General features: G+C 44.2%; 39 protein-coding genes (1 of these 39 cut by a window edge). 21 read left to right on the top strand and 18 right to left on the bottom strand.

Translation table 11 applies throughout. The features are described from left to right. The 4 genes from DW205_RS03365 to DW205_RS03350 all read right to left on the bottom strand — a co-directional run. A protein-coding gene (locus tag DW205_RS03365; RefSeq protein WP_005866630.1) for a hypothetical protein crosses the window boundary here: on the bottom strand, positions 1-591 show its start. 681 nt of this gene lie to the left of the window's left edge; only the first 591 of its 1272 coding nucleotides appear in the window; the start codon lies at positions 589-591; the stop codon falls past the left edge of the window. 129 nt (positions 592-720) lie between these two features. After that, entirely contained in the window at positions 721-3174 is a 2454-nt protein-coding gene (locus tag DW205_RS03360; RefSeq protein ID WP_005866633.1) for a BamA/TamA family outer membrane protein, read from the bottom strand. Then, positions 3171-7781: a translocation/assembly module TamB domain-containing protein gene (locus DW205_RS03355; RefSeq protein WP_005866635.1), complete on the bottom strand. Its 4611-nt coding sequence runs from the start codon at positions 7779-7781 to the stop codon at positions 3171-3173. The genes DW205_RS03360 and DW205_RS03355 overlap by 4 nt, the downstream gene beginning before the upstream one ends. Before the next feature lie 29 nt (positions 7782-7810). After that, positions 7811-8485: a TonB-dependent receptor gene (locus DW205_RS03350; protein ID WP_005866637.1), complete on the bottom strand. Its 675-nt coding sequence runs from the start codon at positions 8483-8485 to the stop codon at positions 7811-7813. 177 nt (positions 8486-8662) lie between these two features. Between DW205_RS03350 and DW205_RS03345 the strand changes: the two genes are divergently transcribed. The 10 genes from DW205_RS03345 to DW205_RS03300 all read left to right on the top strand — a co-directional run bounded on the left by DW205_RS03345 (position 8663) and on the right by DW205_RS03300 (position 29041). After that, positions 8663-9448, top strand: coding sequence for an inositol monophosphatase family protein (locus DW205_RS03345; RefSeq protein ID WP_005866639.1), 786 nt, complete (start codon positions 8663-8665; stop codon positions 9446-9448). Between the two features lie 226 nt (positions 9449-9674). Then, positions 9675-11405, top strand: coding sequence for a tetratricopeptide repeat protein (locus DW205_RS03340; RefSeq protein ID WP_005866641.1), 1731 nt, complete (start codon positions 9675-9677; stop codon positions 11403-11405). 90 nt (positions 11406-11495) lie between these two features. After that, on the top strand, positions 11496-11864 hold the full coding sequence (locus DW205_RS03335) for a DUF3244 domain-containing protein (protein ID WP_005866644.1): 369 nt from the start codon (positions 11496-11498) through the stop codon (positions 11862-11864). A 618-nt stretch (positions 11865-12482) separates the two neighbouring features. Beyond that, positions 12483-14381 carry a 1-deoxy-D-xylulose-5-phosphate synthase gene (gene dxs / locus DW205_RS03330; protein ID WP_005866648.1) on the top strand — a complete coding sequence of 633 codons (1899 nt, stop codon included), beginning with the start codon at positions 12483-12485 and terminating at the stop codon, positions 14379-14381. A gap of 20 nt (positions 14382-14401) precedes the next feature. Further along, positions 14402-15739, top strand: coding sequence for a Trk system potassium transporter TrkA (trkA, locus tag DW205_RS03325; protein ID WP_005861043.1), 1338 nt, complete (start codon positions 14402-14404; stop codon positions 15737-15739). Between the two features lie 9 nt (positions 15740-15748). Beyond that, a complete protein-coding gene (locus DW205_RS03320) occupies positions 15749-17203 on the top strand; it encodes a TrkH family potassium uptake protein (protein WP_005866650.1) in 1455 nt (484 codons plus the stop codon). An 11-nt stretch (positions 17204-17214) separates the two neighbouring features. After that, entirely contained in the window at positions 17215-18102 is an 888-nt protein-coding gene (locus DW205_RS03315; RefSeq protein ID WP_005866652.1) for an SMP-30/gluconolactonase/LRE family protein, read from the top strand. A gap of 64 nt (positions 18103-18166) precedes the next feature. Further along, positions 18167-18757, top strand: coding sequence for a Holliday junction branch migration protein RuvA (gene ruvA / locus DW205_RS03310; protein ID WP_005866654.1), 591 nt, complete (start codon positions 18167-18169; stop codon positions 18755-18757). Positions 18758-18807: 50 nt separating this feature from the next. Beyond that, positions 18808-26226, top strand: a complete 7419-nt coding sequence (gene sprA / locus DW205_RS03305; RefSeq protein WP_005866656.1) for a cell surface protein SprA — start codon at positions 18808-18810, stop codon at positions 26224-26226. 100 nt (positions 26227-26326) lie between these two features. Beyond that, on the top strand, positions 26327-29041 hold the full coding sequence (locus tag DW205_RS03300) for a TonB-dependent receptor (protein WP_005866658.1): 2715 nt from the start codon (positions 26327-26329) through the stop codon (positions 29039-29041). A 50-nt stretch (positions 29042-29091) separates the two neighbouring features. Here the strand turns inward: DW205_RS03300 and DW205_RS03295 are convergent, their stop codons facing one another. Continuing rightward, positions 29092-29790 (bottom strand): M48 family metallopeptidase, encoded by a 699-nt coding sequence (locus tag DW205_RS03295; protein ID WP_005866661.1) that lies wholly within the window; start codon positions 29788-29790, stop codon positions 29092-29094. Positions 29791-29896: 106 nt separating this feature from the next. On the opposite strand from DW205_RS03295, the gene gpmI reads away from it, so the two are divergent. Together gpmI and DW205_RS03285 are read left to right on the top strand one after the other, a co-directional pair. After that, entirely contained in the window at positions 29897-31420 is a 1524-nt protein-coding gene (gpmI, locus tag DW205_RS03290; RefSeq protein ID WP_005866663.1) for a 2,3-bisphosphoglycerate-independent phosphoglycerate mutase, read from the top strand. Between the two features lie 16 nt (positions 31421-31436). Next, complete coding sequence (locus tag DW205_RS03285) at positions 31437-32018, top strand: DUF3109 family protein (protein WP_005861059.1); 582 nt, start codon at positions 31437-31439, stop codon at positions 32016-32018. 93 nt (positions 32019-32111) lie between these two features. On the opposite strand, the gene DW205_RS03280 is transcribed toward DW205_RS03285, so the two are convergent. Further along, positions 32112-33017 (bottom strand): Rpn family recombination-promoting nuclease/putative transposase, encoded by a 906-nt coding sequence (locus tag DW205_RS03280; protein WP_121963056.1) that lies wholly within the window; start codon positions 33015-33017, stop codon positions 32112-32114. A gap of 1374 nt (positions 33018-34391) precedes the next feature. Between DW205_RS03280 and DW205_RS03270 the strand changes: the two genes are divergently transcribed. Beyond that, positions 34392-37667, top strand: a complete 3276-nt coding sequence (locus tag DW205_RS03270) for a DUF6383 domain-containing protein (RefSeq protein WP_005866671.1) — start codon at positions 34392-34394, stop codon at positions 37665-37667. Positions 37668-37883: 216 nt separating this feature from the next. On the opposite strand, the gene DW205_RS03265 is transcribed toward DW205_RS03270, so the two are convergent. Continuing rightward, the gene (locus tag DW205_RS03265) at positions 37884-38204 is read right to left on the bottom strand and encodes a T9SS type A sorting domain-containing protein (protein WP_005861068.1); all 321 of its coding nucleotides are present in this window, start codon (positions 38202-38204) and stop codon (positions 37884-37886) included. A gap of 86 nt (positions 38205-38290) precedes the next feature. Continuing rightward, complete coding sequence (locus tag DW205_RS03260; RefSeq protein ID WP_005866674.1) at positions 38291-39205, bottom strand: ribonuclease Z; 915 nt, start codon at positions 39203-39205, stop codon at positions 38291-38293. 324 nt (positions 39206-39529) lie between these two features. On the opposite strand from DW205_RS03260, the gene DW205_RS03255 reads away from it, so the two are divergent. After that, a complete protein-coding gene (locus tag DW205_RS03255; RefSeq protein ID WP_005866675.1) occupies positions 39530-41125 on the top strand; it encodes a M28 family peptidase in 1596 nt (531 codons plus the stop codon). A 123-nt stretch (positions 41126-41248) separates the two neighbouring features. On the opposite strand, the gene DW205_RS03250 is transcribed toward DW205_RS03255, so the two are convergent. From DW205_RS03250 to DW205_RS03240, 3 genes are read right to left on the bottom strand one after another with little or no spacing between them, the layout of a single operon-like run. Continuing rightward, positions 41249-42400, bottom strand: coding sequence for a cytochrome d ubiquinol oxidase subunit II (locus DW205_RS03250; protein ID WP_005861074.1), 1152 nt, complete (start codon positions 42398-42400; stop codon positions 41249-41251). A gap of 40 nt (positions 42401-42440) precedes the next feature. Next, entirely contained in the window at positions 42441-43997 is a 1557-nt protein-coding gene (locus DW205_RS03245) for a cytochrome ubiquinol oxidase subunit I (protein WP_005861076.1), read from the bottom strand. Positions 43998-44010: 13 nt separating this feature from the next. Then, positions 44011-44238 carry a DUF4492 domain-containing protein gene (locus tag DW205_RS03240; RefSeq protein ID WP_005861078.1) on the bottom strand — a complete coding sequence of 76 codons (228 nt, stop codon included), beginning with the start codon at positions 44236-44238 and terminating at the stop codon, positions 44011-44013. 291 nt (positions 44239-44529) lie between these two features. Between DW205_RS03240 and DW205_RS03235 the strand changes: the two genes are divergently transcribed. The 7 genes from DW205_RS03235 to DW205_RS03205 all read left to right on the top strand — a co-directional run bounded on the left by DW205_RS03235 (position 44530) and on the right by DW205_RS03205 (position 50724). Beyond that, positions 44530-46020, top strand: coding sequence for a Gfo/Idh/MocA family oxidoreductase (locus tag DW205_RS03235; RefSeq protein WP_005861079.1), 1491 nt, complete (start codon positions 44530-44532; stop codon positions 46018-46020). A 22-nt stretch (positions 46021-46042) separates the two neighbouring features. Beyond that, on the top strand, positions 46043-46897 hold the full coding sequence (locus DW205_RS03230) for a DUF1080 domain-containing protein (protein ID WP_005861081.1): 855 nt from the start codon (positions 46043-46045) through the stop codon (positions 46895-46897). A gap of 117 nt (positions 46898-47014) precedes the next feature. Beyond that, complete coding sequence (locus tag DW205_RS03225; protein ID WP_005861083.1) at positions 47015-47521, top strand: DoxX family membrane protein; 507 nt, start codon at positions 47015-47017, stop codon at positions 47519-47521. A gap of 5 nt (positions 47522-47526) precedes the next feature. Then, entirely contained in the window at positions 47527-49185 is a 1659-nt protein-coding gene (locus tag DW205_RS03220; RefSeq protein ID WP_005866679.1) for a Gfo/Idh/MocA family protein, read from the top strand. Positions 49186-49362: 177 nt separating this feature from the next. Beyond that, positions 49363-49770 (top strand): DUF6249 domain-containing protein, encoded by a 408-nt coding sequence (locus DW205_RS03215; protein ID WP_005861087.1) that lies wholly within the window; start codon positions 49363-49365, stop codon positions 49768-49770. Positions 49771-49780: 10 nt separating this feature from the next. After that, on the top strand, positions 49781-50344 hold the full coding sequence (locus DW205_RS03210; protein ID WP_005861090.1) for an RNA polymerase sigma factor: 564 nt from the start codon (positions 49781-49783) through the stop codon (positions 50342-50344). 2 nt (positions 50345-50346) lie between these two features. Next, positions 50347-50724, top strand: a complete 378-nt coding sequence (locus tag DW205_RS03205) for a hypothetical protein (protein WP_226769929.1) — start codon at positions 50347-50349, stop codon at positions 50722-50724. Between the two features lie 46 nt (positions 50725-50770). Here DW205_RS03205 and DW205_RS03200 read toward each other — a convergent pair whose 3' ends face one another. The 7 genes from DW205_RS03200 to DW205_RS03170 form a co-directional block, all read right to left on the bottom strand. Next, positions 50771-51856 (bottom strand): hypothetical protein, encoded by a 1086-nt coding sequence (locus tag DW205_RS03200; protein ID WP_121963055.1) that lies wholly within the window; start codon positions 51854-51856, stop codon positions 50771-50773. 25 nt (positions 51857-51881) lie between these two features. Continuing rightward, positions 51882-52418 carry a hypothetical protein gene (locus DW205_RS03195; protein WP_005866682.1) on the bottom strand — a complete coding sequence of 179 codons (537 nt, stop codon included), beginning with the start codon at positions 52416-52418 and terminating at the stop codon, positions 51882-51884. Between the two features lie 2 nt (positions 52419-52420). Next, positions 52421-52951 carry an RNA polymerase sigma factor gene (locus tag DW205_RS03190; protein WP_005861098.1) on the bottom strand — a complete coding sequence of 177 codons (531 nt, stop codon included), beginning with the start codon at positions 52949-52951 and terminating at the stop codon, positions 52421-52423. A 131-nt stretch (positions 52952-53082) separates the two neighbouring features. Then, positions 53083-53844 (bottom strand): NigD-like protein, encoded by a 762-nt coding sequence (locus DW205_RS03185; RefSeq protein WP_005866685.1) that lies wholly within the window; start codon positions 53842-53844, stop codon positions 53083-53085. 94 nt (positions 53845-53938) lie between these two features. Continuing rightward, complete coding sequence (gene lpxB / locus DW205_RS03180) at positions 53939-55072, bottom strand: lipid-A-disaccharide synthase (RefSeq protein ID WP_005866687.1); 1134 nt, start codon at positions 55070-55072, stop codon at positions 53939-53941. Positions 55073-55096: 24 nt separating this feature from the next. Further along, on the bottom strand, positions 55097-55864 hold the full coding sequence (gene surE, locus DW205_RS03175) for a 5'/3'-nucleotidase SurE (RefSeq protein ID WP_005866690.1): 768 nt from the start codon (positions 55862-55864) through the stop codon (positions 55097-55099). Between the two features lie 125 nt (positions 55865-55989). Further along, positions 55990-56931 carry an Rpn family recombination-promoting nuclease/putative transposase gene (locus tag DW205_RS03170; protein WP_008778478.1) on the bottom strand — a complete coding sequence of 314 codons (942 nt, stop codon included), beginning with the start codon at positions 56929-56931 and terminating at the stop codon, positions 55990-55992. Between the last annotated feature and the right edge of the window lie 740 nt (positions 56932-57671).

The raw sequence follows: 57671 nt of genomic DNA, 5'->3' as shown, positions 1-57671 counted from the left end.
ATCCACTTCCTCACCTGTAGTCACATCGAAAGCTTGGATAGCAGGCATGTCCACGCCGCCATACTCATCGCCGCTATATTGTTTCGCCAAGTAAAGACGCATGAAAATGGAGACCATATTGACATCTTCCGGAAACTCGCATATGTTCTTCATCGAGGCACGTGCGCTGGCGGGGGTGTTAGCGGGAATGATGTAAATCGTATAGCCATTTGCTCCGTAGTCGTCTGTTTCCTTTACATAGGGGTTGATGGAGCTGTCATCGGGTTGGATATTTACGTCTTCAATGCTGGATACGTCTATTTGGGTCTCGTCGTTATAAACCGTGAAATTGAAGAAGCGTGACTTCGGGAACTTTCCAGTCAGACGAAGGCCGATGTTTGGATTATCTTTGTAAGAATAGGTGTATTCCCAATAATCGGCATAGATATCAGGAAAGGCCAGTAGGGTTTGATTGTCGCCCCGGAGCGTCTTGCCCCATTGTTCCTTGGGTTCCGGGTTGTTGATTTGAGGGGTATTCTCATCATCGTCGTCGCAAGCGGTGAACATACCCATAGTAAGGGCTACCAACATTAAGTAAAAAATCTTCTTCATGATTCTGTTCGTTAATTAATCTGTTTGTTATTAAAATGAGAGCGCAAAAGTATCTCATTTCCAATTAGGGTTGACCTATTGAAAATGAAATACCTTGGATAAGACCACAGAATCCTAGGAATGGAACAGCTAGAAGGGGTATCCGATAGCGAAATGGTAACCCATGCCGTCCTTGAATTTCGGGATATTGTAATAGCCTTTCTTTCCGGTATCGTAAGGGAGATGCAGACCGATACCCACGTCGAAACGGATGACGATAAAGGTGAGGTCGTAACGCAGGCCGAAGCCGGTTCCCAAGGCTAGATCCTTGAGGAAGCTACCCCATTTCAGTTGTCCGCCGGGACGATCCGGATCGTTTCGGATCAACCAGATGTTGCCGCTGTCGAGGAAGGTAGCCCCGTGGAGGTCGCCAAGGATCGGGAAGCGGTATTCGAGGTTGGCCTCGAATTTAAGATCACCCGTACGGTCGATGTAAGCGTATTTATTGTTGTCGCTGTTCTGGTAGTAGCGTCCGGGACCGATGCTGCGGATCGTAAAGGCACGGATGCTATTCGCTCCGCCGATGTAGAATTGCTCGTTATAAGGGGAGGTACGGGCGTTGCCGTAGCTATAAATAGCGCCGGCCATTAATCGGCCTACGAGATATTGCTTATGCCCGAGGGCGTAATTATAACGTATCTCGGCGGTTCCCTTGATGAATTGGGCGAAGGGGTTGCCGAGTAATTCCTTATCCTCTTTATTGAATTTCTTCCCGGCTAACGCATAAATCCCATCCAAGACAAGACCCGCTTGGGTAACGGATGCCTGCCACCAAAGATGGTTCCGGCGACTGGTAATCGGGGAATCATCATAGGTATAGGTATAGTTCATGGCCGGGATGAATTGATTTTGCAAACTCTTCTTTAGGGCCTTGTTCACGTTGGTAATGCTGTCGAACTCATGCGTGGTATGCTGGAGCAAGTTGAACGTCAGCTTGAAAGGGGTGATGGAATGATGAGACGTGGCGGTAGGCTGGAACTCATACGAGGCGTCACCACCGAATGCCAGCAACTTGAAGAAACGGGCCCGGTTCATCTGGTCCGCATAGAGGCGGAAGGTGGTGCTGGCCGGGAAATTCATGTCCCGTTTGCTGAATGTAGGGAACAATACCCGTGGGAAAGTCAGCGTGGTAGTCAAGCCTAACTCATAACTGTTGATCTTGGAGTTGCTACCATCCAGCTTGTTTCCGGTCTGCCATTCGTAAGAGCCGCGGAGTTTCACGCCGAAGGTCTCGCCCCCTCCGAAGACATTCCGTTTGGTCACGCTGAAAATGGCGCCCGGACCCACTTGGTCGTTGCTCTTGGCGGTAACGTTCAACTCGAGCTCGCCGTCCAATGGAAGATCGTAGACCGTATTGATCCGCAGATCCAGCGTATCTTGGCGGCGCATGGTATCACGGGGGGAATATTGCAACTCGGCATAACGGAAGATACCCAAGCGGGACAGGGCCGTTTGCGTCCGTTCCTGCGCCCGCTGGTTATAAAGTTCCCCCGGCTTGAAATATAAACGGTTGTAAATGACCGAGGGGCGAACCCTTAGCTTGCCCTCATAATGGATCGTAAGGTCCTTATAGCGGATCGAGTCCGTGGGAGTCTCATTCTGGTAGCCGTTTAGCCAGACGGATATATCCCCGAGTTTCCAAGGGCGGAGGGCCGAGGGAGGCAGGCTTTCCTTCGGGGCCACCCGTAAGGCCACTTTCCCGGGGTTCAACAAGGTATCCGCTTGATAGGTGATGAAATCGGGACGGAAATAGTAATATCCGTTGTTACGGAGCAAGGACGAGATGCGTTCCCGCTCGGCTTGCAATTGGACGACATTGAAATTCTCTCCTTTGTGGAGGATACGATCGCCGATCGTGGCATCGATCAATGAGTCGGCACGGTGACGGATATGGACGTATTGGATGCTGTCCAGCGTATACGGATCGTTCATGGTGACACTGTATTCCAGCTTCGCCTTCCGGGGATTCTTGGGATCGGGTATGACCTCGAAAGAAGTCTCTCCGTTGAAATAACCGTACTCGTTCAATAGGTTCCGGGCTACCTTGACGCGGACATCCGGGTTCACGGTGGTGATCAGCACCGGTTTCGACGCCAGCTTGTTGAAGATCCACTTGCCGACCTTCCCTTTCTTGTTCACGAAAGCGTTGTAGACCCACAGGCCGAAGGGGAAGGGCACCCGGATCGAGGAGCTTCCCAGCAAGGCGTTGTTGGGGGGATAGGCTAGGGCGGCCTCGACCTCTTCCAAGGCGGCTTCGCCGGGTTTGGTCTTATCCTCGTTCTTCACCTCTATTTTCTTGATACCGGTATATAGGACCGCTCCCTCGGGAAGGTTCTTCGTGGTGGAGCAAGAGGAGAGAAGAAGTACGGATAGGAGGATGCTCCCGGTGGCGACGTGCCATCCCCCGCTCGGGTTAGACGCTCTCCCTCGCCCGAGGGAGACATCCTCCCCTGCCCGAGGGAGACACTCTCCCCTGCCCGAGGGAGACATCCTCCCCCGCCCGAGGGAGTCGTCCCGCCTAAAATATATTAAAATGCTTTTCATTCCTTTTCATCATTTATGGGTTTCACTTTCGTTTTCTTGAAGTTGAATAACTCCCTGAGGTGCATCATTTTCTTGCGGAGCACGATACCGGCCCCGGTCTCCGTGATCTCGCCTTCCAGCAGGCTCTCGTAGTTCTTGTCGTGGAAGAGCTTGACGTAGCGGGAGCCGCTGCTGTCCAGCCGGTATTCGACGGATACGTTGTCGATGAACGGCTGCGCCTGCCCGTTGTTAATGTTCTCGCCGGTAGAGATACGGCCGCCTAGAACCACACGGATACGGTCATTATAGAATCGCTTGGCGAAGCGGAAGGAGTAGTCGGTACGAGTACCGCCTCCGGCGTCGCCATTATCGTCGTATGTCTCCATGCCGAAACTGATATCCACGGACTTCAAGGCGCTTCCGGCGATGTTGTTGATCTCGCTTTGCAAGAAGCTGGTCAAGGCGTCTCCCATATTCATGTTCACTTTGCCGCTACCACCGCCACCGCCGAGGTACATACCGGTCACGAGCATGCTGACAGCCAGCTTCGCCCGTTCCTCCGGACCTTTCGAGGTTAGTTCCTCTTGCATCGCCATGTCTTCCGGGGCGGTGAGGGTAAATTGCAACCCTAGGTTCTCCAGTTGTTGGGTCAGTTCGATGCCTACGTCGAAATTCACCAAGCGGGGCGATGATTGCCCGGTTAGGGTGACGGACGTACGGACTCGCTCGGTAGCCGTAAGGTTCAAGGTCGGGTCCATGGGGTTGCCCGTCCATTGCACGTAGCTACCCTCCTGTACGTTGAACTCCTTCAGCGGGATGACCGGGATGGAGTACTTGATGGTTCCGCCCGTCAGCGTGTAGCGTCCGTTCAAGAACATATCGCCTTGCGGGGTATACTGGAAGGAAAGGTCGCCGCCACCCTCCAAATTGATATGGTTGGACTGGTCGGGACTTAAATCCACGTTCGCTTGTACGGCGGGATCGATGTGGATCGTCATCAACATGTCCATGCCTCCCATCGGCAACGGGGGTTTACGAGGCATGCGCCGGCGTAAGGTATCCGTGAAAGAGGTGAAGGTTACCATGTCCGACATACGGTCTTGCACGGTCAACGGGGAGTCTTTCAGCACGTAGGTGATATTCGTCCCGCCCAATAACTGCAAGTCCCCTCGCATGGTCAAGGCATCCAACGGCCCGCGTACGGTAGAATTCAGGTTGACGAACAGCTTTCCGTAGACAAGGCTTTCCTCGTTTTTCTTAACGTTCAGCAGTTGCAAGTTATTCGCCGTTAGTTTAAGATTGGCGGTCATGCGGGATAAATCGTTGAAATCCACTTCTCCGTTGATGATAAACGGATTCTTGTTGTATGCGTAAATACCATATTGGTTGAACAAGATTCGGTTGTTCTTTATCTCTATCTTCTTATCGTCGAAACGGAAGGTAGAACCTGCGGCGCCTACATAAACGGAAGCGGTATCGAGAATCAGATATCCCTCGGCCATGGGTTTATCGCTTTGTCCGCTGATAGCGAGTGTACCATCGAGGTCTCCGCCCATTTTCGCCATATCATCCGGGATGAACGGGTTGGCGATATCCAAGGGGAAGTGCATGAACTCGATATTACCGCTGATATGGTCGGTCTCGCCCATCTGGTATAAGGCGGTAATGGCACTCACCTCTTTCCGGTCCCGGAAAAGGTGCATATCCACTTGATGGTTCCCCTGCTCTAAAGGTAGATAGACTGCGTTGAACATGAGTTCGCCGACCCGCTCGTTCTCATAATACAGATCATCAATGTTCATATCCGCCACGACCATGAAGGCCGAGTCGGAAGGAGCGTACTGGAAATCGGCGTTCAATATACCTTTCATCGGCGGGATATAACTGAATGCGTTGGAGATAACCCCAAGGTCGATCTGGTTCAACTCGGCGTGGACTTCCTCCATCTCGTCACTTTCCGCTTGGGAGTGTATCCAGAGGGCGGCGTTATTATCTCCGCTGAGTCGTAGGTTCGCCTCGATATCCTTCATGCTGCGTACCACGACGTAATTATCCGGATTCAGCTTGAAAGGGCGGAACGCTATGATCGGGTCATCGGGGAAGAGATGGAACTTGACCCCGTTCTGTATCTTATCGGCCCGGATTCCGAGCAACAAGCCGGTCTCGCCTTTCCCGTCCTTGAAATAAAGGCGGGCGTCGCCGAAGCCATAACGTATTTGCCCGTCCAGCCCGGCGCTGAAAGGTTGTTGCTGCCTGTATTTATTCTTGATCACTTGGGCGCTATAGAGTAATCCGAGCGAATCTTGGTGCATCTCCGCCCGGATGGTATCGATCTGCATCGTATCCCGTGCCAGATCGTAAATGGAGGCATCCATGCGTATACCCGTTTCCGGTGAGGTATAGGCGTTCATGGCGATGCTCTTGAAATCTACGTAATAGGTTTGGAGATAGTTGTAGATCGGATTGTCCTGTCCTGCCCGTACCTCGAGGTACATATCGGGGAGGAGCGGGCGAAGGATCTCCAGATTGACTGTCGAGTCCCGTTCCAATTGGAGGGTGATATCGTTCGATACCTTAGTCAACTTATCCGTGATGTGGTGTATGCAATCAGTACCCGTGAGGATGATCCCTAAATCCCCGGCGTGGAAAGACACACGGGTGGTATCGATATCCGTCCGGGCATGCAAGGTCAGCGTTTTCGGCTTGAAACTTTGTTTCGGGGTGACGACCTCCCAGTTTCCTAACGTAACGTCGATCGTGTTATCTTCATCCAGATTACTTTCTGCCTCGGCGAAGAGCTGGAAAGAGGTGGCGAAGGGATTTGCCATTAAGTGCATACCCTGTAAATCCATGTTCTCTACATCCGCTATCAACATCGCTTTCACCTCGTGCTTGTGGAGGGTCGCGTTTAAGGAGACATCCATTTTCGCCAACGGGTATTTGCTAAGCAAGTCCACTTTCAGTAAGTTCTTTTCCAGAGAGCCATCGATGGATACGTCTGATACCGATGAGGCGCCATAGCGTATATCCGATATCTTACCGTCCAGTTTGGCCCATGTACGTTCAGAGAAAGGGTCTGTGCCCCGGCCTTCTGCTTTAACAGAGGCGGTCAGCCAAAATAGAGAGTCTTTGGGCATGAAATGAGTAGGTTCCAGACTGTCTATCCGTAAATTAGCCTCATAAGCCAGTTTTACCGGATTATAGCGGGCGGTCAGACCTACTTTACCTTTATCTTGGGTAAGAACAAGCTCGGTGCGGTATTCTTGATTTGCGACTGTAGCTTCCCCCTTCAACTGAATTCCTGCCGGAATGGCAAATTGATCCCGTTGGGAGGCGGGAAGCATCGCCAGCAAAAAGTCCAGATTACCGGATCGAGCGTTTAACTGAATCTCACCGGTTCGCCGGATGCTATCCGTCACGGACTCCATGCTACCCGTGACGTTCATCTGAAACGCTCCCGGCAGCATGATATCGCCTTGTGTGATACGTATACTGGAGAGGTTGCCTTCTACGCCAGCCGTAATAGCGAGAGGCTTGTCCGGATAGGCTTTCTTGAAATCCTCCGGTAGGGAACCTGCCGCTATCAATAAATCTTCTTTCCCCAACGAGGCGTTTAACAGGGCTTTCATGCTACCTTGCGGATGATCCTCGAGGGAGCTCCAAGGGATAGTCGCTGTCAATCTCACTTCGGAATTTGGTGTCTGGAGAAGTAGGTCCGGTACGTCTATCTGTTCATGGTCACTCCGGACATTTCCTGCTAATGCCGAAACCTTGAGGCCGGAACGTTCTTCCACGAAGAATTCCTTGATGTGGGCGTTTATTTCTTTTCCTTGATATAAGATGGAATCGATAGAAGTGTTCAGGTTCGTTAAACTGATATGGGAGAAATCGAGTCCTTGCTCGGGTGCCGCGTAATTCCCGTCATAAGCGAATGTAGAATTCGTTATGTCAAAGTTTCTCGCCTTATATTGTTCCGCTCCAAGATCTACGAGGCCGTTATTTAGCCCGGCTTTATTTACGAAAGCCGTAAGGCGTAAGGAATCCGAGGGCATTTGTAGGGCGAAGGCTACCCGGTCCAAACTAATTTTATCCAGCTTGAGTACCCAGTTCAGAGGTGTGGAAGTCGTGTCTTCTTTCGAGGTTGAATCATTTAATAGAAGGGTAATGGCGGTATCGGATAAATCTACGGTATTAAATGTAGCTTTCTCCTCGGACAGGTCTATACGATCGGCGTGCAGGTAAAGCTTTCCCAAGAATCCTTTGATTTCCATACCTTCAATCATAGTCCCGGTGTTAACCTTTACGTTCCGGAGGTCGATCGTCTCTACCAATACTTGCTTCCGCAAAAAAGGAAGGGCACGAACCCGTACCGTCAAGCTCTGTAAACTCAACAAGGTATCGGCGGGAGGATTTACGACCTCGACACCCTTAACCGTAAGGTCTAACGGGAAAGATAGCCTAATCTGCTCGATCCCGATTTGCATACCAGTCGCTTTTCCCGCATATTCGGTCGCTTTCCGTACCGCGAAGTTTTGGAAAGGAGGTATATATAGTAATATAGAGAGTAACAATACCAATGCGATCGGTATTAGGCATATCACTCCTATCCGTTTAATCCATACTCTCATATTGATACGTTTCTCTTTTTCTTATTTGTTTATTTGCCTGTTTTTATGACGATCGCTCCGTTTGCGCCTCTTACCCCGTATTCACCGGCGTCTTTCAATACTCTTAATTCCGAGACATCTTCGACGGGAATCGTGTTTAGAACAGATAGGTCCATCGGTATACCGTCTACCACTACTAGCGGGTCACTAGGACTGTTTAGGGAAACGCTCGCACGGATGCGTACGGAACCATCGGCGAATGTTATGCCACTCATCCTTCGTAGCAAGCAATAGAGATCCCGGCATCCGGTTTTCTGTATCTCTTCTTTATTCATAACGCTTGAGCTTACTATTTTGTTTCGTTCCCTTTCCATAATTTCTTTCAGGGCCTCATCCGGTTCAAAACTACGCTTTGCGTTGAATGTGCTATTCTCTAAAGTAATGGTTATATAATTGTATCCGTTGACCGGGACTTTGACTACATTTCTTGTTTTCTTAATAGTGACGAACAAGGTATCATTCAGGTTAGCCCCCGGGATGGTGAATACGCCATGTTTGTTCGTTTTCACGGTGATCGGATTCTGACTGCCTAGCGTGACCGGATAGCGTTTGATTATTTTATCGCTGATGTCACGCAATACACCGACTAAAGTATCATTCTGTGCCAAAAGTATTTGGCTGCTGAATAATAAGATGATGATTGAAAGATAATGTATTGTTTTCATAGCTCAATCTTTTTAGCTGAACATAACACAAAGATAATATAATATTTCTTAAAGGCAGAGTTTTAGGGTAAATTCGTAATAGGTATTATTTTTACGTTTCTATGTGGTCTCATTTGTCGCTAAAATGAGATTACTATAAATGGAAATCATTACATTTGCCAAAATAAAATGAACGGTATGGAATTAGATTTAGCCTATTTGTGTAAGGAGGTTCGAGAAATAGCTCGTGCTTCTGCGACATTCTTAAAAGAAGAACGCCGAAAGTTTGACCGGAACTTAGTGGAGGAAAAAAGTGCTCATAACTATGTATCTTATGTGGATAAAGAATCGGAACGACAGATCATAGAGGCTTTGTCTACTTTGCTACCCGAGGCTGGTTTTATCGCGGAGGAAGGCTCTGGAAGTTTGACCGATGAGGAATATTGTTGGGTAATTGATCCATTGGACGGTACTTCAAACTATATTCATGATATCGCGCCTTATTGCGTGAGTATCGCTTTAAGAAATCGGAAGGAGTTATTGTTAGGAGTAGTCTATGAGGTGTGTAGGGACGAGTGTTTCTATGCCGTGAAAGGCGGTAAGGCTTACTTGGATGGGAATGAGATACATGTATCGGATGTCTCAGTACTGGATAACGCTTTCATTGCGTTGGGTTTCCCTTATAACTCTGATGCTTATCGTCCGGTAGCCGCTCATTTGGTTGATAGGTTGTATGGTTTTGCGGGAGGTACCCGTTTGATGGGATCTGCCGCCGCTGAACTGTGTTATGTGGCAGCAGGACGTTTTGATGCCCGTATAGAAGCCTTTTTAGGCCCTTGGGACGTAGCTGCTGGTGCCTTGATTTTATTGCAGGCCGGAGGAAAAATATCGGATTTCAATGGAGGAGAGAACTGGGCTTCGGGTGAACAGGTAGTTGCCAGCAATGGCAAGGTTCATTCTCTTGCGTTGTCTTTGTTGCCCTAATACTAGAGTAATCCTGCGTATTCTAGTGCTTCTGTGTGTATTTAAAAGGTAAAAGAGTTTAAACTTACTTCTTATTTGCGGGGTGTTTGATCCGTTTTGATTTTCAAAACAGATGGGGGAATACAAATACCCGTAAATCCTTGTATGTGTCTAATTCAGTAAAAATCAAGACTTTTAGGATTAGAGATTTTACTTACATTTGTGGAAAATAAAAATGTTACAGAGTATGAAAAACAATCTATACGTCTTTTTTCTGTTCTTTATTACTGGACTAATGTCATGTAGCCATCACTCAGGTCTATATGAACATGCGGAAAAGATAATGTCCCAACATCCCGATAGCGTTTTAACATTGCTATCAACAATACAAGATGTAAATGATCTTTCAGAAAAGGATCGTGCTATGTACTACCTACTTTTGACAGAAGCAGAAGATAAAACTTATAAGAAGCACGAGTCAGACTCATTAATTGCAATAGCTACAGAATATTTTGATAAGACAGATGATGTGAAAAGAAAAGCAAAAGCTTGGTATTATAGAGGACGTGTTGTTGATGATTTGAAAGATGCTCCACGGGCGCAGGATTATTATTTAAAAGCTTTACAAAATGAGATGGAGATTACTGATTATGCTTTTCTTGGACGTTTATATAATAGTATAGGGATGCTTTATACCTATCAAGAAGTATATGAAAAAGCGGTTTTTTATCAGAAAAAATCATTGCGAAGCTTTGAGTTACTTAAAGATTCTATTGGGCAATCGTTTGTGTTAAGGGATCTTGGAAGAAATTTTACAGCTCTTAGTGAGAATGATAGTGCTATCTTTTATTATGAAAGGGCTTTGATTATAGGTGATAAATCTAGCAAACCTTCTATTTATAAAGAATTAGGGAATTTGTTTATGAACAAAGGTGATTATTCTAAAGCATATGAGTGCCTTAAGTCTACTTTATGTTTCCCTTTGAAGAAGACCGTATTAGATCCTGTAAATTTAGCATTTGGTAAATTGTATCAAAAAACCAATAAAATTGATTCAGCATACTATTATTTAAATATTTGTGTGGCTAGTCCAAGGTTGCAAACTCGTGCAGGAGCATATTATTTTTTGGCTGAACTAGAGAAAGATAGAAAGCATTGGGAAGAATATGCAAAGAACCAGATTCAATATGAAGTTTTAAGAGATTCGATGAATATGATTAAACAAACAGAATCGATTAGAAAGATGGAGAGGCTGTATGATTATCATCAAACAGAAGCTAAATTATTACAAGCTAAAATCTCTTTAGAACAAATGAAGTTAGATAATCTTTATATGTGGCTGCTTGTGATAGCTAGTTTGTTACTTGTTGTTTTTGTCTTTGTTTTTGCAAATATACAATTGAAAAAGAAAAGGATACGTTTGCAGGAGCATAAAGAAAAATTGGTAGCGTTGAAGAAAAAACGGGAAGAAGATCAAACTCGAATAGAAGAAAACGAGAATAAAATAGCAGATTTGGAAGCTCAATTACAGCGATCTTGTGAAGCTCATGGAGAAAGAGAAAAAGAATTAATAGCTCTTAGAAAGCTTAAATTGGAAGCTGAAAATAAGAGTTTAGAATGTGTCAAAACTGAAAATCTGCTGTTAATAGAGAAGTTTTGTGTTTCTGATATTTATTATCGTTTTCATGTAAAAGAAGAATGGAGGCCTAAGCCTGAAGATTGGAAGGAGTTATTTAAATGTTTGGATGAAACATATGATAACTTTACTCATCGTTTGGTCGGGGTAGCTCCAAAATTGACAACAACAGAATTGAGAGTGAGTTGCTTAGTTAAAGCGAATGTACCTCCTGTTACTATTGCGATGTTGATCGTGACGACTCCAACAAATGTTTCAATGATCCGAAAACGTCTTTATGAGAAAATTCATTCAGAAACAGGCTCTTCAGAGAAGTTTGATAAGTTTATCCGAGAGTTTTAAATATAATTGTGCATGTTTTGTGCAATAAATATGTCCTTGTTATTTTAAGGATAGGTGTATGTTTGTTGCACAATTAATACACATATCATTATGAGAAAAGTAAACAAATTTACCTTTTGTGCAATTTTATTTGCAATGCTTCTAGTACAACCTCTGTTGGCTGATATTATCCCTACAGAAGGCATTTGGGATGACGAACGTTATCGTTCTATTAATACAAACTGTCCTCCAGTAGTATCAATCGAAGGAGACATTCTTTCCTTGAGCTTTGAAGATGCTTTATCAAACTTGACCGTATGTGTCATGAATGATGAAGGAGTGAAAGTCTATGAAGATGTTGTTTCTTCAGAGGCAGGTGGAACTTATTCTTTCTCTTTAGCGGGAGAAGCAAATGGCCAGTATCAGGTTGTGTTGTTACATCGGTTGGGACACTTGACCGGTAGCTTTACCTTGGAATAAAAAATTAAGAGGTTTTGTAAGAAGAAAGAGCTGTTAAGCTTCTCGGTAAAATGGGAAGCACAGCTCTTTTTTATTTGGACAACTGTACCAAATACGAATCTTTACTTGAAAACGTATCTATGTATATGTTTTACCGCTAAACGTATCATTAATCAGCCGGGAGTCATTCTGTTTATTGTATATTTCTTGAAAATAGGCTCCATTGTAGCCTGATTTACTATTCATAGAAATAGCGATTAGTATTAATAGAAATTCAAAATACTATGGATACTAATCGGAGCTTGGATAGATACGATTTTATTGTATGTTGATTATTAGGTGTATAGGTAATGGTTTGGAAATATTAGACTTATTGTACTTTTTAAGAGATCAAATTTGGTGTGGTTGGGCTATTTTTATTTCCAAATGGTGTTATTTCATGACTATATTATAACTTGAAAAATTCATAGTTATGAAATTCACAACTCATAACTATGTTTTAAAAAAAACATAACTATGAAATTTTATAGGATTTAGCTGTTAAAATCAATATGGATTTTCCCCTTGTCTAAGAAATGACAGGACAATACTATTATATATGCCGTTTATTCTGTATTTTTGCCAGAAAAATTAGCAGACATGGCTGAAAGCAAAGTTGAACACCTATTGGATAGCATTCATTTTCCGGAAGACCTGAGACATTTGTCACAGGATAAGTTGGAGCAGGTATGTGCCGATTTGCGTCAATATATTATCAATGTTTTGTCTGAGAATCCCGGTCACCTAGGTGCAAGCCTTGGTACGGTAGAGCTGACAGTCGCCCTTCATTATGTATTCAATACCCCCTATGACCGTATTGTCTGGGATGTCGGGCATCAAGCTTACGGACATAAAATACTTACAGGAAGGAAAGATATTTTCCATACGCTCCGTAAGTTTAAAGGAATTAGCGGCTTCCCTAATCCTGCGGAAAGTGAGTATGACGCTTTTATCGCCGGACACGCCTCAAATTCAATCTCTGCGGCGATGGGTATGTCGGTAGCCTCGGCCTTGAAGAAGGAACTGGATCGCCATGTGATCGCCGTGATCGGGGATGGCGCTATGACCGGAGGACTCGCCTTCGAGGGGTTGAATAATGCGTCTGCCAACCCTAATAATTTGTTGATTATCCTGAATGATAACGATATGGCGATAGATCATAGCGTAGGTGGTCTTAGCCAGTATTTAGTGGATATAACGACGAGTCAAGCCTATAATAAAATGAGATACGATGTGTATCGAGGCTTAAAGAAGATCAAGCTCATCAATAACGATCGCCGGGAAAACATCTTACGTTTTAACAATAGCCTTAAAGCATTGCTTACCCAGCAACATAATTTATTTGAAGGCTTCAGCATCCGTTACTTCGGTCCGGTGGATGGGCATGATGTAAATTATCTGGTGAAGGTATTGAATGATATAAAAGATATGCAAGGCCCTAAGCTGTTGCATATCAAAACGAAAAAAGGAAAAGGCTTTAAACCTGCGGAAGAGTCCGCTACGGAATGGCATGCTCCCGGAAAGTTCAATAAGGAAACCGGCCAGCGTATTATCGTTCGTAAATTAGATGAACCTCAATTATATCAAGACGTGTTCGGTCATACATTGGTAGAGCTTGCGGAGAAAGATGAGCGTATTGTAGGCGTAACTCCGGCTATGCCTTCCGGTTGCTCGATGACTTATATGATGAAAGCCTTCCCGGATCGTGCGTTTGATGTGGGAATTGCGGAAGGGCATTCCGTAACTTTCTCTGCCGGATTAGCTAAGGAGGGAATGATACCTTTCTGCAACGTGTATTCTTCGTTTATGCAGCGTGCGTATGATATGGTTATCCATGATGTAGCTTTGCAAAAACTACATATGGTGATCTGTCTGGATCGTGCGGGATTAGTGGGAGAGGATGGAGCTACACATCATGGCGTGTTTGATTTAGCATATCTTCGTCCGATACCGAATTTGGTAATCGCTTCCCCATTGAATGAGTTGGATTTACGGAATTTGATGTATACAGGCTATGCTGCTTTTAATGGCCCGTTCGTAATCCGTTACCCTAGAGGTAAGGGGGAGATGAAAGATTGGCGTAACGAGATGCAAGTATTGCCTATAGGAAAAGGGAAAAAGTTGCGTGACGGGGATGATATCGCCGTACTTTCTATCGGACCGATCGGAAACGAGGTGATCAAAGCCATCGAGATGGTGAAAGAAGAGGGGGTATCGATAGCCCATTACGATATGATCTACTTGAAACCGTTGGATGAGGAGCTGTTGCATGAGATCGGGCGGAAATATAACCGTATTATTACGGTAGAGAATGGAGTGATAAAAGGTGGTTTTGGTAGCGCTGTCCTTGAGTTTATGGCAGACAATGGTTATACGCCTCATGTAAAGCGTATCGGAGTGCCGGATGCGTTTATCGAGCATGGTTCTATACCGGAACTGTATCAATTATGTGGTATGGATGCCGAGAGCATTGCGAAACAGTTGAAAAAGGAGAATTGATTATTGTCAATTAATAAAATATGAAAATTGTCATAGCCGGTGCGGGAGAAGTAGGTACACATTTAGCGAAAATGTTATCTCAAGAGAATCAGGACATCATTTTGATGGATCCGAATGAGGAACGGCTGAATTTTTCAAAATCTAGCATGGAGATTCTCCCTATGGTCGGGAATCCGACCTCGCTTAGAGATTTGGAGGAAGCGGGGATCAAGAAAGCGGACTTGTTCGTAAGTGTTACTCCCGAGGAGACTACCAATGTGACGGCTTGTATGTTGGCTCATAATCTAGGAGCGCATCGTACGTTGGCCCGAATCAATAATTACGAATATTTATTACCCAAAAATAAAGAGCTGTTCGAGAAATTAGGAATCAACTCGATGATTTATCCTGAGATGTTGGCGGCTAAGGAGATCGTGACAGCTGTACGCCGTCCGTGGACACGCCAATATTGGGAGCTGTTTGGTGGAGCTTTAATTCTGATAGGTGTTAAAGTTCGGGATAATTCCCGTTTGGTGAACCGGGTATTGGCCGAATTGCTAAATGAGCAGAAGCTATATCATATTGTCGCTATTAAGCGAAAGAACGAGACGATAATCCCCCGTGGTACGGACCGGATAGAGTCTGGTGACATCGTATTCTTTACGACGACCCGATCTCATATAGAGGATGTGCGCTTACTGGCCGGAAAGAAAGATCCGGAAGTAAAGAAGGTTATTATTATGGGAGGAAGCCGTATCGCTATCCGTGCTTGCCAATATTTACCGAATAACATCCGGGTAAAAGTAATTGAGGCTAATAAAGAGAAAAGTCATCGAATCGCTGAGGTAGTGCCTAGTAATGTCTTGATTATAAACGGAGATGGCCGTGATACTGATTTGTTGATGCAAGAAGGCATCAAGGATGCGCAGACTTTTATAGCTTTGACGGAAAATTCCAGCACGAATATATTGGCATGTCTGGCCGCTAAGCGTTTAGGTGTGTTTAAGACAATCGCTAAGATTGAGAATATCGATTATATCCAATTGGCGGAAAGTATGGACATCGGTTCGGTTATCAACAAAAAGCTGATAGCGGCCAGCCATATCTATCAATTTCTTCTGGATGCGGATGTCTCTAACGTGAAATGTTTGACCTTTGCGAATGCGGATGTAGCGGAGTTGGTGGCTCGACCGGATTCAAAGATTACCAAGAAACAAGTCAAGGATCTCCGTCTGCCGAAAGATATGACTCTCGGTGGGTTGATTCGTGACGGTGAACCTATGATGATCAAGGGTGATACTCAGATACAGGCATACGATCATGTTGTCGTATTCTGCCTGGATACGGCTATGCGTAAGCTGGAGGACTACTTTAACTAGTTGATAGTTATGTTGAACGTACGTTTTATAGTGAAGATGCTAGGGGTGATGTTCATCCTTGAGACTTTTTTTATGCTGGCTGCTACTGTCGTAGCCTTCCTTTATCGGGGGAGTGATGTCTATCCGCTTCTTATTTCAAGCGGAATCTTATTCGGGACCGGTTTTTTGTTCTACTCTATGGGCTTTAAGGCGAATGAACACTCGGCCGGCCGGCGGGAAGGAATGTTGATCGTGACATTGACTTGGATTTTATTCTCTTTATTTGGAATGTTACCATTCTATATTGGAGGATATATAGATAATGTGACCGATGCCTTTTTCGAGACCATGTCCGGATTTACGACTACAGGCTCTACTATTTTAACGAATATAGAGACATTGCCTAAAGGTATCTTATTCTGGCGGAGTCTTACACAGTGGCAGGGAGGTATCGGTATGGTCGTATTCACCGTGGCTTTGATGCCTATTTTCGGAGGTGGTGCCTCGCAGATGTTTGATGCCGAAACGCCCGGTATAACCCATGAACGTTTTCGTCCTCGTATTACGCAAGTCGCTAAACGCCTGTGGGGGGTGTATGTTTTTCTGACACTTTTTTTAGTCGGCCTTTTATGGGCTGGTCCGATGAATTTGTATGATGCGGTAAATCATGCGTTCACGGCTATATCTACTGGTGGATATTCAACCAAAAACGCAAGTATCGCTTATTGGAATTCCTCTTATATAGAGTATGTAATAACTATTTTCATGTTTATCGGAGCTACCAATATGACATTGGTTTATTTCTGTTTTAATGGAAATGTGAAGAAATTGATTAAAGATGAGGAGTTTCGCTGGTTTTTCTTTTTTGTTTTAAGCGCTATTATCGTTGTCATGGTGTGGATCTTGTACCTTGGATTCGCCTCGGATGTAGAGAATGCGTTCCGTAAGGCGGCTTTCCAAGTGGTGACCTTGGTTTCTACCTGTGGATTCGCTACGGATGACTATATTCCTTGGGGACCGTTTTTCTGGTTTATCGCATTGATCTTGATGTTTATTTGTGGATGCGCCGGATCTACTTGCGGTGGCTTGAAGATGGGACGCTTCGTTATTTTAACGAAGAATCTCTCCAATGAATTTAAGAAACAGACACATCCCCATGCGGTGATTCCAGTACGAATGAACGGACATGTCGTATCTGGTGATATCGTACACCGTGTGTTAGCTTTTGTGTTCGCTTATATTACGTTAATCGTGGTGAGTTGTTTGGCTTTATCTTTGGATGGGATGGGATTTTCGGAGGCGATTGGTGCCGCTGTTTCTGCTATAAGTAACGTAGGGCCCGGCTTGGGAACGCTTGGTCCGGTAAGTAATTTTGCGGATGTCCCCACGGTGTCGAAATGGTTTCTGTCTTTTTTGATGTTAACAGGGCGTCTGGAGATATTTACGGTATTAACGATATTAGTCCCCGGTTTTTGGAAACAGTAAAATTATTGAAAATGAAAAGTATACAGGTCATTGCTAGTCTGCTGTGTGGTATTCTGTATTGTGGGATTTCTTTAAATGCCCAGAATGTATTGAAAGCAACGGGTTGGATGCCAGAGCACACATTTACTTCCGGAATAGAAGGTCCGGCTGTAGATAGCGAAGGAAATTTATATGCCGTAAATTATAAGAAAGAAGGGACGATCGGTATTGTACGCCCAGATGGTAGCCATGGCTGTTTTCTCGTTTTGCCGGAAGGATCTACCGGGAATAGTATCCGCTTCGGGAAAGACGGAAATATGTACGTGGCGGATTATACAGGGCATAATATCTTAAAAGTGGATATGAAATCTAAGAAGATCAGCCTATTCGCTCATGAGCCAAAGATGAATCAACCAAACGATATTGTATTTGCCCCCAATGGAAATATGTATGCGAGTGACCCGGATTGGCCGAATCAAAAAGGCCAACTTTGGTTGATTACCCCGGATGCGAAAGTCTCCTTATTGGAGACGAATATGGGAACGACTAATGGCATCGCTGTGAGTGAGGATGGTAAACGCTTGTACGTTAATGAATCTGCCCAATTAAAAGTCTGGGTATATGATATATGCCTGGATGGTACTTTAAGGAATAAACGTCTATTTCATACTTTTGAGGGGTACGGTATGGATGGTATGAAGTGTGACGAGAAAGGAAATCTTTATATTTGCCGTTATGATAAGGGTACTATAGCTTTGTTAAATCCGCAAGGAGATTTAGTTGAAGAGATTCAATTGACAGGAAAACAGCCGTCTAACTTAACATTTGGAGGACCTGATCATCGTCAATGTTATGTGACATTGCAGGATCGGGGTTGTTTTGAAACCTTTAAGGTTCCTTATCCGGGAAAAGAATGGTAACCCGATATACGTTTTTGATTAATTTTGCGTTATAATAGGTACGGAATATTAAAAAGATATATAGATGATAGAATATATAAAGGGTGAAATCGTGGAACTTACACCTACACGTATGATTTTGGAGTGTGGTGGTATAGGCTACGAGCTGAATATATCCTTGAATACATATAGTGCGTTTGGGAACAAGACTACCGGAAAAATATATATATATGAGGTAATCCGGGAAGATGCTCATTTACTATTTGGCTTTGCCGAGAAAATCGAAAGGGAGTTGTTCCTTTTGCTTACTTCCGTTTCCGGCGTGGGACCGAATACCGCACGCATGATCCTTTCTTCTCTACCGCCATCCGAATTGGTTCAAGTGATCGGTTCGAAGAATGAGGCCGCATTGACTGCCGTGAAAGGGATTGGTTTGAAGACGGCCCAGCGTATCTTGGTAGATTTGAAAAATAAGGTGAAACCTATGGAGAGTATGGCCGGAAACTTGCCGGAGGCATCAGTCTCTAATGGAGCGGTAACCGAGGAGGCCGTAGCCGCATTGGTTATGTTGGGTTTCCAGAAAGCGGCTTCGCAAAAAGCGGTATCCGCTATTTTGAAAGGCTCGCCCACTTTAGCTGTGGAACAAGTAATTAAAACTGCGCTTAGAATGCTTTGATAATTGACAATTGAGGATTAACGATTAACAATTGACAATTAAATGAGAAAATGAGAAAACGAATACTGAAATATTCCATATGGATCGTTGTATTATTGTTTGGTGTCGGCTTGTATTCGCTGAATGCTGATTACCTTGCGTATACATCATCTTTGCCGGAATTGGAGTTGCTGGAAGCTCCGGAGGATACGATTCCTCCCCGTTATCCGGTAGCTAAAACTACACCGGAGGAATATCAAGATATCGTGAAACAATCACCTGCCGATTTGCGTGATCCGGAGAATGTCAAGACTACGATTGAGTATGATTTAAAGACGAATACGTATATTGTCCGTACGAAATTAGGCGATATGGAGATTGGTACGCCGATGAGTTTAACCCCAGCGGAATACCAAGATTATTCTATGCAACAATCACTTCGTTCCTATTTCCGCCAAAAGAACGAGGAAGAATTCCAAAAAGCTACGAATAAACAGTTTAACTTAACCGATATGCAGTTTAATATCGGTGCGGCGGAACGTATTTTCGGCCCCGGTGGAGTACGTGTAAGAACACAAGGTTCGGCCGAGATCACGATGGGATTGAAGACGAATAAGAATAATGATCCTTCTCTTCCGGAGCGTTCCCGTAAACGTACTTTCTTCAATTTTGACGAGAGTGTGCAGTTGAATGTACAAGCCTCGGTGGGTAGCAAGGTGAATTTCGGAATGAATTACAATACCGAGACCTCTTTTGATTTCGATTCCAAAAAATTGAAGTTGGCGTATACAGGCGAGGAGGATGAGATTATCAAGTCGTTAGAAGCCGGTAACGTGAGCATGAATACCAGCAATTCCTTGATTAATGGAGGTGCGGCTTTATTTGGTATGAAAGCGGATTTACAATTTGGTAAGTTGCGAGTGAACGCCTTGTTTGCCCAGCAGGAATCTGAATCCAAGACGGTTAGCTCAAAAGGGGGCGTGCAGACGAAGCCCTTCGAGATCAAGGTGGATGAATACGACGAGAACCGTCACTTCTTCTTGGGCCATTATTTCTATGATAACTACGATAAGTTTATGGAGTCTTTGCCTACCGTCACCTCCGGTATCGAGATCTCCAAGATAGAAGTATGGGTAACCAATAAACGCGGTAATTATGACCAGTCCCGCAATATCGTAGCTTTCACCGATTTGGGAGAAAATGAATCTCGTAATATCGGTAATACTGCGTTGGTGATGCCTTCCGGAACGGACAGACGTCCGAATAATTCCGCAAACAATTTATATATGACTTTAACCACTCAATTTACGGATGCCCGTAAGATAAGTATGGTTAATGATGCGTTGAAAGGCTCCATGGAGGGAGGACGGGATTTTGAAAAAATCGAGAGTGCCCGTTTGCTAGAGTCATCTGAGTATACATTAAACAAGAAATTGGGTTATATTTCTTTGAGGACTCAGTTACAGGCTGATGAGGTATTGGGTGTCGCTTTTAGTTTTATCTATAATGGCAAGACCTATCAAGTCGGTGAGTTCTCTACGGATAATAAAGAGAATACGAGCGACTGTATTTATGTGAAGTTGCTAAAGGGCATCACGATGTCGCCTGATATGATGTTCTGGGACTTGATGATGAAGAACGTATACTCATTGGGTGCTTATTCGGTGCAGAAAGAGAAGTTTAAGTTAAACGTTACCTACCAGAGCGATTCTACCGGTACGTATGTAAACTATCTTCCGGAAGGTAATTGTGCGAATCAAATCTTGATTCGGGTATTAGGGCTGGATCGCTTGGATACCTATGACAATCCGAATCCGGATGGTTTCTTCGATTTTATTGACGGTTATACGATACAGGCGGAGACCGGTAAGATTATATTCCCTTGTGTACAACCTTTCGGCTCGAAATTACGGGAAAAGGTAGGTAATGCCTATGCCAGTAAATATGTATTCCAAGAGTTGTATGACTCGACATTAACCGTTGCCCGCCAGATCGCCGAGAAAAATAAATTTCTTTTAAGTGGTGAGTATAAAGCCTCGTCGGGTTCGGAGATCGACTTGGGAGCTACTAACGTGGCCCGTGGATCCGTACGTGTCACGGCAGGAGGAGCTACACTGACCGAGAATGTGGATTATACGGTAGATTACAGTTTAGGACGTGTGACGATCTTGAATGAGAGCATCATATCGAGTGGGACACCCGTTAGCGTATCTCTGGAGAACCAGTCTACTTTTAATATGCAGCGAAAGACGATGATCGGGTTAGACTTGAATTACCAGTTCAATAAGGACTTCATGGTCGGTGCCACGGTTATGCATATGTCGGAAATGCCTCTTACGGTAAAAACCACTTTGGGGGATGAGTCTATAAAGAATACTTTATGGGGCTTGAATACCTCTTATAAAGCCGAGAGCCAGTGGTTGACAAATGTATTTGATAAGTTACCCTTGTTGACATTGACCAAACCTAGCCAAATCTCATTCAATGCGGAATTCGCTCATTTAATAGCGGGACATTATGAGAATCAATATACGGGTGGTTACTCTTATTTGGATGACTTCGAGTCTACACAAAGTGGTATGGATCTTTTGAACCCGTATGCTTGGAACTTGGCGAGTACCCCCTATGAAGATTCGAATCCTAAATTTCCGGAAGCGGAGAAGGTGAACGATATCGCTTATGGTAAAAACAGAGCTTTGTTGGCTTGGTATACGGTAGACGGAATCTTCACACGGAAGAGTTCCTCTTCCCGCCCTCGACATCTTACGAATGATGATTTATCGAATCATTACACCCGTGGAGTCAGTTATAAAGAGATCTTCCCGAATAAAGAGTTGGGAACCAATGATAATACGACTTTGCCTGTATTAAACCTCGCTTTTTACCCGAATGAGCGTGGTCCGTATAACCTAGATGCGGAAAATGTAAACTCGGACGGTACGTTGGGTAATCCGGAAAAACGTTGGGGCGGTGTAATGCGTAAGATCGAGCCTAGCGATTTGGAATCTGCCAATTATGAATATATCGAATTCTGGCTTTTAGACCCGTATCTTGAGGACGAGACAGCCGAGGGTGGTGACCTATACTTTAACTTGGGTGAGATTTCCGAGGATATCTTGAAAGATGAGCGGAAATTCTTTGAGAATGGTATGCCCGTGGACGGTGATATGTCGAAAGTTGATACGACTGTTTGGGGTAAGGTGCCTCGCACGCAAAGTACGGGATATGCGTTTGATGCCCAAAATCGTGAGCTGCAAGATGTCGGTTTGAACGGTCTTTCTACGGAGGAAGAGCAAATTTTCCCTACGTATGCGGATTATTTGAATAAATTGAGGGCGAAACTATCCGGTGAGACAATCTCTAAGATGATGGATGATCCGTTTTCTCCTTTTAACGATCCTGCCGGGGATAATTATCACTATTTCCGTGGGGATGATTACGATGCTAAGGAGTTGGATATCTTATCTCGCTATAAACGATATAACGGTACAGAGGGAAACTCACAAGAATCCGATCAAAGATATGCTACAGCCGGAAAGAGTACACCAGATGTGGAAGATATCAATGGCGATAATACGTTGAATGAGACAGAGAAATATTTTGAGTACAAGATCTCTCTCCGTCCAAAAGATTTGCAGGTCGGTGTAAACAACATCGTTGATGAGCGTACTCCGGAAGTAACCTTAATGAATGGTGATAAGGAGAAAGTAAAATGGTATCTATTTAAGATTCCTATTAAAGATTATGAGAAGAGGGTTGGAGCGATCCGGGATTTCAAGACAGTCCGTTTCATGCGTATGTATATGACAGGATTCCGTAAGTCTACGGTTCTGCGTTTCGGTACCTTGGAATTGGTTCGTGGTGATTGGCGTACTTATACGCAGGATTTGTCAAATCCTCTTATTCCGCCAAAGTCTGATGGACAGATCGTCGTATCTTCTGTAAATATAGAGGAGAACGGGCAGCGTCAGCCGGTCAACTATGTGTTGCCTCCGGGTATCAGCCGTATGTTCGATTCCAGTCAGCCTCAGTTGCTTCAACAGAACGAGCAGGCATTGTCTATGAAGATAACGGATTTATCTCCTGCGGATGCACGTGCGGTTTATAAATCTACCGCTTATGACCTTCGCCGGTATAAACGATTACAAATGTTCGCTCATGCGGAAGCGCCGATTGATGAGAGCAAGACTTTGTCGAATGGTGATTTCTCTGTATTTATTCGTTTAGGTTCTGACTATAAGAATAATTATTATGAGTATGAGGTGCCTTTGGATCTGACTCCCCATAGTACTATTCTTTATAATACGAACAATAGTGCGGATCAAGAAAAAGTATGGCCTTTAAATAATACCTTGAATTTTAAACTGGAGACTCTAACCGACTTGAAGTTGGAGCGAAATAAATTGAAACGTCAAGGACAGGGAAATATAAGCTACCAAAAGGTTTATTCGAAAAATGATCCGGATAATACGCGTAATAAAATCAGTATCATCGGTAACCCTAGCTTAGCGGAGGTGAAAGTGATCATGATCGGCGTACGTAATAATACGGGTGATATCAAGAGCGGTGAGGTTTGGGTAAACGAACTTCGTATGACCGATTTCGACGAGAAAGGCGGTTGGGCCGCTAATGCGAATCTGAACGTCGCTTTATCCGATTTGGGTACGGTCAATGTAAGTGGACGAATGGAAACCGCTGGTTTCGGTGCGTTGGATCAGTCGCTGGCCGAACGTCGGATGGATGATTATTCGCAATATAGTGTGGCGACCTCGATTGAGTTGGGTAAGTTGTTCCCTGAGAAAGCAAAGGTTAGCATACCTTTTTACTATGCTTATTCGAAAGAGACTACAACTCCTGAGTATGATCCGTTGAATGAGGATATTAAGCTTTCGGACGCTTTGGATGCGGTAGAGACCCAAGCCGAGAAAGACTCCATCAAGAGTTATTCTTTGGATCAGACCACTATTAAGAGCGTCTCTTTCAATAACGTAAAGGTAGATATCCGTAGCAAGAACCCGATGCCGTATGATCCGGCGAATTTCTCGTTAGGTTACTCTTATAGCCAGAACAGTAAGAAGAACCCGGAGACCGAATATGAGACAACCAAGGATTACCGGGGTAATTTCGCTTATAATTATACGCCTTACGTGAAACCGTTCCGACCCTTCGAGAAGCTGAAGAAGAATAATGGATATACGAAATATATCAAGCAATTCGGACTGAATTACGTTCCGTCGAATATTAGTTTCCAGACGGCGATGATGCGGAATTACTATGAGATTAAGCTAAGGGATTTGACAAGTTCTACGGATGGAGGTAACCAGTTGCTCTCATTCAGTCACAATTTCTTGTGGGACCGTGCCTTCAGTTTGCGTTGGGACTTTACGAATAATCTGAGCATGACGTTTACTTCCGGTACGAATGCCCGTATCGAGGAACCGAATGTTCAAGTTAATAAGAAATTGAATCCGGATGATTATCAGGTATGGAAGGATTCCGTAAAGCAAAGTATCCGTGATTTGGGCACTCCTTTGAAATATGACCAAACGTTTAATGTCACTTGGAATATGCCATTGCAATTCATACCGGCATTAGACTGGGTAAATAGTTCATTGACTTATAATGCCACGTACAACTGGGATCGTGGAGCCAATGTCGCTAGTATTGAGCTGGAACAGGGTAATATAATAAAGAACCAACGTCAATTTGACTGGCAGGGTAGTTTCAATTTGCAGTCATTGTACAATAAGAATAAATATCTGAAGAAGATCAACCAGAAATTTATGGCCTCTTCCCGGGTAAGCGCTCGTCAACCGGAGAAAAAGAAGAAAGAGGTGAAACTAGAGAAAGAGATTCAATTGAGCCCGGATAGTGGAACGATCGTGCAGCATGGAATGTTTACGAAGAAGGTTCGTATCACGGCACGTGGAGCGGATGGGAAGGTCTATTCAATTAAATATAAGCCGATCAATTATGCCCAAGTCATGATCTTGAATAAAGATACGGCTCATTTGAAGTTGACGATCGTGCCCGGCCCGCAACCTTTGGAAGGAACCTTGACGAAAGTAGCGGAATATGGCAGTCGTTTCTTGATGATGCTGCGCCGGGTAAACGTGCAGTACTCGTTGATAGACGGTATGATGTTGAGTGGTTACGCTCCGGAGGTTGGTGATATGTTCGGGCAACGGCGTACAGGAACTTTGGCTCCGGGACTCGGTTTTGCCTTTGGAGCGGTAAGAAGGAGCTTTATCGACGAGGCAGACGAGCGGGGCTGGTTGGTAAAGAATGAGAATATGACGACGCCTGCCATGATCAATAGCGCGAAGAATCTTACGATCCGTGCGAATCTAGAACCTATAGCCGGCTTGAAGATTGATTTGAACGCAAACCGGGTAGATACCCGTAGTACCGATATCTATTATATGCAAGACGGTATGCCCGAGCAGATGGGAGGTAGCTTTACGATGACGACGATTGCCTTGGGTAGCGCTTTCGGCGGTAGCGGAAACGCTAATAACGGTTATTCCTCGAAAGCGTTCGATAAATTTATCGCTCACCGTAGCGTGATCGCCCAGCGCTTGGCGGATACATATTCCGGTACGGTTTATCCGAGTTCCGGTTTTATGGCGGGGCATGCTTTAGCGGGAAAACCTTATGATCCAGCCGTAGGGGGAGGTGTAAGTCTGAATTCCATGGAGGTATTGGTGCCTGCTTTCTTGGCGGCTTATACAGGCAAGGACCCGAATAAGGTAGGCTTGTCAGCCTTCCCGTCCATTAAGAGTCTGCTACCGAACTGGCGTATTACGTATGATGGCTTGATCCGTATACCGGTTATTCGCAAATACTTTAAGAGCATGATGTTGAGTCATCAATATCGTTGTTCCTATAGCGTAGGTGCGTTTTCCTCCTTCTTGGATTGGGTAGATGCTGGGCAGGATGGTTTGGGATATATCCGTGATATCCAAACCGGTAATCCTACACCGTCGTCTCCTTATGATATAGCAGCCGTGAGTATCACGGAAGGATTCAGCCCGTTGTTTGGTGTAGACGCTACTTTATTGAATAATATAACCGGTAAGTTTGAGTTGCGCAAGACTCGTAACTTAAGCCTGAATATTTCCTCTTACCAATTGGTGGAAGCGCTTTCCAACGAATTCGTGATAGGAGTAGGATATAAGTTGACTGAGTTTAACAAGGTGTTGAAAATGAAAAAGACACGGGACTTCAGTAATGATCTTACGATCCGCTTAGATTTCTCTTACCGTAAAATGCAATCGTTGATCCGTAAGATAGAGGATCAGTTTACGCAGGCTACCAGCGGGAATATCGCCAAGACCATCCAGTTCTCTGCGGATTACGGGTTAAGTCGTGCCTTGACATTGAGAGCGTTCTATGATTTACAGATCAATGAGCCGATCGTGTCCACCTCATCTTACCCGACTTCGAACTCAAACTATGGTATTAGTTTACGGTTCTCCTTAGCGCAATAAAAAGAGTATAGTCTATTTACAGGACTTCTTGGTCTGTTTTTAAATACCTGTCTAGCGGTATGGAATAAACCTTTATATTTGTGCGAAATATAATTTGGATATGAAGAATACTTACAAATTGATATTATTTCTTCTCTTGATAACCCATGCCTCTTTCGGCCAAGACGTGAAAGGGTATATTAAGGATGCGGAGAGCAAGGAGGCTTTAGCCGGGGTAAACGTTTTTTATAAGGACAAAGGGGGTACAAGAGGAACTGTGTCTGATATAAACGGTTATTATGAGCTGAAAGTGACGGATGGCGACGCTGTATTGACTTTTAGCTATCTGGGATATGAAACGTTGAGCGTTCCCGTGAAAGTAGATCCGGGAGAGTTCTTGACACGTGACGTATCCTTACGAACAAGCTCAAACATGATGGACGAGGTCGTCGTGAGCGTCGGGCGTTATGAGCAAAAGCTAAGCGATATCACCGTCTCTATGGAATTGTTGAAAGCGAAAGATATCACTCGTCAGTCTCCGAAAGATTTAACGGATGTACTGAAGAATATCTCCGGTGTGGACGTAACGGACCGGCAACCTTCCGTACGCGGTGGTACGGGATGGACCTATGGCGTGGGTAGCCGTTGCTTGATTCTGGTGGACGGAATGTCGGTGCTAACTCCGGGTTCCGGCGAGATAAACTGGAATATGATCCCGATGGAGAACGTCGATCAAGTAGAGGTACTGAAAGGGGCCTCTTCCGTATTATATGGCTCTTCTGCGTTGAATGGTCTGATCCATGTGAAAACGAAACGCCCCGGATTAGATCCGGTAACACAGGTGAACGTACAAGGAGGATTGTATGGGAAGCCGCGCCAAGACGGGACGCCTTTATATGGAGGCTTGGATCTCTCTCATTCCCGTAGGATCAAGAATTTTGATTTGACAGTGGGGGCTAATACATTCTTGGACGATGGGTATCGGCAGGATAATTACAACCGCCGTGTCCGGGTCGGTGGGAATCTTACGTATCACGATCCCCGGGTACAAGGGTTGAACTATGGTGTGAACGTGAATTACTTGTATAACGATTATACAGGTTTCTTTATCTGGCGTTCTCCGGAGGAACCCTATATTCAATCTCCGCTGGCGAATATGGGACGCCGTGAGAATACATTTTATATAGATCCCTTCTTGAATTATACGAATTCGGAAAAAGGGACGACTCATCGTTTCAAGGGGCGTTTCTTCCATCGGGGAAGCCGTATCATCACGCATACCACGGATAAGTCTCTTTTTGACATAACGAATAATATGGGTTTTGATATCTCATCTGTTCCGGAGATTATCAATATGGCGCAAAACTGGCAAACCGAGTTATTGCCGACCTTCTTACCGTATTTGCCGGAGGTGATGAACGGGAAGGTGAGCGGATTGATGGGTGAATTGGGCAAGCTGGGAAATCATTTTTTCCCGACAGCTACCTCGGCGGATTATATGGACTTGATTTCTTGGGTGATGGGACGTACTCCGCTACCCGATAAGAATAACGTAGGGGCTTGGTTGGTAGATGCCATGAAGCCGGTGGAGAAAAAGGCGCCGGAGGCTACGGATCATACCTATTCCTATAATCTGGATTACCAATTCAGCAAGAAGTTCGAACATTCACAACTCACGGTTGGAGGTACTTATGAGCGTATTCATGCGGATTCGAAAGTGACCGGGCAGCATAGTAGCGATAATGTGGCTACCTTCCTGCAATATGATCATAAATTTATCGATCGTTTGAACGTCTCGGTCGGTGTTCGTCTGGAGTATTACCGGGTCGATGATTTCTACAGGGAAGCGGAGACGAAGATTTTCGGGGCGAAGGTTCCGGTAAAACCTGTTTTCCGTGGAGGCTTGAATTATGAGTTGGGTGAGTATAGTTTTATCCGGGCTTCTTTCGGACAGGGATACCGTTATCCATCCGTTACGGAGAAGTTTATCCTGAAGGATATCGGAGGTGTGGGAGCTTTCCCGAACGCTGAATTGAAAGCGGAGCAAGGTTATAATGCCGAACTTGGTTTCAAGCAAGGCTATAAGTTCGGCAATTTGAAGGGCTTTGTCGATGTGGCCGGCTTTTATACCCGTTACAAGGATATGATCGAGTTCCGTTTCGGCCTGTTTAATAATAAGACCTTCGATTATATCGATGGGCTTTCCAAGTTGTTCAATGCGTTCTCTAGCGGCGACGGCTTAGGAATCGGCGCTCAGTTCACGAACGTAGGCCGGGCGGAGATTTATGGGGTAGATTTGTCTACCTCGGGTGTGTATGAGTTTAACCGTGATACTCGTCTGGCATATACTTTGGGGTATGTTTATACGAATCCGATCGATATGGACGTGGATTCACGGAACGCGGAGGAGGAAGCGAATGATGACTTAATGGCGATGCGTTCGAAATCGAATGACAGCAAGTATTTAAAATATCGCCAGAAACATTCCGTAAAGGGGGTATTCGATCTGGAATGGAAACGGTTTAATATCGGAACGAATATGTCATGGAAAAGCAAGACATTGGCGGTCGATTATTTTATGGTCGATGAGCGTACGAAAGCGGAGCCTAACCTGATGGATTATATGCGTTCGATGCTATTCGGAAACTTACATGATTATTGGGCAGAGAACAATAAAGGATATTTCGTCATGGATATGCGTGTCGGGATGAAAGTGACGAAGAATATCCATGTACAAGGACTGGTGAACAACCTCTTAAACAAGCGCTATAGCGCCCGTCCGATGGATGTCGGCGCACCTCGGACTTTCATTCTGCAAGTAGGAGCCAATTTCTGACAATTCACCCGGTTGTAGAGACGGAGCGTGCTCCGTCTCATCCCCCGTCTCTACAACATATGATAACTTTTCAACTCATTTCGTAAACGAATCGCTTGATTGTCCGTCACCTTATCCATCAGTTTCCAGAACCTTTCGCTATGGTTCATCTCTATCGTATGGCAAAGCTCATGCAATAATACATAATTCACCAAATGCCAAGGAAGAAGCATTAATGATTGCGAGAGATTAATGCTCTTCTTCATTGTACAACTTCCCCAATGCGTTTTGCTATTATTGATTTTCACCCCGGTCAACATAAATCCATGTTGCCTTGCCAATAGCGTGATACGTTCCGGCAACAACCGTTTCGCCTCGTGGCGGAGCGCCTTCTCCAGCATGGATTTCAGTAAGGATTGCACCTCTTCCTCTTCGAAACGAGTCTCATTCGGACAAGCGATATGCAGTACCCCATCCTCCAATCTCATGTAGAAATTACTTCGCTCGGTGCGGAAGATATGCAAGCGGAATGTCGTAGCCTGTAACTCCGATCTTTCGTCGAGCAGGGGCCGGGCCGGATACTTCTGGAGCGCTTTTACCAGCCGGGCCTTGTTCTCCATGATAAAAGCGATCATACGTTTCTCGTCTCCCCCGGGTGGCATCGTGGCGGTTATCTTTCCTTTTGATATCTTGAGCGTGTATCGAGTGGCCCGGGGAGTGGTACGGAGCGTTATGACTCCCAAATCCTTGTCTTGTATATTCTTTTCCATTCCTGCCACAAAAGTAATACATTGAGAGAAACAATAATACGATGGAATTGATTATCTTCGCGATCGTAAAGGTTAAAAACATAATCAATATAATAAATTAGCAATCATGAGCAAAAAAGCACTTTTAATTATCTGTGATGGTTGGGGAATTGGTGACAAAGGTAAAGACGACGTGATCTTTAACACGCCGACTCCATATTGGGACGAGTTATTGAAAACTTATCCAGCCTCACAGTTGCAGGCTTCTGGCGAGAACGTTGGTTTGCCTGACGGACAAATGGGTAACTCTGAGGTGGGCCACTTGAACATCGGTGCTGGCCGTATCGTTTACCAAGATTTGGTGAAGATCAACATCGCTTGCCGCGAGAATACGATCATGGAGAACCCGGAGATCAAACGTGCTTATGGCTATGCGAAAGAGAATAATAAGCAGATCCACTTCATGGGCTTGGTTTCCGATGGTGGTGTACATAGCTCTTTGGAGCATTTAATGAAACTGACGGATATCGCCAAGGAATACGGAATCAGCAAGGCTTATGTACATTGCTTCATGGATGGCCGTGATACGGACCCGAAGAGTGGTAAAGGCTTTATCGAGACGTTGGAGAATCATCTGAAGACTACCGGCGGTAAGATCGCTTCTATCATCGGACGTTATTACGCTATGGACCGTGACAAACGTTGGGAACGTGTGAAAGAGGCTTACGACTTATTGGTCGAAGGTAAGGGTAAGCAAGCCGAGTGCATGGTAAAAGCGATGGAAGAGTCGTACGCCGAGGGTGTAACGGACGAGTTCATCAAGCCGATCGTTCACGTTGAGAACGGAAAGCCGGTTGCTGTTATCGAGGAAGGCGATGTCGTGATCTTCTTCAACTATCGTAACGACCGTGCGAAAGAGCTTACGGTTGTATTGACTCAGCAAGATATGCCGGAGGCTGGTATGCATACGATCCCGGGCTTGCAATATTTCTGTATGACTCCGTATGACGCTAGCTTCAAGGGTGTTCATATCTTGTTCGACAAAGAGAACGTAAATAATACGCTGGGTGAGTTCTTGGCAAACGTAGGTAAGACTCAGTTGCATATCGCCGAGACAGAGAAATACGCTCACGTGACTTTCTTCTTCAACGGTGGCCGCGAGACTCCGTTCGATAGCGAGGAGCGTATCTTGGTCCCTTCTCCTAAAGTGGCTACTTACGACTTAAAACCGGAAATGAGCGCTTTCGAGGTGAAAGATAAATTGGTGGACGCTATCAATACGAAGAAATTCGATTTCATCGTAGTGAACTACGCCAACGGTGATATGGTAGGCCATACGGGTATCTACAAAGCGATCGAGAAAGCGGTCGTAACGATCGACGCTTGCTTGCACGATACGGTTGAGGCCGCTAAAGCCAACGACTATGAGGTAATCATCATTGCTGACCATGGTAATGCGGATCACGCCTTGAACGAGGATGGCACTCCGAATACGGCTCACTCCTTGAACCCTGTTCCATTCGTTTATGTGACAGCCAACAAGGACGCTAAAGTAGAGGATGGTATCTTGGCCGATGTGGCTCCTTCAATCCTTCACATCTTGGGCTTGAAACAGCCGAAGGAGATGACTGGCAAGTCATTGATTAAATAAGAGCTAGGCGCATCTTATGATCCAGATAGATGACACTTTAGTAAGTCTTGACGTTATCGAGCGTTATTTTTTATGTGATCTTTCCAAATGTAAGGGGGAGTGCTGCGTGGAAGGAGATTCCGGCGCTCCATTAGAGGATTCGGAGTTGGCGAAGCTCCAGAAAGTATTGCCCATTATCTGGGATGATTTATCCCCGAAAGCTCAAGAGGTCATTCATAAGCAAGGCGTAGCTTATATCGATGAGGAAGGCGATACGGTTACCTCTATCGTGAACGGCAAAGATTGTGTCTTTACCTGTTACGACGCCGATGGTACTTGTAAATGCGCTATCGAGAAAGCATACCGGGAAGGTAAGACGGATTTCTATAAGCCTGTTTCTTGCCATCTTTACCCGATACGTGTCACTCAGTATCGGGATTTCAAGGCCGTGAACTATCATCGCTGGAGCGTTTGTAAGGCAGCGGAGATCTTAGGAAAGAAAGAGCAATTGCCGGTTTATAAGTTCCTCAAGGAACCCTTGATCCGTAAGTTCGGCCAGGCTTGGTATAAGGCCTTGGAAGAGTGTGCGGAGGAATGGAAGAAGCAGCGTGAGGAGTAGTTTTTAGATCGTTTATAAATATAAAAAATCCCTTCAGTCTCTCCCTTTGATAACTATACGTTAAAAACGGATGGAGGCTGAAGGGATTTTGTTTTATAGTCGCTCTATTTCCTCAAGGGAAAGGCCGGTACATTTTTGAATGATAAGAGGGGTTATTCCCTCGGCTTTCATATTACGTGCCGTAGATTCTTTTCCTTTTTGCAGTCCCTCTTGCAATCCTTCTTGTAATCCTTTTTCCATGCCTTCTTCCATCCCTTTTTTCATGCCTTTCTCGACGGCGAAGTCCAAGGTGTTGTAATAATCATTATACATCTTCCACTCCGCCTCGTACTGCGCCCGTTGTTTGGGGGTGAGGTTCGCCATGGATCCGATGCGTTCCAACCGCTCGAATATGGCCTTGCGTGCCTTGAATGGCATTCTGTCTAATGTGTCCATATGCTTTAGTACATAAATCCAACGTTCAAAATCTGTCTCGCATTCTTCCTCCTCTTTGTTGAATCGAGGAAGCTCAATATAGATTTGGCGGAACTTGGGGTTGAATACCTGTCCGGTCTCCCGGTCCGCCAATATGATGTCCCTTCGGAATTTTCCCTCCTTCCCGTTTTTGTCTGACCCGTTCTCTTCGTCCAGCGTGAAGTTCAAGAAGAATACTCCGTACACGGCCGCTAGCTCATAGTCCCATGTTCCCTTTATACCCTGTTCCACCACCGAGTGCGAGAGGTAGTATAAGGCCCTGTCCTTGAAGTGGGGCTGTTCCCTGTTCTGCATCTCGATTATGATCCGTTCGCCCTTGTCGGTCTCGCAATGAATGTCAAAGATGACCTTCCTTCCTTGCTCTGTCTCGGGCAATCGCTCATTGTTCATGATCCTCAAGTCCATGATCGTATACTCCCCTTCGAGGAGGTCGTTCAGGAACTCGATTAGTATGTCCTTGTCCATTTCCCTACCGAATATGTGCTTGAAGCCGAAATCGGTGAAGGGGTTGATAAATTTTCCCATAGTGTTTATAGGTTTTAGTGATTAATAGGATATAGATGGCTCTTTTCCATCTTTGGCGATAAAGATACGATTTTTATTATATGGGGCATTCATTTAGGCTTTAAAAAACACGTACGTCTTTTTTCGGAAACACCTTGTGTAGTTTGAGTGAAGACGAGATATAGTGAACGCATAAAGGATACAGCCTTAAAGCTAAAGGTGGGTTAATGAGGCTTTCCGCGTCAAATGTAAGCCATAGCTTATTTGAAAATACGGGAAACATGTGCCTGTACAGGCCCTGATAACCAAGAAACGGACACTTTCATTGGTTGTTGAAGTGAATAACTAACGGCTTGGGAAGTGAATAACTAATCACTTGGAAAGCCTTTTTATACCGGAACCAACAAGGTCTTCTCAGCAACTTTTGGAGTGTGGTTCAGTTATCCTTCGGGGCTTTTCTATGTCGATTATTCTGTTATAGCCCTTGCGGATGGATGGTAAGCGAAGCAGCGATAATCATGACAGTTTGCGCAAAACAAGGCTGTTTGTTTGACATACCTCTTCTTTGGAGAAGTCTAACCAGAGAGAAGAAATAGGTGAAAAGGGCCTTTTTGTCTCTTATTTATAGGTAAAAGGTCGCTTTTCCGGTGAGAAAGGTGGTGTTTGCCCATGCGAATATATGCGTTAGCCGACGCAACCGTATGTTTTAGCCGACGTAACCGTATGTATTAGGTGATACATACGGTAGTAATCCCTATCGCATACGATAGAAATAGCCTTCACATACGGATGAATTACAGGTTTTAGCCTTAAGAATATGAATTAGGATGAATAATTTTCGCCAGAATGAAAGGGCATATTCCGTTATCTTGTTATGGAATAACTACTTGCAAATATTTTTTCTCGTTTTACGGGACTATATGTATAATCTCCCGGAAAATTTGATTCTCAAGGACTTTAATATACAAAGTGTCACAATGACAATCCGTAAATTCCGGATGACTCGTTTAATATAATATTAATGTACGCCTGTACATTATTAATGCTATACTATAAAAGCTGATGAATAATAGATTGAAATGATATCTGGAGTATGGAAACGACTAGTTTAAACGAACGATTCTTTTAGTCATTTGCAAAGGTACGCGTTTCTTCGATACTTGCAACCCTTCCGGGCTATTTTTTTACTGCTTATTCTCTTTCTTATCAATAGGATAGGTTATCCTTTACGAAACAAGCGATTCCTTCAACAAACCTTTCTATTTACCCCTTATAAAACGCAAGATTAAAACCTTCGTTTAAACTAGTCGTTTTTGAATGACAAAGCAATCGATACGATAACGTAATGAGCTGATTATCTTAATAAACACTAGTATTAATATTAATTTTAGAATTATGAACAAAAAGTTTTCTACTCTTTTGGCTGGTGCTGCGCTTCTGGGTGCGGTGACGGCTAATGGTGCTGTTAAGCTGAATCAAGGAGCGAATAACGGTCTTTATCAGCTTAAGGCAGGTTCTGCTTTCTTGAGTATTACCGAAAATTCCACGACTCACGAAGATGAAATCAAAATGGTTTCTCACTCTTCCGCAAATTTAGGAGGTACAATGTGGTGTGTAACGGTTGATGCCGAGAATCAAGGACAGAATCCTAAGTATGATTTCACGAACAAGATCGGAAAGTTTTTAGGTCTTGAGATCAGCACGATCAAAGGTAAGGCGGCGGCTCCGTTAGCTGCTGTACCTGCTGTTGTCGGTGGTGATCTTTCCGGTTGGAAATTCTCTCCTGTATTTAAGAATGGTGTGGAGAAATCCGTTCTCTATTCTTATTTCACGAATGACTCTGTAATCGGTTTGAAGGTGAATACTAGTGGCGATGTAGAAATGGTTAAAACTATAGCTACTACAGCTGGTATTACTGCCGCTGGTTTTACTGAATTTGAGTTGGTAGAGGCCGCTTCGATCGTTGTCTCAGGTGCTGATGAATTGAATACGATCTTTGGTACCCAAGATAAGAAAGCTGGTATCACATTGAAGTTTACTCCGGATGTATTAGGAGATGGAGCGGTAAACTACTTTACCGAGAAGAAGTTCACGGTTGAAGCTTCTGGAACTGCTAATTATTTCCATGTATTGAGAGCCGACTCTTCTTACTTGTACGTAGATACTGCTTATACGAATGCTGTGGGTGGAGCTAAGTTCTTGGCTTATAACTGGAGCAACTTAAAGGATACTTATAAGACTGGTACTAAGAATCATGCTACTCCGAAAGATTCTATCAATGCTACAGATTTATCAGACCAATATAAATTTATGTTTACATATTGGCCTTCAAATGACAGCTTGGAGATTCAGGTTAAACAATCTTTGTTAAAAACAAGTGAGACGTATTGGAAAGATGTTACTGCTACTACAGCTATGCAAAATCAGCATATCTCTTTGCAAGAGTTGCTGAAAGACAAGGTTCGTATCTTGACGGTAGATGCGGCTCAAAATACTAAGATTGAGTTAGGTTTCGCAGGTTGCAAAGTTTTGCCTACTACAAAGACAACTGTTGATGATGGTGTTTATGTAATCAGAAATGCTAAGACTGGTAAGTACTATGCTGCTCCGCTTTATAATGAATCTGCATCTAGTAAATACGAGTGGGTGACTTTGGATATTCAAGATGCTACTCATATGCCTGCTTATCAATGGGTTGTGTTGAAGAAGAACGTAACAGATAAGAATAAGGTTTCTGCTGTAGATTTGTATAACCGTGAGTATAATGACGGTACGGCTGCTGATGCGACTCTCCAATTGAATAAAAATGCGGGGGCTACTTATATGTATGCTGCTAGTTTTGGTGACTCTTTGGAATTTATCCCAGTCGCTAAAGAAATCTATACTGATAAGTATGTGGGTTATAAGCATCTGACTAATGATGAGTTGATCACGAACAAATATACTTTCAACTACTGGCATCCGTACGCATCTGATAAATTTATCGGTGTTAAGGATTCTACGATGAATGTGTTAGAGGGTAAGAAAGCGTTCACTCTTAAGTCTTCTTACAAAGAACATGCTTATGGCTATAATCCTTCTGAGGAGGTTTCCGGTAATGCGGACAAGAAGATCACGGGTCGTATCCCTGGCTTGGTGAGACCGGTAAGAACGATGTATATCATTACTAATGGTGAGACTACTTTCCGTAATCATAACGTAGCGGTAGAGTCTAAGTATAAATTGAGTAAGTATTATCCTAATACTACGAATGACTCTGTTTACTTCAAGGAGAACAACCATATTGAGGGTAACCATTACTATGCTATCCTTGAGGCTACTTCCGCAGGTGCTATCAGCACTCATAAAGCAGGTGTTTCCGATTATGATGCTTCCGCTACTTTGAAAGCTCAGGTAATGGGTGAGACTCGTACTTCCGCATTCGCTATCGCTCCGGACGAGACTCCGTTGTATCGTCAATTCAATAATGAACTTCTTGGTGAGAACGTTGATAATTCAGCTGATAGCTTGATGTTCAAGGAAACTATCCGTGGTGAATATTTGATGGATGAGCATAATGGTGCCTTGTTGAACAAGGATGTTGATTACGCTGGTATCTGGAGTGAGGGTAAGGCTGATGGTAAGTTGGCTTTCCGTATTGACACAGCATGGTTAACTCGTGGCGCAGGTAAGGTTAAACCTCAATACTTGGTATCCGCTTATCGTGAGTTGATCGAGGGTGAGAAGATCATTCCTTGTACTGAGACAGGCAAGCATATCACTGCTGATGGTCAAGTTACAGAAGATCCATATCAATGTGTACATGCTGTTCATGTGAAGACTCCGGCATTCATCTATGGTAAGTATTTGGTTAACTACTCAGACTCTGCTGCCGCTGTTGCTGCTCGCAAGGAAGCTCTTAACCCGTACTTGTTCAATACGAAAGCAGTTTCAAACAGTAGCTATACTCGTGTAGGTTTCGTTCCTGCCGTTCAATATGGTGATACCTTGATCGTTTTGACAGGTAAGTACAAAGCTATGACTGCTGATCAATTGAAGAATGAGGGAATCGAGTCTATTATGGCTGTTTATAAGAAAGATTATCCGAAATTCATCAACGTATTGTCTGGAGACAAGCATAAGAACGTAACTTGGTCATTCCGTTATGTAAATCCGGATAAGGCTGCTTTAGCTTATGTAGATGGTAAAGAGGGTGAGAACAACTCATTCTTGATCGAGTCTAACGTATATGCAACAGGAACAGATGGTGATAATCAATATCAGACTATCAAGGGTGATTTGGCAAAAGCTATCGCTCCTAATGAAGCTGCCGCATGGTTGAAGATGCACAATGGCTGCTTGGTATTGACAGATGCTAGCTCTACATTTGGTGCCGCTAAGACCGGTGGTGATGGAGCATTGGTATTCAACGCATATTCTAAGACTGAAGATGATGATATGGTAACATCTAACGATAACATCAACAATGTTGAAGGTGTATCTGTAGTAGCTGGTAACGGTACTGTAACTGTTCAAGGTGCTGCTGGTAAGTCAGTAGTTATCACTAACATCTTAGGTAAGGTTGTCGCTGAGACAGTTCTTACTTCTGACAACGCTACAATCGCTGTACCGGCTGGTATCGTAGCCGTAGCTGTTGACGGTGAGGAAGCAGTTAAGGTAGTTGTAAAATAAGACTAACCGATAGACTAAACGAATAGAGGCGGGGAGACCCGCCTTTATGTAATATATAATTAAATAACTATGCCGCAATAAAAAAGTATCCCGTGACGGGTGAACACGTGGCATATTAATACTAAAGTAATTAAAAGTTCTTCCGCAGGTATCCTCGTGAGAAGAGAAAGCGGATCAAAAAACAAGCCCCGTAGGATTATCCTATGGGGCTTTTATTTACCGTATCGCCACCTTGCGTACCGTATCGCCAATGCGGATGATATAATATCCCTTTGCGATATCTACGACATATTCGGCGGTGGACTGCTTGACTTCGATTTCTTTCACCTTGATGCCTACGACACTGTAGATTTCCAAGATACTCCCGACAGGAGCGTTCTCTACCTTGATGCGATTCTCGTAGGCCGTGATTTCGATAGGAGAGGGATCTTCTTGCCTAGAAGCAAATGTCTTGACTCCCGATTTATTAGCTTGTGCGTAAACCGGATAACTTGCGGAGAATGCAAGTGCCAAAGCGATGATATGTATAAGCTTCATTTACTTGTCCCTAAATTCGTACAAATGTAGAAAGTTTTCTGCATATTAGAAAGTAATTAGCTTTATTTCGTAAAACGGATGTATGATTATACGCTAAGCCTCATACCTTCCTCTCCTAAGATCGTGCCGGGAAATATCTTGTCTGCTTCTTTCTTTAACGGTGCCATATCCTCGTAACGAGCCGAGTAATGACCGATAACCAATCGCTTCACTTGGGCTTTATAAGCAATCTCGGCCGCTTGGCGGGCGGTAGAGTGGAAGGTCTCTTTCGCACGTGCGGCGTCACATTCAGCGAAAGTCGCCTCGTGGTATAATAAATCCACCCCTTCAATGATGGGGATTATAGATGGGTGAAAAGCTGTATCCGAGCAATAAGCATACCGTTTGGGAGCGACGGCAGGACGGGTTAAGCGGGCATTCGGGATTACCTCTCCTTCCGGGGTGACGAAATCAGCGCCCCTTTTGATCTCTTGTATCATACGGATAGGAACCTGATAGAAATCCGTCATCTCCCGGATGATATGCGCTTCTTTGGCTTTCTCGGCGAATAAATAGCCACAACAGGGTATACGGTGCTTTAACGGAATGGAATAAACGCTTAAGGAGCGATCTTCCATAACCAACGAATGAGTTGTCGGGTCGATTAAGTTAAAACGGATCTCATAAGGCAACCCTTTGCAAAAGATATCAAGTACCGGACGCATATAGCTCTCGATGTCTTTCGGCCCATGAATAACAAGTTCTCCATTACGCCCCAGCATACCTAATGTAGAGATCAATCCCGGTAGCCCGAAGCAATGATCTCCGTGTAGGTGGGAGATGAAGATATGATTTAAACGGCTGAATTTTATACGCATACGACGCATTTGCACTTGCGTGCCTTCCCCGCAGTCGATCATGTATAGTTTATCTCGTAAATCTACTATTTGAGAGGTCGCCAGATGGCGTGTCGTGGGCAATGCGGAACCGCATCCCAATATGTTTATATCAAAATCAGCCATTTGTTGTCTATGGGAATAATTGAGTGCAAAGATAATACAAAAGCATTTCTGTTCTGTGAAAAATAACAAAAAAACAAAGTGTAATGTATGCAGGATGAGGTGGATTCCATATATTTGTTTGCTGTCCTTCGGGAAAGCGAATATACAGTCGGTAAATAGACTTAAGATATTTTTTTCTAAGCCTTAACTAACTTTTTCTTTTTGTTTAAAACGGTTAAATGTAGAAACGGCCAAGCGTGAGCTTCGCCGTTTCCTTTTTTTATTGTTAATTTGAAATCTAAATACCTATATCTAATAAATTATGTCATTTAACAATCTACGATTATGAACAAGAATTTTATCTCTGTTTTTCTTCTGATGCTCGCTATGGGCGTATCTGTTATGGCCCAGAGTTATGAGGAAGATTTGGCTTTTTTCAAGGAACGAGTAAAGACTTTAGGCTCGGATGAGTTCGGAGGGCGTAAGCCTTTGACCGAGTATGAGACGAAAACAATCCATTACATTGCTGATGAATTTAAGAAACTAGGTCTTCAGCCTGCTAATGGCGATAGTTATTTCCAGCCGGTGAAGGAAATATCTACTTTTACCCGTCCGGTAAAGAATAAGATCACGGTGAAATGCGCGAAAGGCTCTATGGATTTGAAGTTCTCGGATGATATTGTCGTTTGGACGAACCGGGGGACTGAAAAGGTAGTTATTCCTACTACGGATTATGTGTTCTGTGGGTTTGGTATTAATGCGCCGGAATATGGTTGGAACGATTATGCGAATGTAGACGTGAAGGGGAAAATCGTTATCGCTATGGTGAATGATCCCGGTTTTTATGATACGTCTTTGTTTCGCGGAAAGAACATGACCTATTATGGTCGTTGGACTTATAAGTTCGAGGAGGCGCAACGCCAAGGTGCTGCAGGTTTATTGGTTCTTCATAACGAGGCGGCCGCTTCGTATGGTTGGAAGGTCTGTCAGGCTTCTCACGTGCAGACAAATATCGCTCTTTGCTCGGAGACAATGAATGCGGAAGCTTTGGGCATGAAGGGATGGCTCTCGGAGGAGGCTTGCAAGAAAATGTTCGCCCTTAGCGGATTGAATTTTGATGAGACGATTGCCGCGGCGAAGAAACCGGGTTTCAAGAGTTTTACGATGAAGGCGAAGAGTAAGGTTATATTAAATGTAAAGATGACCGTAGGCGAGTCTCATAATGTGGCGGCTGTTTTACCGGGCACGGACTTGAAAGATGAATACTTGGTTTTTACCGCTCATTGGGATCATTTTGGGATCGGTACTCCGATAGATGGGGATAGTATCTATAATGGCGCTAGTGATAATGCTTCGGGTGTGGCTACCTTAATGCTATTAGCTAAGAAATATCAATCATTGCCTGTTCGTCCTCGTCGCTCTATCGTATTCGTGGCGGTGACTTCCGAGGAATGTGGCTTATTAGGTTCTCAGTACTATTGTGAGCATCCTTTGTTCCCGTTATCTAAAACAGCTATTAACTTGAATTTTGACGGCACTGCTCCGCGTGAGCGTACCCATGATGTTTCTCTCCGGGCAGCGGGCAAGACGGATACAGATGCCTTGGTGATCGCTATGGCCTCGGCACAAGGGCGGACCGTGAAGGTTATCACCGAAGATCCTGCGGGTGGTTATTTCCGTTCCGATCATTTTAATTTCGTGAAAAAAGGCGTACCTACGATTTTAGTTGGTGGCGGTAAGGATTACGTGGATAAAGCACGCCATGAGGCTAAACCGAAAGTTTACCGGTATCACCAACCGAATGATGAGTATGATGAATCTTGGTGGGATTTTGATGGGGCTATGGAAGATATGAACTTAATGTTTAGTATCGGTTTAGTTATCGCCAACAATGATGAGATGCCTAAGTGGACAAAAGAGGCGGACTTCCAAAGGCAATAGATTAATGTGCCAATGTAGCAATATGCCAATATGCTAATGTGTCAATTAAGATACTATCACTTGTATTCTCACTGGCACATTGACATATTGGCACATTGGCATATTATTTAATTTGCACATTATTTAATAGGTATGACCTCCTTCTTGCATTTCCTTACTATTGATCTTATGTAGATCAAGCGCTCTCCAAGCATAGAAAATGTAGGCTAATACGAATGGAACGAGAATAGATACATAGCTCATTACTTTCAACGTGAATGGGCTTGAGCAACTATTCTGGATCGTCAATGAACTTTGTAGATCCGCCAAAGATGGGTAGTAAGCCGTATTATTCCATCCTGCGCAAAGTAATAAAGCTAATACGGTCAAGACAGTCCCTGCTCCCGCGAACCAGATGCCTTTTCTCCAAGTCTTCGAGAATATCGTTTTCCCTATGCCGAATAGCACGCCAACCACGCCAATCAATAATACGGCTAACACGATTGGCATCTCGATCAGGTTCATAAAATACTTATACGGTTGCATAAATACTTCTCCGGTATCCGGATTTACGGCAAAACCGTCCACCAACAATAAACGGATCAAGAATGTCAAGAAAAAGACGAGGAACAAGATTGTCTCCGGTATCAATTGTTTCCGGCTTTTAGCGACGATCTCCGGATCATCGATATTGTTGATAAAATAGAGTAGGGCCAGAGCTCGTGCCAAGAAGAAAACTGCCAGTCCTAGGCACAAATTCCAAAATACCAAAGCCGCCTCTAATCCATGCCAAGGATTGGCCCACGTGGAAATGACGGGCATGGCTACATCAGTCAACTGTTCTTTGTTAACAATAAATTCAGCGCCGTTAAAGAAGGTCGCTACAGCGGTTCCGAGTAAGATCGGACCTGCTATACCATTGATCATAAGAAATACTTGATACGTCTTTTTCCCGAGTAGGTTGCCTTTTTTCGCTTGATACTCGTAAGATACAGCTTGTATCACGAAGCAAAGCAAGATCAGCATCCATACCCAATAGGCTCCGCCGAAGCTTGTGGAATAAAATAAAGGGAAAGAGGCGAAGAAAGCACCTCCGAAAGTGACCAACGTAGTGAAAGTAAACTCCCATTTACGCCCGGTCGAGTTCAATAACATTTTTTGCTGTATCTCCGTCTTGCCGATAGTGAAGAGTAGAGATTGGCCTCCTTGTACAAAAAGAAGGAATACTAATAGCGCTCCGAGTAGAGATACCAGAAACCACCAGTAATGTTGTAACAATATATATGTACTATCCATAGGACTTTCTATTTAAGAATTGATATTTGAAAATTGAAAATTAGTGGGCGGCAGCTTCCGGCCCTTTCTTGATGGCCTTAACCATGATTCCAATCTCTGCGATCAGCAGGATCGTAAATAAGATAAGGAACAGGTAGAAAGTGGTCTGTACCGAGGATGGGTTTAACTTGGATATCGAAGCGCTGGTCGGCAAGATATCCTGTATAGCCCAAGGTTGACGTCCTACCTCCGCTACGATCCAACCGGCTTGTCCCGCTATATATCCTAAAGGTATAGACCATAGGCCCACGTATTGCAACCAACGTGTATTAGCGATTTTCCCTTTTTTATCCCATATCAACGTAATAATGAATAGTAAGATGAAGAAACAACCAAGGATCACCATCACACGGAAAGAATAGAATGTCAATCCTACATGCGGGATTAACTCTGCCGGATCCTTAATATAACCATATCCGAAATAGGGGAAATTCTCTTCCAAGGTTACCCTGTATTGTGCGGCTGCTGCGGTATCTTTATCTTTAACCGCTTTGCGATAATCAGCTAACGCTTTGATGGCGGTTTTACCTTTCTCTATTTTTTCTTTGGCGGAGAGCGCTACCGTTCCTTTATTGGTCGTATAACCTCCCTCTATTAAGTTTACGATTCCCGGAACGTATGCGTTCATGTCACGTTCTGCTAAGAAGGAGAGGAGTTTGGGGAACTTAATGTCAAAAATAAATGCGTTCTGGTTATCCAGATAACTCGTCTTTGCCGGATTTAAGATGCCGATACCTACGAGTCCTACTCCGTTGCCACCCTCATAAAGACCTTCCATGGCGGCTAGTTTCATCGGCTGCTTTTGAGCGACTTGGTAAGCGGAGCCATCACCCGTCCAGATAATAAGGATGGAGGCTACCAACCCGAATATAGCGCTGACCTTGATACTTGACAAAGCGAATTCGGTATTCCGTTTCTTTAATAAATACCAGCAGCTGATTCCTAGTACGAACAAGGCGCCTACGATCCAACCGGACAATACCGTATGGAAAAACTTATTAATGGCGACAGGCGATAAGGCTACGGCCCAGAAATCGAACATCTCGTTACGGACCGTATCCGGATTGAAATGCATACCGACCGGATATTGCATCCATGCGTTAGCGATCAAGATCCAGAGAGCGGAAAGAGTAGCGCCGATAATCGTCAGCCAAGTGGAGGCGAGATGAAAGCGTTTGCTAACCTTGTCCCAACCAAAAAACATAACAGCGATAAAGGTAGCTTCCATAAAGAAGGCGAGAATTCCCTCGATAGCCAAAGGTGCCCCGAAGATATCCCCGACAAACCAACTATAGTTAGACCAGTTGGTTCCGAACTCGAACTCGAGGATCAATCCCGTAGCGACACCGATAGCGAAATTGATACCGAATAATTTCATCCAAAATTGGGCGGTCTTTTTCCATGCCTCATTACCTGTCCGATAATAAATCGTCTCCATAATAGCTTGGATAACGCCAAGTCCTAGTGTTAGTGGCACGAAGAGCCAATGATACATGGCAGTAAGGGCAAATTGAGCCCTCGACCAATCGATCAATGAAGTGTCAATGTTTTCAATCATATTTATTAATGTTTTAAGGATTTATTGCCCGTTGTATGAGTTCGTTCGATACGTGGTTCTCCTTCTCACTATCGCTATCGAATTGCCCGAGATAATTAGGAAAGAAGAATAATCTCAGGATAAAAAACATGATAAACAATTTGACTAGAATGATTAGCCAAAGAGTCTTGCCCAGCTTCATCTCCCGGAATCCTTCCAGATAAAAGCGATATATTCGTATGAATGCAGATTCTTTTTTCATATAGTTGTTCTCATTTAAGATAACAGTTGTTAATATGAATATGTTTTCATGTTTTTACAAATATATCCAAACTGCGTTAATAAAATACCCCCAATCCTATAGATAATATTTATGAAATTATAAATAAGATCTATCCTGTCTGTTAAAAAAAACTATTTTAAATAAGAAAGCGGTCTTTTGATCTTGTCAATAATACAGCATTGGCTATATTTGCGACAATTTGTTGCCTGTAAAGGTGTAAAGACACATGAAATATCATTGTTAAGTGCTAATCTATAAAAAATTATTACTATGTCTAACATTTCTAGAAGATCTTTTCTTCAAAAAGGTACGGCTGCCGCAGCAGCTTTGACTATTGTTCCGAGTGCGGTCCTAGGTAAAACCCATGGTCATATCGCTCCAACTGATAAATTGAATATTGCCGGTGTTGGTATCGGAGGTATGGGTAACGCTAACTTAAAGAACATGGAGACTACCGAGAATATCGTAGCTCTTTGTGACATCGACTGGAAGTACTCAAAACCTGTATTCGACCGTCATCCTCAAGCTAAAAAATACTGGGACTATCGTAAGATGTATGATGAGATGGGTAAATCTATTGACGCTGTGTTGGTAGCTACCGCTGACCATACTCATGCGATGATCACAGCTGACGCTATGACGCTTGGCAAACACGTATACACTCAGAAACCGTTGACTCACTCTGTTTATGAGTCCCGTTTGCTTACGAACTTGGCTAAGAAGTATGACGTAGCTACTCAGATGGGTAACCAAGGTTCTTCATTGGCTGAAGGTGTAGATTTGATCTGTGAATGGATTTGGAATGGTGAGATCGGTGAGGTTACTAAAGTAGAATGCGCTACCAACCGTCCTATCTGGCCGCAAGGTTTGAACGCTCCTGAGAAAGTTGATAAGATTCCTTCTACATTGAATTGGGATTTGTTTACGGGTCCTGCTAAATTGAGACCGTTTAATAAGACATATCATCCTTGGAACTGGCGCGGATGGTGGGATTATGGTACAGGTGCGTTGGGTGATATGGCTTGCCACATCTTACATCCGGTATTCAAAGGCTTGAATTTAGGCTATCCGACAAGAGTTCAAGGTTCTTCTACATTGTTATTACAAGACTGTGCTCCTAACGCTCAGCATGTTAAGTTGGTATTCCCGGCTCGTGATAATATGCCAAAGGTAGCTATGCCGGAGGTTGAAGTTCACTGGTATGATGGTGGTATGATGCCGGATCGTCCAGAAGGATTCCCTCAAGGTAAGGAATTGATGGGTGAAGGTGGTGGATTGTGTATCTTCCATGGTACGAAAGATACATTGATCTGTGGTTGCTACGGTGTTAACCCATGGTTGTTATCTGGTCGTAAACCGAACGTTCCTCAAACATTGCGCCGCGTGAAAGACGCTATGAAGGGTGGTCACGAACAAGACTGGATTCGTGCTTGTAAGGAAAGCGCAGGCAGCCGTGTTCAGACGAAGTCTAACTTCTTGGAGGCTGGTCCGTTCAATGAAATGGTTGTAATGGGTGTATTGGCTGTTCGTTTGCAAAGATTGAATAAAGAATTGTTGTGGGATGGCCCTAACATGAGATTTACGAATATCGATCCGAATGAGACAATCAAGATCATCAAGAAAGATACATTCGAGGTTATCGATGGTGACCCGAAATTCAAGACAGAGTGGACGGATCCAATTAATGCTCAAGAATTTGCCGCAGGCTTGATTAAGCACAACTACCGTGAAGGCTGGAAGTTGGTAGATATGCCGAGATAATAGTTTTAACTTAATAAATAAAATGAAAAAGTCAGTATTATTAGCAAGTGCCGCTATCATGATGTGTTATTTCACTTCTTGTGGTGGTGGAAAGAAAACAGAAGAAGCTCCTGCAGCTGCTGAGACTACAACAGAAGCCGCAGCTCCTGAGTACAAGCTCATGACAGATCTTCCTACTGTAGATATCACGACTTTCCCGAAAGATAAAGAGGGTAGATATGTGATCTTCGATGGTAAGACATTCAATGGCTGGAGAGGTTATGACCGTGCTGACGTTCCGGGTGCTTGGACAATCGAGGACGGAGCGATCAAAATCAATGGCTCTGGTGCTGGTGAGGCTGGTGCTTCCAACGGTGGGGACTTGATCTTCGCTCATAAGTTGGGTAACTTCGAGCTTGAGTTCGAATGGAAAGTAGGTAAAGGCTCTAACTCTGGTGTATTCATCATGATTCAAGAGGTAGAGGGACAACCTTCTTACATCTCTGCTCCTGAGTACCAAGTATTGGATAACGAGAACCACCCCGACGCTAAGTTAGGTAAGGATGGCAACCGTAAATCTTCTTCTTTGTATGACATGATTCCTGCTAAACCGCAGAACGCAAAACCGTTCGGTGAGTGGAACAAGGGTAAGATCATGTGCTATAAGGGTACAGTTGTTCACTATTTGAATAGCGATGAACCTGTTGTTGAGTATCACTTGTGGACTCCGCAATGGAAAGAAATGTTGGATAATAGCAAATTTAGCAAAGACAAATGGCCGTTGGCTTATGAGTTGTTGTTGAATTGCGGTGGCGCTAACAAAGAAGGTTTCATCGGATTTCAAGACCACGGGGATGATGTTTGGTTCCGTAACATTACTGTTAAAGTTTTGGATTAATCGTATCAAGCACATTTTAGCATAAATAACGCCCGAGGCCTAAATCTATGATTTTAGCTTCGGGTGTTGTGTTTTTAATAATCGACTTTTTCTAAACCAATTTTTTAGGACCAAGAAATGAAAATAGAACAAGGTTACACGAAAGCGCAGATGACTTGGCTGATGATGCTGCGTCTTTTTATAGGTTGGCACTTTATGTATGAAGGCCTAGTAAAAATCATGAACCCAAAATGGACATCTCTACCCTATCTACTCGATTCAAAGGGTCCCGCTGCTTCATTTTTTATCAAATTGACTCAAGACGACAGTTTGATGACAACCATCAACTTCTTGAATGAGTGGGCTCTGTTATTGATCGGCCTAGGCTTGACTTTAGGCTGTTTGTATCGTTTATCTTCTGTTGGAGGTATGATTCTTCTCGCTATGTACACGTTATCCCACCCCTCTTTCGTGGGAGCGAGCTATATGATGCCGTTTGAAGGCTCTTATTTATGGATTGACAAGAACCTTGTGGAGTTCGCCGCTTTAGGCTTGATGTGCGTATTCCCTACATCACAAATCATAGGATTCGATCGTGTGTTAGGACGTGTGTGTCCGATATTGCATAAACTTAAATTTATTTGATACCCATGGCAACAGAAGATGCAAAGAATACTCCTTCTCAGGAGCAAATGCCCGATAAAGGACGTCGGGACACATTGAAGACATTGGCTACAGTGCCTATCTTAGGTGCTTTGGCATATGGCGTTTACCAAAAAAGGAAAGACGCTTTAAGAGGCCGTAACATATCAGATGTATTTCAGGTAAGTAACAGACAGGCCTCCTATTTAGAGCCGCAAGGCGATGGCAAGAAGATTCGTATCGGTTTGGTCGGCTTCGGTATTCGTGGAAAGCAATTGATGCGTGCCGCAGGTTTCGCTGAGCCTTCTTGGATCGATAAGATGAAAGAGGCTAATAAGCTGAATAAGAAGGATACGCGTTATCAGCAATATATGGAGCAAGATGATCTGAATATTGAGATAACTGCGGTTTGTGATATATTTGATGTATATGGTGAGGCCGCTGTATTGACCGGTTCCAATATCCATCGTGAGGGTAGCGACGGTAAGTTCGGGCCTGCTCCGAAACGTTACCGGACTTATCAAGAGTTGGTAACGGCTCCGGATGTGGATGCCGTTATTATCGCTGGTCCGGACCACTGGCATAGCACGATCGCTATGGCTGCGGCACGTGCCGGAAAGCATGTGTATTGCGAGAAACCGTTGTCATGGACGGTTCCTGAGACGTATATGGTTCGCCAAGTGATCAAGGAGACCGGCGTTGTATTCCAGTTAGGTCACCAAGGGCGTCAGACCGACTGTTATCAGAAGGCCGAGGAGATTATCGGTAACGGATTATTAGGCCCTGTTAACTTGATCGAGGTTTGTACGAACCGTAACTCTCCAAATGGTGCTTGGGTATATGATATTATCGAAGGCTCTAATCCGAATACGATTGATTGGAAGCAGTTCGAGGGTGATCCTGAGCGTATTAAGGAATATATGGATTATATGACATCCAACAAGCTTGAAAGATATATCGGTCCGGACGAGCGTAGCAAGTTCAGTCTGGAACGTTTCTTCCGCTGGCGTTGCTGGTGGGATTATAGTACAGGCCTTTCCGGTGACTTGTTGACACATGAGTATGACGCTGTCAACCAGATCATGCATGTGGGTATACCTCATTCCGCTACTTCATCCGGCGGTGTTTATTTCTTCAAGGACGGACGTACGGTACCTGATGTATTGCAGACTACTTTCGAGTGGCCGGATCGTGACTTGACGATGTTGTATAGCGCTACATTGGCAAGTAGCCGTAACCGTGGCAAGGTGTTCATGGGGCATGATGCTTCTATGGAGGTTTCCAATATCTTGGCTATTACGGTTGACCAAGATTCCACTCGTTATGCGGATAAGATCAAGGAAGGTATTATTCCTACAGATACTCCGTTCTATACCTATGTACCGGGACAAAATAGCTCGGATTCCGTTACATCTCCTACGGAGTTGTATTTCGCTAAACGTGGTTTGCTGTATACGTATGTAAATGGTAAACGTTATGATACGACTCACTTGCATATCCGTGAGTGGCTGGAATGTATCCGTCAAGGCAAGACTCCTAGCTGTAATATCGACGCTGCTTTCCAAGAAGCTATGACTGCCCACATGGGTACTCGCGCTTATCTGGAAGGACGTACGATGTACTGGGATAAGGACAAAGAAGAGATCGTAAGAGGTGAACTTGCGTAAGTATCTAAAAAGACGATAAATAACTTTCCCAAGAAGCGAACTTCATAAATGGATGGAGTTCGCTTCTTTTATTTGTGCATGTATAAAATTTCTTCTCTTTTTTGTAACCGATTTGTGATTACTCATGTCTTATTGATAAAAGCGAATAATTTATTAAACCTTTAAAGAATAAAAGATATGAACGAGTTGTGGATTCCTATTTTAGGTGTTATTTGTGCGGTAGGTATGCCGGTATTGTTAGGTATTATCGCTAGTTACATGACCATTAAAAGTAAGCATGAGGAAAAGATGGCGATGATCGAGAAAGGAATTGTGTTGGAAGAGGCTATGCGCCCCGAGAGAAGGCCTAATCGTTATAATACCCTGCGTAACGGTATTTTTATGATCGGTTTGTCATTGGGTGTGATTGTCGGTATGATGCTCGACTCTGCTTTCACTTACGATAGCGATTGGTTCTTTTTGTTAGTTCCGGCTATTACGATTATGTTCGGTGGAGTAGCTTTTATAATTTATTTCTTTCTTTCCCGTTCTTTAATGGAGAAGGAGAGATTGGAGGACGAGAAGAAAATGCGTCTGGAAGAATAAACGATACCGGATGGATGAGCGAAAGTGGATAGAACGTATTTTGGCAGGGGACACGCAAAGTTTCTCCTGCCTTGTCGCGAAGTATGAGAAGATGGCTTATACCATCGCTTTTCGTATCTTGGAAAATCGCGAGGAGGCAGAAGAGGCCGTACAGGATGCGTTCGTGAAGATGTATCGTGCTCTTTCCGATTTTCATTTCGATAGTAAGTTCTCAACATGGTTTTATAGGATCGTGTATCGTACGGCGTTGACGGCCTTGAGACAACAGCGTATGTTCGTGAGTTATGAGGAGGCGGGCCCTGTAGACCTTTCGAATGACGAAGTTGAATCGGCTACGGCTTTATTAGAGCGTGAGGACCGGAAAGAGATGATCGCACGTACGCTGAAAAAGCTTCCGGCTGATGAGGCCTTGTTGCTTACTCTTTATTATTTGGAGGAATGCTCGGTGGAAGAGATCTGTCAGATCACTGAATTGAGCGCTTCTAATGTGAAAGTAAAACTATTCCGTGGGCGGAAACGGTTTTATGAAGTGTTGCAAGATAAAATGAAATTAGAGACAGCTGATTTGTTATGAATATGAATGAGAAAGATATTGATCATTTGACACGTAAGTTGATGCGAGGGACGGCGGAACAACCTTCGGCCTCATTAAACTCCCGTATTATGGCATTGATTATACAAGAGAAGAAGCGGGTATATAAGTACTATATCAAGAAACGATTTACACCTGTAGGCATTTTTAGCATATTTGTCGCTTATATGCTTGTGTTAGTAGGCATCTTGTATTTGGTTAAGCTTTCTCCGGGCGGGGCGGAAACGGTTTTAGGCTCTTTGCGAGCCTATTTCCCGATTGTTTTAACGATTGCTTCCGGGATCTCTTGTTTCTTCCTGTTTACACAACTCGATAACTGGTTGAAGAGAGAAGAGATACGCCGGCAAAACACCTCAAAATAAAAATATCCGGTTGTAGAGACGGGGCACGCCCCGTCTCTACAACTGATTAATTGCCCTTGACTTTTAGATTTCCGTAACGATTTCCTTCGAAGTGAATCGTCGGTTGCTTTCCACCATTAATCTCATAGGTGTAATTCTTGTCACGATCCTCATCGTCAAAATGCTTGCGGGTGATATTGAAACCGTTCACGTCGCAGCTTGAATACTTCATGTTCTCCGCTACTATCCGGAAAGAAGTTTTTGCGGGAAGCGCTACCTCTAAATTCCCATAATGGGATTCTACGTTCACCTTCGAGAAAGAGGGAGACAAGTTCCGTATCTTTAAGTTACTATAGCTAAGGCTACTTACATTCAATGCATCCTTAAGGGTCCCGATTTTAGCGTCGCTGTACTTAATCTCCATGTCTAGTCTGCTTACGCTTTCAATGGTGAGATTACCATATTTAATCTCCATGCGTAAAGATTGTATATCCTGTATATCCAGATTGGAATATTTGCTGTCTATCGTTAAATCTTTAGCGTTGCGAATCTTGGCGGTTCCTACGTAGCCCAGATCCAGTTGGGCGTCCTGCAGATTTCCTACCTCGATGTTACCATATTTGGCCTCTATCATTGCGTTGGCTGTGAAATTACCCGCATTCAGGTTGCCGTATTTTACATGGATATCCATGTTGCCGTTATTATCGCTTGGCAAGTTGATGTTTCCGTATTTCTGGTTCAAGTCTGCGGCGAGCTTAGGAGGCATCTGGATATAATAATTGATCGTCATGGACTCATTATTCGAATTGCTATTCATCTCCTTCTTTATCGTAGTGACCGCTGAGACAATACCACCTATCTTCTTGGTCTCGATTTGGATACGGTCCAAGTTCTCTTGAGCACGTTCCTCGCTGCGAGCCTTACATTCTACCTCAACCCGTATAGCTACCGTATTCTGATTCCAGTGGGTAACGGTGATGTTTCCATAACGGTTTTCTACTTGGAGACGATCACCGGCGCTTACGCTGTAGGATTGGGATATCTCTTTTTTCTTGATCTTCTCTTGTGGCCTAGCTATTGCCGATAGATTGCATAGCAGCAATACGAAAGTCAGCAATACGGCGGGACTCAATTTTACGTGTGTCGTGTTCATGATTGATATGTATTAATTGTTATTACTATTTCTGGTTATCCGTGACTTGTTCCATTTGCTTAAGCATCAGCGTGAGGCCCTCCAAGCTATTGCTGTAATGTTGGGTCATGGCGAAAAGACCGTCGTTGGAACAAGGCAAGGTAGGGAGTATCGTTTCCTCGAACATATAATTATCCGTGAGGATCCGTTTGCTCTCTTGCAATAACTCCTCCGCTCCCGGTGTCCGGTCCTGTTTATACAACTTCTTCATTTGCGCCAATACGTCGTTCATTTGCATATTGTAATATAGGCGTAGTTCCTCGATCTCCTCTTGGGTCTCGCAGGTCTGGGCCGTGGTCTTTTGCGCGGGTTCCGGCAGACCGGTCCCTCCCGGCAAGCGGAATAAGAGCAACAAAGCGATAGAGGCAGCTATGGCAAAGGCCGATAGGCTGTATAGGGCCGCACGGTTTTTCCGTGGCTTCGGCAGCTTTTGCTCGAAACGTTCGAAATGACCTTCGGGAAGCATCTCATCTTCCTTGAATGCGTCACGGTTCGCGTCTATGAAATTCTTTAGTTTATCCATGTTTAATTGGCTGCTATAATGTCTAACAATTTCCGCTTGGCGCGTAGGTACTGGCTACGGACGCTTGGCGGTTGAATTTTCAGGATAGAGGCGATCTCTTCCATATCATATCCCTCAAAGAGGTAAAGCGAGAGGATTATGCGGTAGCCTGCCGGCAACTTCTTGGTAGCTTCCTTTATCTGTGCCACGGAATATTGGATTTCTTCCTCGTCCGGTCCGTCCGTTTCCGGTTCGGCCAGATTGTCGGAAAGCTCCTCTTGGTCCGGTGCTTGGCGGCGTACATAATCGATAGCCGTATGGATGGCGATGCGATGCATCCATGCCTCAAAGCATTGCCCGTCATGATATTGGTCCAAGCGTGTGAAGATCTTGAGGAACGAGTCCTGCATGGCTTCTTCCGCCTCGGATGAGTTGCCTACGATACGCAAGCAGGCTATATACAATCGCTGTGCGTATTGTTTGTACAACTTCAGTTGCGAGCTCCGGTCTCCCCGGCGGCAACCCTCGATCAGATGTTCGGTTACTTTGTCCATTTGTTTATATAAACGAGAGTGATGCCTTGACCGTTGCATCTTGTAGCGTAAAAATACAAAAAAAGAAAGGCATCATCTCGACGCCTCTCCTCCTGAACTAAATGATAAAAATAAAAGTTATGTGGGAAGGTTTATTTCATGTCCGTTATATTGGAGATACTATCGTTCGTATAGCCTTGCGAAGTATCCTCCATTTTGGTCTTATCCGAATTATATTTTAATTTATAAGCCTGTTTCCCTTCGGAAGTCCAATAGTTTACGACAAGATCGACCGTCTCTCCTTTGGTATCCGGCAAGGAAGACAAATTGAACGCCACACGTCCGGCCCCGATCGTATATTGGGGATCATCGTAAGCGTTATGCCTAAACTCCAGCGTATAAGGATCATTCTCGGCATCCGGTTGGATCAGGTTGATAAAGTGGGCGGTCTTGCCTCCCCAGAGTGTCTCGAAATAGATATTCAAATATCCGTCTCCGATCCACATATTATTCTCATAAATACTTACCGGGTCCGTACCATAGATAGAATCATTAGCCGCTCCCTCGTTCTTAGCGATGGATTTCGTAAGGATGTTATGGATCGCGTTAACCTTGACATAATGGGAGAAACCTCCTAGATTACTTTGGGTGGAATCCGCCAATATCGTGAAGTTCACCAAGGCACGTTGGTTAGGCTTCGGCTGATAGTTCGGATAGTTCGTGGCGGCGGGCCATAGCTTATCTCCGTCGTCCAGCCGTAAGTAATATACGTTATTGCCTTCCGGTACTACGGTAGCGACCGCTATCCAGATATCACCTAAAGAATACGAGTCATCGTCATCTAAGCAAGAGGGTAGGGTGAGGGATACTAAAGCGATCCCGATAACCAATAAAAAAGCTCTCAACGTCTTCATTCCTTTTGTTTCTTAAAAAGTTCACATTTCATCGTTCTATGAGGAAAGATGTAAGTTCGGGGTGAAATGCTGCAAAAGACGTTAATAAAAGATGTTAAGAACCAAGGGATTCAACGATTAGCCGTGCCGTACGCTTTGAAGCCCCGGGCATTCCTAGCGTATGGATAATCTCGTCGTATCCGTTTAGCATTCGTTTTTGATAGGCTGGATCTTGTAGGATACGTCCTAGCTCGTCTTGTATTTGCGATTCGGAGAAGCGGGCTCCGAATAGTTCTTGTACGATCTCCCGTCCCCCGATCAGGTTCACGAGGGATATGTATTTCGTATGGAAGAAATGCTTGAAAATAAAGCTGGCCAACTGTCCGGCTACAACATAGTAGCAAACGACTTGCGGAACCCGGAACAGGGCGGTTTCCAAGGTTGCCGTGCCGGAGGTTACCAAGGCGGCGGCGCTATGTTGTAGCAAGGGATAGGTTTTACCGAACACGATCTTGGCGGGATAAGAGCCTATGTATTCTTGATAGTAGGCAGGATCGATGCCTGGCGCTCCGGCTATTACCGGCTGGTAGTCGGGATATGCGGAGGCTACTTTCAGCATGGTCGGTAAATTATCCTTGATCTCTTGTTTGCGGCTACCAGATAGCAAGGCGAGGATAGGCTTGTCGGCCAATCCTTCCTCTTTGATAAATGTATCTTTGGGGATCGCTTGATGCTCCTTGTAATAGGCTACGGAGTCTACAGAAGGATTTCCTACGTAATCTACCGAATAATTAAGCTTCCGGAAAAACTCGGTCTCGAACGGCAGGATGCAGAACATACGATCTACATAACGCCGGAAGTCCCTGATGCGGTATTGTTTCCAGGCCCATATCTTGGGGGATATATAGTAATATACCGGGAGACCCAATTGGGTTTTCACATATTTGGCGATCTTCAGGTTGAATCCCGGGTAGTCAATTAAGATGACGACATCTGGTTGATAGCGGCGGATATCCTCTTGGCACGTCTTCATGTTATTTAAGATGGTGCGCAAGTTCAGCAATACCGGGATAAAGCCCATGAACGCCATTTCCCGGTAATGTTTGACAAGGGTTCCTCCGACGGCTCTCATCAGATCGCCGCCCAGAAAGCGGAACTCGGCCTTCGGGTCATTCTCTTTCAAGGCTGCCATCAAATTCGAGGCGTGCAGGTCTCCGGAGGCTTCTCCGGCTATCAGGTAATACTTCATGAATTGAAAATTGAGAATTGAAAATTAAAGGATCCAGTTGTTTAGGGTGGCCATGAAGTTGTAGTCCGTAACGTCGATCTTGCAGGGGACTAGGGAGGCGTATCCGCTGTCCAGCGCAAGCATATCATTGTCCGGGTGGATGGGTTTGGCGCTTTCGAAAGCTCCTGTCAACCAGAATACGGGCTCTCCGCTGGCGTTCTCGGAACGCTTGAATTCACGTACCCAACGACCGTCAGCTTGGCGACAAACTTTCAATCCTTTCACTTGCGGTAGCTTCGGCACGTTGAGGTTTAAGTAGGTTCCGTGCGGTAAGCCTTCTTTTAATACCCGGCGTGCCAGCATACGTCCAAGACGGCAGCATTCGGAGAAGTCGGCATCAGCCGCATGGTCCAGTAAGGATACACCCATGGAAGGGACATTGAAAATACAGCCCTCGGCGGCGGCACCCATCGTTCCGGAATAATTTACGCAGATAGCCATATTTCCCCCGTGGTTGATACCGGAGACTAACAGATCGGGCTTGCGCTCCAAAACCTCATTAATCGCTAATTTAACGCAATCAACCGGTGTCCCGGTGCAACTATAGATGGTAAGTCCTTCCTCCTTTTTCAACAAGGTATACTTGATAGGAACTAAAGATGTAATGGCACTACCCATCCCGGAACGAGGTCCATCGGGAGCGAATACCACCAAATCGCCTAGATCTTTCAGGCACTCAATCAATTCGTTAATACCTTTGGCCCATACGCCATCATCATTCGTGATCAGAATCAACGGTCTCTCGTTTGTCATATCGTTTTATCCTTATAGTTGTCGTACAAAGGTAACAATAATTTGCGAACAATGGTTGGGGTGTGAGGGATGGGAGTTGTCCTTTCGCCTAATCAGTTGTTGATCAAGCGAAAGGTCTCAGATTATTATAGTTTCTCTATTTCTTCTATGGAGAGGCCGGTGGCAAAGGCGATTTGCTCTATACTAACTCCTAATTTCTTAAGATTAAGTGCTATGGAGTGTTTCTCTTCCTGTCGCCCTTCAGCTTTTCCTTTTTGCAAACCTTTCTGTAGCCCTTCCTCCAATCCTTTTTGCAATCCTTTTTCCATGCCTTCTTCCATCCCTTTTTTCATGCCTTTCTCGACGGCGAAGTCCAAGGTGTTGTAATAATCATTATACATCTTCCACTCCGCCTCGTACTGCGCCCGTTGTTTGGGGGTGAGGTTCGCCATGGATCCGATGCGTTCCAACCGCTCGAATATGGCCTTGCGTGCCTTGAATGGCATTCTGTCTAATGTGTCCATATGCTTTAGTACATAAATCCAACGTTCAAAATCGGTCTCGCATTCTTCCTCCTCTTTGTTGAATCGGGGAAGCTCAATATAGATCTGGCGGAACTTAGGGTTGAATACCTGTCCGTTCTCTCGGTCCGCCAGCACGATGTCCCTTCGGAACTTTCCTTCGTTCCTGTTATTGTTTGGCCTGTTCTCCTCGTCTAGCGTGAAGTTCAAGAAAAAAACACCGTACACGGCCGCCAGCTCATAGTCCCATGTTCCCTTTATCCCCTGTTCCACCACCGAGTGCGAGAGGTAATACAAGGCCCTGTCCTTGAAGTGGGGCTGTTCCCTGTTCTGCATCTCGATTATGATCCGTTCGCCCTTGTCGGTCTCGCAATGAATGTCAAAGATGACCTTCCTTCCTTGCTCTGTCTCGGGCAATCGCTCATTGTTCATGATCCTCAAGTCCATGATCGTATACTCCCCTTCGAGGAGGTCGTTCAGGAACTCGATTAGTATGTCCTTGTCCATTTCCCTGCCGAATATGTGCTTGAAGCCGAAATCGGTGAAGGGATTGATAAATTTTCCCATAGTGTTTATAGGTTTCAGTGATTAATAATGAATAATAGTATAATAAGACGGGGCACCCTGTCTTCCGGTTGTAAAGATACTACTTTTTTAATAGGATAGGCATCGTTTTAGCTTTTAAGAAAACACGTACGAGTTTTTTCGGAAACACGTACATGTTTTTCGAAAAACTCGTACGTGTTTTTTGAGAGGCATAATGTAACTACTTCAAATACCGGATCAGCCGATAAATCGTGGGGATAATTTTCCTGAATGTATATTCCACCAAGGGATAGTATGGCCAGGCACTACATGATCTGATCATTTCACATTCGTGAAGAGATCTTTTCACCTACGTGATACAATCGTTTCGCATAGGTGAAAAGATTGTATCACAACCGTGAAACGATTTCATGGGTAGATAGAGCAAGCTACTGCCGATAATGTTTGTATTAAATAGAAAGACTCAACGGTAACAACTCTTCGTAGGCATCTCTGCGCTCCCTTTCACATCCTTCACAACATATCACTGACATAAAGCAAGTTGGCCGACGTGAAACGTGTGATAAACAAATTAAAGTGTAGATAAAAGTACATTGCGAGATTATCCCCACTATTTATCGAGTGAGCTTGAAAAAGTCGATTCTCCGGGAGTTAAGAATACAAAATGTCAAAGTGCTATATTTTGATATAGATATAAAATGTACGTGCGTACATTAGTATAGAAGAGTAAAGTTTACATGATTAGTAAATATTTTTCTAGT

The organism is Parabacteroides sp. AM17-47 (genome assembly GCF_003434625.1).
GTDB classification, from domain to species: domain Bacteria; phylum Bacteroidota; class Bacteroidia; order Bacteroidales; family Tannerellaceae; genus Parabacteroides; species Parabacteroides distasonis.
Note: the sequence above shows the minus strand (reverse complement) of the source record. Positions and strands in the feature narration are given on the sequence as shown.

Bases quoted from the DNA above. Each gene is read 5' to 3' on its own strand.
- DW205_RS03355 (WP_005866635.1), bottom strand. From the start codon at position 7,781: ATGAGAGTATGGATTAAACGGATAGGAGTGATATGCCTAATACCGATC.
- DW205_RS03335 (WP_005866644.1), top strand. From the start codon at position 11,496: ATGAGAAAAGTAAACAAATTTACCTTTTGTGCAATTTTATTTGCAATG.
- DW205_RS03270 (WP_005866671.1), top strand. From the start codon at position 34,392: ATGAACAAAAAGTTTTCTACTCTTTTGGCTGGTGCTGCGCTTCTGGGT.
- ruvA (WP_005866654.1), top strand. From the start codon at position 18,167: ATGATAGAATATATAAAGGGTGAAATCGTGGAACTTACACCTACACGT.
- DW205_RS03300 (WP_005866658.1), top strand. From the start codon at position 26,327: ATGAAGAATACTTACAAATTGATATTATTTCTTCTCTTGATAACCCAT.
- DW205_RS03295 (WP_005866661.1), bottom strand. From the start codon at position 29,790: ATGGAAAAGAATATACAAGACAAGGATTTGGGAGTCATAACGCTCCGT.
- DW205_RS03230 (WP_005861081.1), top strand. From the start codon at position 46,043: ATGAAAAAGTCAGTATTATTAGCAAGTGCCGCTATCATGATGTGTTAT.
- trkA (WP_005861043.1), top strand. From the start codon at position 14,402: ATGAAAATTGTCATAGCCGGTGCGGGAGAAGTAGGTACACATTTAGCG.
- DW205_RS03185 (WP_005866685.1), bottom strand. From the start codon at position 53,844: ATGAAGACGTTGAGAGCTTTTTTATTGGTTATCGGGATCGCTTTAGTA.
- DW205_RS03240 (WP_005861078.1), bottom strand. From the start codon at position 44,238: ATGAAAAAAGAATCTGCATTCATACGAATATATCGCTTTTATCTGGAA.
- gpmI (WP_005866663.1), top strand. From the start codon at position 29,897: ATGAGCAAAAAAGCACTTTTAATTATCTGTGATGGTTGGGGAATTGGT.
- DW205_RS03345 (WP_005866639.1), top strand. From the start codon at position 8,663: ATGGAATTAGATTTAGCCTATTTGTGTAAGGAGGTTCGAGAAATAGCT.
- DW205_RS03320 (WP_005866650.1), top strand. From the start codon at position 15,749: ATGTTGAACGTACGTTTTATAGTGAAGATGCTAGGGGTGATGTTCATC.
- DW205_RS03340 (WP_005866641.1), top strand. From the start codon at position 9,675: ATGAAAAACAATCTATACGTCTTTTTTCTGTTCTTTATTACTGGACTA.
- DW205_RS03245 (WP_005861076.1), bottom strand. From the start codon at position 43,997: ATGATTGAAAACATTGACACTTCATTGATCGATTGGTCGAGGGCTCAA.
- DW205_RS03205 (WP_226769929.1), top strand. From the start codon at position 50,347: ATGAATGAGAAAGATATTGATCATTTGACACGTAAGTTGATGCGAGGG.
- DW205_RS03235 (WP_005861079.1), top strand. From the start codon at position 44,530: ATGTCTAACATTTCTAGAAGATCTTTTCTTCAAAAAGGTACGGCTGCC.
- DW205_RS03200 (WP_121963055.1), bottom strand. From the start codon at position 51,856: ATGAACACGACACACGTAAAATTGAGTCCCGCCGTATTGCTGACTTTC.
- lpxB (WP_005866687.1), bottom strand. From the start codon at position 55,072: ATGAAGTATTACCTGATAGCCGGAGAAGCCTCCGGAGACCTGCACGCC.
- DW205_RS03225 (WP_005861083.1), top strand. From the start codon at position 47,015: ATGAAAATAGAACAAGGTTACACGAAAGCGCAGATGACTTGGCTGATG.
- dxs (WP_005866648.1), top strand. From the start codon at position 12,483: ATGGCTGAAAGCAAAGTTGAACACCTATTGGATAGCATTCATTTTCCG.
- DW205_RS03285 (WP_005861059.1), top strand. From the start codon at position 31,437: ATGATCCAGATAGATGACACTTTAGTAAGTCTTGACGTTATCGAGCGT.
- DW205_RS03190 (WP_005861098.1), bottom strand. From the start codon at position 52,951: ATGGACAAAGTAACCGAACATCTGATCGAGGGTTGCCGCCGGGGAGAC.
- DW205_RS03255 (WP_005866675.1), top strand. From the start codon at position 39,530: ATGAACAAGAATTTTATCTCTGTTTTTCTTCTGATGCTCGCTATGGGC.
- DW205_RS03315 (WP_005866652.1), top strand. From the start codon at position 17,215: ATGAAAAGTATACAGGTCATTGCTAGTCTGCTGTGTGGTATTCTGTAT.
- surE (WP_005866690.1), bottom strand. From the start codon at position 55,864: ATGACAAACGAGAGACCGTTGATTCTGATCACGAATGATGATGGCGTA.
- DW205_RS03210 (WP_005861090.1), top strand. From the start codon at position 49,781: ATGGATGAGCGAAAGTGGATAGAACGTATTTTGGCAGGGGACACGCAA.
- sprA (WP_005866656.1), top strand. From the start codon at position 18,808: ATGAGAAAACGAATACTGAAATATTCCATATGGATCGTTGTATTATTG.
- DW205_RS03265 (WP_005861068.1), bottom strand. From the start codon at position 38,204: ATGAAGCTTATACATATCATCGCTTTGGCACTTGCATTCTCCGCAAGT.
- DW205_RS03215 (WP_005861087.1), top strand. From the start codon at position 49,363: ATGAACGAGTTGTGGATTCCTATTTTAGGTGTTATTTGTGCGGTAGGT.
- DW205_RS03250 (WP_005861074.1), bottom strand. From the start codon at position 42,400: ATGGATAGTACATATATATTGTTACAACATTACTGGTGGTTTCTGGTA.
- DW205_RS03350 (WP_005866637.1), bottom strand. From the start codon at position 8,485: ATGAAAACAATACATTATCTTTCAATCATCATCTTATTATTCAGCAGC.
- DW205_RS03360 (WP_005866633.1), bottom strand. From the start codon at position 3,174: ATGAAAAGCATTTTAATATATTTTAGGCGGGACGACTCCCTCGGGCGG.
- DW205_RS03170 (WP_008778478.1), bottom strand. From the start codon at position 56,931: ATGGGAAAATTTATCAATCCCTTCACCGATTTCGGCTTCAAGCACATA.
- DW205_RS03260 (WP_005866674.1), bottom strand. From the start codon at position 39,205: ATGGCTGATTTTGATATAAACATATTGGGATGCGGTTCCGCATTGCCC.
- DW205_RS03220 (WP_005866679.1), top strand. From the start codon at position 47,527: ATGGCAACAGAAGATGCAAAGAATACTCCTTCTCAGGAGCAAATGCCC.
- DW205_RS03195 (WP_005866682.1), bottom strand. From the start codon at position 52,418: ATGGATAAACTAAAGAATTTCATAGACGCGAACCGTGACGCATTCAAG.
- DW205_RS03280 (WP_121963056.1), bottom strand. From the start codon at position 33,017: ATGGGAAAATTTATCAACCCCTTCACCGATTTCGGCTTCAAGCACATA.